Source organism: Stenotrophomonas sp. PI_27, from assembly GCF_027854495.1.
Lineage (GTDB): Bacteria > Pseudomonadota > Gammaproteobacteria > Xanthomonadales > Xanthomonadaceae > Stenotrophomonas > Stenotrophomonas pavanii.
Map to the genome: position 1 here is coordinate 114491 of NZ_JAJNOF010000008.1, position 57671 is coordinate 172161.

The 57671-nt window shown below is 68.3% G+C and carries 47 protein-coding genes (2 of these 47 running past the window's edge); 27 read left to right on the forward strand and 20 right to left on the reverse strand.

The genetic code is table 11. The features are described 5' to 3' along the window. The 5 genes in view from LRM18_RS12325 to leuB are tightly spaced (at most 60 nt apart) and all read left to right on the forward strand, a layout consistent with a single transcriptional unit that may run on beyond the window. Positions 1-40: the 3' portion of a 2-isopropylmalate synthase gene (locus LRM18_RS12325; protein ID WP_053461333.1), read on the forward strand. It extends 1547 nt beyond the left edge of the window; the window shows 40 of its 1587 coding nt (coding positions 1548-1587); its start codon lies off the left edge, out of view; its stop codon occupies positions 38-40. A gap of 10 nt (positions 41-50) precedes the next feature. Continuing rightward, entirely contained in the window at positions 51-830 is a 780-nt protein-coding gene (locus LRM18_RS12330) for a class I SAM-dependent methyltransferase (protein WP_064239146.1), read from the forward strand. A 60-nt stretch (positions 831-890) separates the two neighbouring features. Further along, the gene (gene leuC / locus LRM18_RS12335) at positions 891-2309 is read left to right on the forward strand and encodes a 3-isopropylmalate dehydratase large subunit (RefSeq protein WP_049469937.1); all 1419 of its coding nucleotides are present in this window, start codon (positions 891-893) and stop codon (positions 2307-2309) included. Next, the gene (leuD, locus tag LRM18_RS12340) at positions 2309-2887 is read left to right on the forward strand and encodes a 3-isopropylmalate dehydratase small subunit (RefSeq protein ID WP_005410953.1); all 579 of its coding nucleotides are present in this window, start codon (positions 2309-2311) and stop codon (positions 2885-2887) included. Before leuC ends, leuD begins: the two co-directional genes overlap by 1 nt. Next, positions 2877-3938: a 3-isopropylmalate dehydrogenase gene (leuB, locus tag LRM18_RS12345; RefSeq protein ID WP_270954726.1), complete on the forward strand. Its 1062-nt coding sequence runs from the start codon at positions 2877-2879 to the stop codon at positions 3936-3938. Before leuD ends, leuB begins: the two co-directional genes overlap by 11 nt. A 107-nt stretch (positions 3939-4045) precedes the next feature. Here the strand turns inward: leuB and LRM18_RS12350 are convergent, their stop codons facing one another. Further along, positions 4046-4819, reverse strand: coding sequence for an SDR family oxidoreductase (locus tag LRM18_RS12350; RefSeq protein WP_270954727.1), 774 nt, complete (start codon positions 4817-4819; stop codon positions 4046-4048). Positions 4820-4937: 118 nt separating this feature from the next. On the opposite strand from LRM18_RS12350, the gene LRM18_RS12355 reads away from it, so the two are divergent. Further along, entirely contained in the window at positions 4938-5843 is a 906-nt protein-coding gene (locus LRM18_RS12355; RefSeq protein ID WP_270954728.1) for a LysR family transcriptional regulator, read from the forward strand. Between the two features lie 200 nt (positions 5844-6043). On the opposite strand, the gene LRM18_RS12360 is transcribed toward LRM18_RS12355, so the two are convergent. Together LRM18_RS12360 and LRM18_RS12365 are read right to left on the reverse strand one after the other, a co-directional pair. Next, on the reverse strand, positions 6044-9205 hold the full coding sequence (locus LRM18_RS12360) for an efflux RND transporter permease subunit (RefSeq protein ID WP_057494580.1): 3162 nt from the start codon (positions 9203-9205) through the stop codon (positions 6044-6046). Between the two features lie 4 nt (positions 9206-9209). Next, positions 9210-10337 carry an efflux RND transporter periplasmic adaptor subunit gene (locus LRM18_RS12365; protein ID WP_057494582.1) on the reverse strand — a complete coding sequence of 376 codons (1128 nt, stop codon included), beginning with the start codon at positions 10335-10337 and terminating at the stop codon, positions 9210-9212. Positions 10338-10455: 118 nt separating this feature from the next. Between LRM18_RS12365 and LRM18_RS12370 the strand changes: the two genes are divergently transcribed. From LRM18_RS12370 to LRM18_RS12380, 3 genes are all read left to right on the forward strand, one after another. Continuing rightward, entirely contained in the window at positions 10456-11133 is a 678-nt protein-coding gene (locus LRM18_RS12370) for a TetR/AcrR family transcriptional regulator (RefSeq protein ID WP_049469953.1), read from the forward strand. 140 nt (positions 11134-11273) lie between these two features. Further along, the gene (locus LRM18_RS12375) at positions 11274-11921 is read left to right on the forward strand and encodes a protein-L-isoaspartate O-methyltransferase (protein ID WP_049469955.1); all 648 of its coding nucleotides are present in this window, start codon (positions 11274-11276) and stop codon (positions 11919-11921) included. 16 nt (positions 11922-11937) lie between these two features. Then, positions 11938-13296 carry a TolC family outer membrane protein gene (locus tag LRM18_RS12380; protein ID WP_049469956.1) on the forward strand — a complete coding sequence of 453 codons (1359 nt, stop codon included), beginning with the start codon at positions 11938-11940 and terminating at the stop codon, positions 13294-13296. Between the two features lie 99 nt (positions 13297-13395). On the opposite strand, the gene LRM18_RS12385 is transcribed toward LRM18_RS12380, so the two are convergent. Then, positions 13396-14640 carry an amino acid transporter gene (locus tag LRM18_RS12385; RefSeq protein ID WP_270954729.1) on the reverse strand — a complete coding sequence of 415 codons (1245 nt, stop codon included), beginning with the start codon at positions 14638-14640 and terminating at the stop codon, positions 13396-13398. A 223-nt stretch (positions 14641-14863) separates the two neighbouring features. After that, on the reverse strand, positions 14864-16162 hold the full coding sequence (gene waaA / locus LRM18_RS12390; protein WP_049469960.1) for a lipid IV(A) 3-deoxy-D-manno-octulosonic acid transferase: 1299 nt from the start codon (positions 16160-16162) through the stop codon (positions 14864-14866). 60 nt (positions 16163-16222) lie between these two features. Here waaA and LRM18_RS12395 point away from each other — a divergent pair, with 60 nt between their 5' ends. Then, positions 16223-17140, forward strand: a complete 918-nt coding sequence (locus LRM18_RS12395; protein ID WP_049469961.1) for an LpxL/LpxP family Kdo(2)-lipid IV(A) lauroyl/palmitoleoyl acyltransferase — start codon at positions 16223-16225, stop codon at positions 17138-17140. Between the two features lie 74 nt (positions 17141-17214). Here the strand turns inward: LRM18_RS12395 and LRM18_RS12400 are convergent, their stop codons facing one another. The 4 genes from LRM18_RS12400 to LRM18_RS12415 all read right to left on the reverse strand — a co-directional run bounded on the left by LRM18_RS12400 (position 17215) and on the right by LRM18_RS12415 (position 20455). Then, entirely contained in the window at positions 17215-17664 is a 450-nt protein-coding gene (locus tag LRM18_RS12400) for a transposase (protein WP_270954730.1), read from the reverse strand. 150 nt (positions 17665-17814) lie between these two features. Then, positions 17815-19146, reverse strand: a complete 1332-nt coding sequence (locus tag LRM18_RS12405) for an O-antigen ligase family protein (RefSeq protein WP_057494586.1) — start codon at positions 19144-19146, stop codon at positions 17815-17817. Next, positions 19127-20242: a glycosyltransferase gene (locus tag LRM18_RS12410; RefSeq protein ID WP_270954731.1), complete on the reverse strand. Its 1116-nt coding sequence runs from the start codon at positions 20240-20242 to the stop codon at positions 19127-19129. The genes LRM18_RS12405 and LRM18_RS12410 overlap by 20 nt, the downstream gene beginning before the upstream one ends. 15 nt (positions 20243-20257) lie before the next feature. Next, entirely contained in the window at positions 20258-20455 is a 198-nt protein-coding gene (locus LRM18_RS12415; RefSeq protein WP_005410967.1) for a zinc-finger domain-containing protein, read from the reverse strand. 418 nt (positions 20456-20873) lie between these two features. Between LRM18_RS12415 and LRM18_RS12420 the strand changes: the two genes are divergently transcribed. Both LRM18_RS12420 and LRM18_RS12425 read left to right on the forward strand, forming a co-directional pair. Then, complete coding sequence (locus LRM18_RS12420) at positions 20874-24218, forward strand: GH92 family glycosyl hydrolase (protein WP_270954732.1); 3345 nt, start codon at positions 20874-20876, stop codon at positions 24216-24218. Continuing rightward, a complete protein-coding gene (locus LRM18_RS12425) occupies positions 24215-24958 on the forward strand; it encodes a basic secretory protein-like protein (RefSeq protein ID WP_150827019.1) in 744 nt (247 codons plus the stop codon). Before LRM18_RS12420 ends, LRM18_RS12425 begins: the two co-directional genes overlap by 4 nt. 421 nt (positions 24959-25379) lie before the next feature. On the opposite strand, the gene LRM18_RS12430 is transcribed toward LRM18_RS12425, so the two are convergent. After that, entirely contained in the window at positions 25380-27671 is a 2292-nt protein-coding gene (locus LRM18_RS12430) for an NADP-dependent malic enzyme (RefSeq protein WP_053461346.1), read from the reverse strand. Between the two features lie 229 nt (positions 27672-27900). Then, positions 27901-29244 carry a dicarboxylate/amino acid:cation symporter gene (locus LRM18_RS12435; RefSeq protein WP_006468434.1) on the reverse strand — a complete coding sequence of 448 codons (1344 nt, stop codon included), beginning with the start codon at positions 29242-29244 and terminating at the stop codon, positions 27901-27903. 331 nt (positions 29245-29575) lie between these two features. Here LRM18_RS12435 and LRM18_RS12440 point away from each other — a divergent pair, with 331 nt between their 5' ends. The 3 genes from LRM18_RS12440 to LRM18_RS12450 all read left to right on the forward strand — a co-directional run bounded on the left by LRM18_RS12440 (position 29576) and on the right by LRM18_RS12450 (position 34152). After that, a complete protein-coding gene (locus LRM18_RS12440) occupies positions 29576-30745 on the forward strand; it encodes a porin (RefSeq protein ID WP_049469977.1) in 1170 nt (389 codons plus the stop codon). Positions 30746-30811: 66 nt separating this feature from the next. Continuing rightward, positions 30812-33460 (forward strand): PAS-domain containing protein, encoded by a 2649-nt coding sequence (locus LRM18_RS12445; RefSeq protein WP_270954733.1) that lies wholly within the window; start codon positions 30812-30814, stop codon positions 33458-33460. A gap of 263 nt (positions 33461-33723) precedes the next feature. Then, positions 33724-34152, forward strand: coding sequence for a hypothetical protein (locus LRM18_RS12450; RefSeq protein WP_270954734.1), 429 nt, complete (start codon positions 33724-33726; stop codon positions 34150-34152). A 90-nt stretch (positions 34153-34242) separates the two neighbouring features. Here the strand turns inward: LRM18_RS12450 and LRM18_RS12455 are convergent, their stop codons facing one another. The 4 genes from LRM18_RS12455 to LRM18_RS12470 are packed head-to-tail and all read right to left on the reverse strand — an operon-like array spanning position 34243 to position 38053. Continuing rightward, the gene (locus LRM18_RS12455) at positions 34243-34899 is read right to left on the reverse strand and encodes a response regulator transcription factor (RefSeq protein ID WP_049469997.1); all 657 of its coding nucleotides are present in this window, start codon (positions 34897-34899) and stop codon (positions 34243-34245) included. 28 nt (positions 34900-34927) lie between these two features. Further along, on the reverse strand, positions 34928-35983 hold the full coding sequence (locus LRM18_RS12460) for an ABC transporter substrate-binding protein (RefSeq protein WP_270954735.1): 1056 nt from the start codon (positions 35981-35983) through the stop codon (positions 34928-34930). Further along, positions 35980-37389 carry a sensor histidine kinase gene (locus tag LRM18_RS12465; RefSeq protein ID WP_049469987.1) on the reverse strand — a complete coding sequence of 470 codons (1410 nt, stop codon included), beginning with the start codon at positions 37387-37389 and terminating at the stop codon, positions 35980-35982. The genes LRM18_RS12460 and LRM18_RS12465 overlap by 4 nt, the downstream gene beginning before the upstream one ends. Beyond that, on the reverse strand, positions 37364-38053 hold the full coding sequence (locus LRM18_RS12470) for a response regulator transcription factor (RefSeq protein WP_053461353.1): 690 nt from the start codon (positions 38051-38053) through the stop codon (positions 37364-37366). Before LRM18_RS12470 ends, LRM18_RS12465 begins: the two co-directional genes overlap by 26 nt. A 242-nt stretch (positions 38054-38295) precedes the next feature. On the opposite strand from LRM18_RS12470, the gene LRM18_RS12475 reads away from it, so the two are divergent. The 4 genes from LRM18_RS12475 to LRM18_RS12490 all read left to right on the forward strand — a co-directional run bounded on the left by LRM18_RS12475 (position 38296) and on the right by LRM18_RS12490 (position 44129). Continuing rightward, positions 38296-39435 carry a porin gene (locus LRM18_RS12475; RefSeq protein ID WP_270954736.1) on the forward strand — a complete coding sequence of 380 codons (1140 nt, stop codon included), beginning with the start codon at positions 38296-38298 and terminating at the stop codon, positions 39433-39435. Positions 39436-39510: 75 nt separating this feature from the next. Further along, positions 39511-40839: a CitMHS family transporter gene (locus LRM18_RS12480; protein WP_270954758.1), complete on the forward strand. Its 1329-nt coding sequence runs from the start codon at positions 39511-39513 to the stop codon at positions 40837-40839. Positions 40840-40863: 24 nt separating this feature from the next. Continuing rightward, positions 40864-41604 (forward strand): acetoacetyl-CoA reductase, encoded by a 741-nt coding sequence (gene phbB, locus LRM18_RS12485; RefSeq protein ID WP_005419193.1) that lies wholly within the window; start codon positions 40864-40866, stop codon positions 41602-41604. Between the two features lie 227 nt (positions 41605-41831). After that, the gene (locus LRM18_RS12490) at positions 41832-44129 is read left to right on the forward strand and encodes a TonB-dependent receptor (protein ID WP_270954737.1); all 2298 of its coding nucleotides are present in this window, start codon (positions 41832-41834) and stop codon (positions 44127-44129) included. Positions 44130-44567: 438 nt separating this feature from the next. On the opposite strand, the gene LRM18_RS12495 is transcribed toward LRM18_RS12490, so the two are convergent. Together LRM18_RS12495 and rsgA are read right to left on the reverse strand one after the other, a co-directional pair. Continuing rightward, the gene (locus LRM18_RS12495) at positions 44568-45821 is read right to left on the reverse strand and encodes a flavohemoglobin expression-modulating QEGLA motif protein (RefSeq protein WP_049469072.1); all 1254 of its coding nucleotides are present in this window, start codon (positions 45819-45821) and stop codon (positions 44568-44570) included. A gap of 137 nt (positions 45822-45958) precedes the next feature. Continuing rightward, positions 45959-47068: a ribosome small subunit-dependent GTPase A gene (gene rsgA, locus LRM18_RS12500; RefSeq protein WP_049469074.1), complete on the reverse strand. Its 1110-nt coding sequence runs from the start codon at positions 47066-47068 to the stop codon at positions 45959-45961. Positions 47069-47180: 112 nt separating this feature from the next. On the opposite strand from rsgA, the gene LRM18_RS12505 reads away from it, so the two are divergent. Genes LRM18_RS12505 through LRM18_RS12515 form a run of 3 tightly spaced genes read left to right on the forward strand, consistent with a single transcriptional unit; the run spans position 47181 to position 49800 of the window. Then, on the forward strand, positions 47181-48455 hold the full coding sequence (locus LRM18_RS12505) for a pyridoxal phosphate-dependent aminotransferase (RefSeq protein ID WP_049469076.1): 1275 nt from the start codon (positions 47181-47183) through the stop codon (positions 48453-48455). A 3-nt stretch (positions 48456-48458) separates the two neighbouring features. Next, the gene (locus tag LRM18_RS12510) at positions 48459-49076 is read left to right on the forward strand and encodes an SGNH/GDSL hydrolase family protein (protein WP_057494595.1); all 618 of its coding nucleotides are present in this window, start codon (positions 48459-48461) and stop codon (positions 49074-49076) included. A gap of 4 nt (positions 49077-49080) precedes the next feature. Beyond that, positions 49081-49800 (forward strand): class I SAM-dependent methyltransferase, encoded by a 720-nt coding sequence (locus LRM18_RS12515; RefSeq protein WP_270954738.1) that lies wholly within the window; start codon positions 49081-49083, stop codon positions 49798-49800. A gap of 97 nt (positions 49801-49897) precedes the next feature. Here the strand turns inward: LRM18_RS12515 and LRM18_RS12520 are convergent, their stop codons facing one another. Beyond that, complete coding sequence (locus tag LRM18_RS12520; RefSeq protein WP_270954739.1) at positions 49898-50677, reverse strand: polysaccharide deacetylase family protein; 780 nt, start codon at positions 50675-50677, stop codon at positions 49898-49900. 59 nt (positions 50678-50736) lie between these two features. On the opposite strand from LRM18_RS12520, the gene grxD reads away from it, so the two are divergent. Beyond that, the gene (grxD, locus tag LRM18_RS12525) at positions 50737-51663 is read left to right on the forward strand and encodes a Grx4 family monothiol glutaredoxin (RefSeq protein ID WP_049469085.1); all 927 of its coding nucleotides are present in this window, start codon (positions 50737-50739) and stop codon (positions 51661-51663) included. Between the two features lie 118 nt (positions 51664-51781). Here grxD and LRM18_RS12530 read toward each other — a convergent pair whose 3' ends face one another. Beyond that, the gene (locus tag LRM18_RS12530; RefSeq protein ID WP_049469087.1) at positions 51782-52321 is read right to left on the reverse strand and encodes a DUF924 family protein; all 540 of its coding nucleotides are present in this window, start codon (positions 52319-52321) and stop codon (positions 51782-51784) included. A 43-nt stretch (positions 52322-52364) separates the two neighbouring features. Next, positions 52365-53141: an AMP nucleosidase gene (locus tag LRM18_RS12535; RefSeq protein WP_005419211.1), complete on the reverse strand. Its 777-nt coding sequence runs from the start codon at positions 53139-53141 to the stop codon at positions 52365-52367. Between the two features lie 152 nt (positions 53142-53293). Here LRM18_RS12535 and LRM18_RS12540 point away from each other — a divergent pair, with 152 nt between their 5' ends. From LRM18_RS12540 to LRM18_RS12555, 4 genes are all read left to right on the forward strand, one after another. Next, the gene (locus LRM18_RS12540) at positions 53294-54703 is read left to right on the forward strand and encodes an amidohydrolase (RefSeq protein WP_270954740.1); all 1410 of its coding nucleotides are present in this window, start codon (positions 53294-53296) and stop codon (positions 54701-54703) included. Beyond that, positions 54703-55986 carry an amidohydrolase family protein gene (locus LRM18_RS12545; protein WP_270954741.1) on the forward strand — a complete coding sequence of 428 codons (1284 nt, stop codon included), beginning with the start codon at positions 54703-54705 and terminating at the stop codon, positions 55984-55986. The genes LRM18_RS12540 and LRM18_RS12545 overlap by 1 nt, the downstream gene beginning before the upstream one ends. Before the next feature lie 20 nt (positions 55987-56006). Beyond that, positions 56007-56639, forward strand: coding sequence for a 2-hydroxychromene-2-carboxylate isomerase (locus LRM18_RS12550; RefSeq protein WP_270954742.1), 633 nt, complete (start codon positions 56007-56009; stop codon positions 56637-56639). A gap of 95 nt (positions 56640-56734) precedes the next feature. After that, positions 56735-57671, forward strand: the 5' portion of a protein-coding gene (locus LRM18_RS12555; RefSeq protein WP_049469102.1) for a DegV family protein. The gene runs 5 nt beyond the window's last position; only the first 937 of its 942 coding nucleotides appear in the window; the start codon lies at positions 56735-56737; the stop codon falls past the right edge of the window.

Genomic DNA, 57671 nt, shown 5'->3' on the forward strand with positions numbered 1-57671 from the left:
CCACAGCGGCACCGACGTTCCCGCTTCCGCCACCGCCTGAGGAACCCACCATGAGCGCCTTCGACACCCCCACCCCGGCCAGCGCCGCTGGCCAGCAGTGGAACGCCCAGGACTATGCGATCGATGCCGGCTTCGTGCCGCTGCTGGGTGGCGCGGTATCGCGCCTGCTCGACCCGCGCGCCGGTGAACGCATCCTCGACCTGGGCTGTGGCGATGGCGTGCTCAGCACCGAGCTGGCCCTCAGCGGCGCCCGCATCCACGGCGTGGATGCCTCGCCGGAACTGGTCATCGCCGCCCGTGCCCGCGGTGTCGACGCCCAGGTGATGGATGGGCACGCGCTGTCCTTCGACGGCGAATTCGATGCCGTGTTCAGCAATGCCGCACTGCATTGGATGACCACGCCGGACCGCGTGCTGGAAGGCGTGCGCCGCGCGCTGCGCCCCGGCGGGCGCTTCGTCGCCGAGTTCGGCGGCCATGGCAACGTGGCCACGATCATCGCCGCAGTGCAGGCCGCGCGTGCAGCGCATGGCCATGGTGCCAGCACGTTCCAGTGGTACTTCCCCACGGCCGACGCCTACGCCGACCGCCTGCGCCAGCATGGCTTCCACGTGCAGCTGATCGAATGCACGCCGCGCCCGACCGCGCTGCCGACCGGCGTGGCCGGCTGGCTGCGGGTTTTCGCTGCGCCGCTGCTCGACGATCTGCCGGCCGAGGCCCGTGCGACCGTGCGCGAAGCCGCCAGCGCGCTGCTGGCCGACCTGCCGCGCAATGCCGCCGGCCAGCCGCTGGCCGACTACGTCCGGCTGCGCGTGCTCGCACGCCGCCGCTGACCGGCCTCTTTCATCTACATTCCCGATGTCCGCTCCTTCGTACTTCTGCCAGGCATACGCATGACCTCCGCACCCCGCACCCTGTACGACAAACTGTGGGACGCCCACGTGGTCGTCCCCGAATCCGACAGCGCGCCCGCCGTGCTGTACATCGACCTGCACCTGATCCACGAGGTGACCTCACCGCAGGCGTTCACCGAGCTGCGCGCGCGTGGCCTGTCGCCGCGCCGCCCGGATCGCACCAAGGCCACGATGGACCATTCCACGCCGACGTTGCCTGCCGCCGCCGACGGCTCGCTGCCCTACGCCAGCGCCGCCGCCGAAGCACAGGTCGCCACTCTGGCGCGCAACTGTGCCGAGTACGGCATCGAACTGTTCGACATGGCTTCTGACAACCGCGGCATCGTCCACGTGATCGCGCCGGAACAGGGTTTCACCCAGCCCGGCATGACCATCGTCTGCGGCGACAGCCACACCTCCACCCACGGCGCGTTCGGTTCGCTGGCGTTCGGCATCGGCACCAGCGAAGTCGGCCACGTGCTGGCCACCCAGTGCCTGCTACAGCGCAAGGCCAAGACCCTGGCAATCACCGTTGACGGTGCGCTGGCGCCGGGGGTCGGCGCCAAGGACGTGGTGCTGCACATCATCGGCGTGATCGGCGTCAACGGCGGCACCGGCCATGTGATCGAGTTCCGTGGCAGCACCATCGAAGCGATGGACATGGAACAGCGCATGACCCTGTGCAACATGTCGATCGAGGCCGGTGCACGCGCCGGCATGGTGGCGCCGGACCAGGTCACCTTCGACTTCGTCGCCAACACGCCGCGCGGTCCCAAGGGTGCCGACTTCGAGGCCGCGGTGTCGCGCTGGCAGCAGCTGCGCAGTGATGAGGGTGCACGCTTCGACAGCGAAGTGCACATCGACGCGGCCGACATCCGTCCGACCCTGACCTGGGGCACTCATCCAGGTACCGCCATCGCGGTCGATGCGCCGATCCCGGCAGCCAACGATGCCGCCGCACAGAAGGGCCTGGACTACATGCACTTCCAGCCCGGCAGGGCACTGGCCGGTACGCCGGTGGACGTGGTGTTCGTCGGTTCCTGCACCAACGGTCGCCTGAGCGACATGCGCGAAGTCGCGCAGGTGCTGCGCGGCCGTCGTGTCGCCGAGCGGGTACGCATGCTGGTGGTGCCGGGCTCGGAGATCGTCAAGCGCGAAGCTGAAGCCGAAGGCATCGACGAGATCGTGCGCGCCGCCGGTGCCGAGTGGCGCGAGCCGGGCTGCTCGATGTGCATCGCCATGAACGGCGACCTGGTGGCGCCCGGCCAGCTGGCCGTGAGCACCAGCAACCGCAATTTCGAAGGCCGCCAGGGCCCCGGTTCGCGCACGCTGCTGGCCTCGCCGATGAGCGCGGCATGGGCCGCGGTGAACGGGCATGTTGCCGATACCCGCGAACTGTTCGCACAGGAGGTGGCGTAATGGCCGGTTTCCGTACCCTGACCTCGGCCAGCGTGGTGCTGCGCCAGACCAACATCGACACCGACCAGATCATCCCGGCGCGGTTCCTGTCCACCACCGAACGCGCCGGCCTGGGCCGCAACGCGTTCAATGACTGGCGCTGGCAGGCCGACGGTTCGCCGGTGGCCGACTTCGCCTTCAACCAGCCGCACAACGCCGGCCGCAGCATCCTGCTGGCGGGGCGCAACTTCGGCTGCGGCTCGTCGCGTGAGCATGCCCCCTGGGCGCTGACCGACCTGGGCCTGCGCGCCATTGTCAGCAGCGAGATCGCCGATATCTTCCGCGGCAATTCACTGAAGAACGGCCTGCTGCCGATCGTGCTGGACGAAGCCGACGTGCAGGCGCTGATGCAGCGCCCCGACGACGAACTGACCATCGACGTGGCCGCGCGCGAGCTGCGCACGCCTGACGGCCGCGTCTATTCCTTCCCGCTGGATGGCTTCTCGCAGACCTGCCTGCTGGAAGGCGTCGACCAGTTGGGGTATCTGTTGGGCCGTGTCCCTGAAATCGAACGCTACGAGAGTGAGCATGCACGCTGAAATTGTTGTCCTGCCCGGTGATGGCATCGGTCCGGAAGTGGCCGCCGCGGCAGTCGCCGTCCTGAAGTCCGTCGCCGACCGCTTCAACCACACCTTCACCTTCAGCGAACACGACATTGGTGGCATCGCCATCGACCGCCACGGCGAACCGCTGCCGGCGTCGACCCTGGCCGCCTGCCAGGCCGCCAACGCGGTACTGCTGGGCGCCGTCGGCGGTCCGAAGTGGTCCGACCCCAATGCCAAGGTGCGCCCGGAACAGGGCCTGCTGGCGATCCGCAAGGCGCTGGGCCTGTACGCCAACCTGCGCCCGGTGCGTACCCACGACGCCGCGCTGCACGCCTCGCCGATCAAGGCCGAGCTGCTGCAGGGCGTTGACTTCGTGGTGGTGCGCGAACTGACCGGCGGCATCTACTTCGGCGACAAGACCCGCGACGCCGACAGCGCCAGCGACCTGTGCCGCTACACCGTGGCCGAGATCGAGCGCGTGCTGCGCAGCGCCTTCCGCCTGGCCCAGCAGCGCCGCGGCAAGGTCACCTCGGTGGACAAGGCCAACGTGCTGGAAACCTCGCGCCTGTGGCGTGACGTGGCCGCGCGCATCGGCCGCGAGGAGTTCCCGGACGTGGCGCTGGAGCACCAGCTGGTCGATTCGATGGCCATGCACCTGCTGGCCAAGCCGCGCGAGTACGACGTGATCGTCACCGAGAACATGTTCGGCGACATCCTCACCGACGAAGCTTCGATGCTGGCAGGTTCGCTGGGCCTGCTGCCGTCGGCCTCGCTGGGCGAGCCGGGTGCGGTCGGCATCTACGAACCGATCCATGGTTCGGCGCCGGATATCGCCGGCAAGGGCATCGCCAATCCTTACGCGACGATCTTCAGCGCCGCGATGCTGCTGCGCCATTCGCTGGGGCTGGAAGACGAAGCCGCAGCGGTGGAAGCGGCGGTGCACGCGGTGCTGGACGACGGCGTGTTCACCGCTGATCTGGCGGCCAAGGGCCAGGCGGTGAGCACCGCCGCCGCGACCGATGCGGTGCTGGCGAAGCTGGGCTGACCCATCCGGTAATACCTGTAGCGTCAAACCGTGCTCGACTCATGCAACAGCAGTCGGGCATGTCTCGACGCTACAGATATGCCGCGGCCACGCCCTGCGTGGCTGTGTTATTTGGTGGTGTAACCGCCATTGACCAGGATGGTCTGACCGGTCATCCACCAGCCATCGGTGACCAGGAAGCGGATCCACGGCACGATGTCGGCGATGTCGGTCAGCCCGGTACGGGTGAACGCCGACAGCGCCGCTGCGGTCTTGTGATACGCCTGCGCGTCGGCACTCTCGGCCGGATAGAAGAACGGCGTGTCCATCGGACCGGGGCCGATCGCGGTCACCGAGATGCCGCGCTCACCGAACTCCTTCGACGCCGCGCGAGTGAAATGCTCGACCGGCGCCTTGGTGCCGGCATAGCTGGAATAGAACGGCGTGAACGCACCCAGCAGCGAGGTGACCAGGGTGCAGATGCGGCCGCCGTCGTTGACATGACGACCGGCCTCCTTCAGGAAGAAGAATGCGGCCTTGGCGTTGACCGCGCTCATCTCGTCATACTCCGCTTCGCTGATGTCCAGCAGCGGCTTCTTCAGCACCTTGCCGACCGTATTGATGGCGATGTCGGGACGTCCGGCCGCTGCCACGGCCTCGGCGAACAGGCGCTCCATCGCTGCCGCCGTGGTCAGGTCGCCCTGCAGCGCCACCGCTTTGCTGCCAGCAGCCTGCACGGCGGCAACGGTCGCTTCGGCATCGGCCTGGCTGGCGGAGCTGTTGTAGTGGATGACGATGGCTTTGGCGCCCTGGCGGGCGAAGTCGCGGGCGATCAGTCCGCCCAGGTTCTTGGCGCCACCGGCGATCAGCACGGTCTTGCCCTTCAGGGAATGGTCGGTCATGGCGTGAGTCTCGGGAGGAGGGTGGCCCGGGGTGGCAACCCTGCCCTGACGACGATATCGTGCAGAAAAAGCGGATAAAGCCCGCCACATTGACTTAACTTTCCAGAGCCCGCGAACAATGGACCGGATCGACCGCTTCCGCATCTTCACCCGGGTTGTGGAGTGCGCCAGCTTCACCCGCGCGGCCGACCAGCTCGGCCTCCCCCGCTCCACCGTTTCGGCAGCGATTGCGGAGCTGGAGCAGCGGCTCGGCACCCGCTTGCTGCAGCGCTCGACCCGCCGGGTGTCCACCACCCACGACGGCGACGTGTTCCATGCGCGCTGCCTGCGCCTGATCGCCGAGGTTGAGGACGCCGAATCGCTGTTCCGGCAGGATGACGCACAACCGATCGGTTTGCTGAAGATCGACGTGCCCAGCCGCATCGGCCGCCGCATCATCGCCCCGGCACTGCCCGACTTTTTCGCGCGCCATCCACAGGTGGAGGTGGACCTGGGCATGACCGATCGCGCGGTGAACCTGATCGAAGACGGCTGCGATGCCGTGCTGCGAGTCGGCCAGCTGGGCGATTCCAGCCTGGTGGCGCGCACGCTGGGCCAGCTCGACTTCGTCAACGTGGCCGCGCCCGCCTACCTGCGCCAGCACGGTGTTCCGCAGCATCCTGCCGAGCTGCAGCAGCACCGCGCGGTGAACTATGCGTCGCCGACCACGGCACGGGTGGAACCGTGGGAATGGCAGGATGGCGTCCAGCTGCGCACGCTGCCGATGCCCGGCTGGGTGCGGGTGAACAGCGCCGAGGCATCGATTGCATGTTGCGTGGCCGGGTTGGGGCTGCTGCAGATTCCGCGCTACGACGTGCAGGCCGAGCTGCAATCCGGCGCCCTGGTGGAGGTGATGCCGCAGTACGTGGCGCAACCGCTGCCGGTGACCCTGCTGCAACCGCACCGGCAACACCGCGCACTACGCGTGCAGGTGTTCGTCGAGTGGCTGCTGCCGGTGCTACGGACCGGCCTGCAGCTGCAGTAGATCCACGCCATGCGTGGATGCCTGCTTCAGTGCCGACCAAGGTTGGCACCCACCAGGGCAAAGACCCGCTGCAGTAGATCCACGCCATGCGTGGATGACGGAGCCTGGAAATCCGCAGCCACCCATGGGGTGGCTCTACTGGGAGATGTGCCAACCAGGGTTGGCACCTACCCGGGGCGGCGGCCGCAGAACCCGGGGCATTACGCCCCGGATTCGTCCGGCTTCACCCGGAACCATGCCGCATACAGCGCCGGCAGGAACACCAGCGTCAGCACCGTGCCGACGATCAGGCCGCCCATGATCGAGATCGCCATCGAGCCGTAGAACGCACTACGCGACAGCGGAATCATCGCCAGCACCGCCGCCAACGCGGTCAGCACGATCGGGCGGAAGCGGCGCACCGTGGCATCGATGATCGAATGCCAGCGGTCGTGCCCGGCATCGATGTCCTGCTGGATCTGGTCGATCAGGATCACCGAGTTGCGCATGATCATGCCGGCCAGGGCGATCGTGCCCAGCAGCGCCACGAAGCCGAAGGGCGCGCGGAACAGCAGCAGGAACAGGGTCGCGCCGATGATGCCCAGCGGTGCGGTCACCAGCACCATCGCTGCTCGCGAGAAGCTGCGCAGCTGCAGCATCAGCAGCGTGGCCACCACCACCAGGAACAGCGGCATGCCGGCCTTGATCGAGTTCTGGCCACGCGCCGAATCCTCCACGGTACCGCCGGTTTCCAGCAGGTAGCCGCTGGGCAGCTCGGCGCGGATGCCGTCCAGCGTGGGCACGATCTGGTGCACCACGTCCAACGCCTGCATGCCATCGCTGATGTCGGCGCGCACGGTCACGGTCGGCAACCGGTTGCGGTGCCAGATGATCCCGTCCTCGAAACCGTATTCCATCGTCGCCACCTGCGAGAGCGTGATGCTGCCGCCATTGGCGGTCGGCATCGACAGGCTGGACAGCAGTTCCAGCTGGTTGCGCTCATCGGCCGGCCCGCGCAGCAGCATCTCGATCTGGCGGTTGCCTTCGCGATACACGCTCACCGACTGGCCGGCCAGCGAACTGGCCAGGAACTGGCTGACCTGGGCACTGCTCACGCCCAGCGCGCGGGCCCGCTCCTGGTCGATCACCAGCCGCACCACCTTGCTCGGCTCGCTCCAGTCCAGGTTCACGTTCATCACGTGCGGGTTCTCACGCACCTTGGCCTCGACCTGGCGCGCGATCGCCTGCACCTTCTCGATGTGCTCGCCGGAGATGCGCATCTGCACCGGGTAGCCGACCGGCGGGCCGTTCTCCAGCCGGGTCACGCGCATCTGCACATCCGGGAACTTCGGGATCACTTCGTGCAGCAGCCAGTCACGGGTGCTTTCGCGCGATTTGATGTCCTTGGCCAGCACCACGAACTGGGCGAAGTTGGTCGCCGGCAGCTGCTGGTCCAGCGGCAGGTAGAAGCGCGGCGAACCGGTGCCCACGTAGGACACGTAGTTGGCGATGCCCTCGCGGCCGGACAGCAGCTTCTCCAGCTTCTCGGCCTGGGCCTGGGTCGAACGCAGCGATGCGCCCTCGGCCAGCTCGATGTCCACCATCAGCTCCGGCCGGGTCGAATCCGGGAAGAACTGCTGCGGCACGAAGCGGAACATCATCAGCGAGAACACGAACAGGGCGATGGTTGCGGCGATCACCCACCAGCGGCGGCGCAGGCAGGCGTCGAGGAAGCGACGGAAGCTGCGGTAGAACGGGCGCTGGTAGGGATCGTGGTCATGCCCGTGCTGCGGCGGTGCGATCAGGTTGGCCAGCGCCGGATAGCGATCGGCCCACTGCTGGCGCCTGGCCCGCCAGCGCGCGGACAGGCTGCCGGGCTTCGGCGGCTGCGGGTTGAACAGGTCCGGCAGCATCTTGTCGCCCAGGTACGGGATGAACAGCACCGCAGCGATCCACGACACCACCAGCGCGATGGTCACCACCTGGAACAGCGAACGAGTGTATTCACCGGTACTCGATGCCGCCGTGGCGATCGGCAGGAAGCCGGCCGCGGTGATCAGGGTGCCGGTCAACATCGGGAACGCCGTGGATTCCCAGGCGAAACTGGCCGCACGCAGGCGATCGAAGCCCTGCTCCATCTTGGTGGCCATCATCTCCACCGCGATGATCGCATCGTCCACCAGCAGGCCCAGCGCCAGCACCAGCGCGCCCAGCGAGATCTTGTGCAGGCCGATGTCGAAGTAGTGCATGACGAAGAAGGTCATCGCCAGCACCAGCGGAATGGTGACGCCCACCACCAGGCCGGTACGCAGGCCCAGCGAGAAGAAGCTGACCAGCAGCACGATCACCACCGCCTCGGTCAGCACCTGCACGAACTCGCCGACCGACTCTTCCACCGATTGCGGCTGGTCGGAGACCTTGCGCAGCTGCATGCCGGCCGGCAGGGTCTTCTGCAGCCGTTGGAACTCGGCATCAAGGTTGGCACCGAGCTTGAGGATGTCACCGCCATCCTTCATCGCCACCGCAAGGCCGATCGCCTCTTCGCCCATGAAGCGCATCTTCGGCGACGCCGGATCGGCGAAGCCGCGCTTGACCTCGGCGATGTCACCCAGGTGCACGGTGCGGTCGCCAGCACGGATCGGGAACTGCCGGATCGCGTCGATGTCGTTGAACTGGCCGGTCACGCGCAGCTGCACGCGGTCGGTGGCGGTCTCGAAGAAGCTGGTGCCGGTGACCGCGTTCTGGTCGGCCAGTGCCTGCTGCACCTGCTGCATCGACACGCCCAGTGTCGCCAGTCGGGTGTTGGACAGCTCGATCCAGACCTTCTCGTCCTGCAGGCCGACCAGGTCGATCTTGCCGACGTCGGGCACGCGCTGCAGTTCCAGCTGGATGCGGTCGGCGTAGTCGCGCATCACCGCATAGTCGAAGCCCTTGCCGGTCAAGGCGTAGATGTTGCCGTAGGTGTCGCCGAACTCATCGTTGAAGAACGGGCCGACGATCTCGCGCGGCAGCGTCGGGCGGATGTCACCCACGCGCTTGCGCACCTGGTACCACAGGTCCGGGATCTGCCTGGAACGCAGGCTGTCGCGCGCCATGAAGATGACCTGCGATTCGCCCGGGCGCGAATACGAGCGGATGAACTCGTACTCGCCGGTGTTCATCAGCGCCTTCTCGATCGGCTCGGTCACCTGGCGCGAGACCTGTTCGGCGGTGGCGCCCGGCCAAAGCGTGCGCACCACCATCGCCTTGAACGTGAATGGCGGGTCCTCGGACTGGCCCAGATGCTTGTACGACCACGCGCCGATCAGCGCGAAGGCCAGCATCGCGAACAGCACCAGCGGGCGATTGGACAACGCCCACTCGGAAAGATTGAAGCGGCGCACCGGCTTACTCCCTGGCCTTGGCGGCGGCCGGCGTGGCCGGCTTCAGCACCGGCCGGTTCTGCCGGTCCACGGCGATCACCGGCTGGCCGGCACGCAGCAGGTGGCCGCCTGCGGCGACCACCCAGTCACCGGCCCCCACGCCGGACAGCACCGGCACCGTCTCGCTGCCGTAGGCACCGGTGGTGACCGCGGCGGCCTTCAACGTGCTGTTGGCCGGATCGACCACCCACACGCTGGCAGCACCATTGGCACCGCGCTGCAGCGCGCCCAGCGGCAGCTGCAGGGTGCCGTGGCGGCCGGCACTGCTGTAGACGCGCGCGCTCTGGCCCAGTTCGACATCGGCCAGCGCATCGGCCGCCAGGCTGACCCGGGTCGCATAGGTGCGGGCCTGCGGGTCGGCGGCGGCCGCGATCTCGCGGATCGTGCCCGGCAGGCGCTGGCCCGGGCGGTTCCACAATTCCACCTCGACCGGCTGGCCGACCGCGTAGTCACGGAGGGTGGCCTCGGGCAGGTCGATCAGCACTTCGCGTGCACCATCGGCGGCCAGGTTGAAGATGGTCTGGCCCGCCGACACCACTTGCCCGGCTTCGGCCTCGCGGCTGGCGATCACGCCGTCGGCCGGGGCGCGCAGCTGCGCGTAGCCGGCCTGGTTGCGCAGCACATCGAGGTTGGCGCGGGCGGCGTTGGCCTGGCCCTGCGCGGCCTTGAACGCAGCCGACTGCTGGTCCAGCTGCGAGCGGCTGACCAGTTGCTGGTCGGCCAGCACCTGGTAGCGCTTGAGGTCATCACGGGCACGCACCAGATCGGCTTCTGCCGCAGCCAGCTGTGCCTGCGAGGCACGGGCCTGCAGCGCGAAGTCGGCCACGTCCAGCTCGGCCAGCACATCGCCCTTCTTCACCCGTTGCCCGGCATCGACGTGGCGCTTGACCAGGTTGCCGCCGACGCGGAACGACAAGGGGCTCTCCTGCCGCGCACGTACCGTTCCAGGGAACGCCGCCGGCGCCTGCCCGGCCTGCTCCCCGGGATGGACCACCAGCACCGGCACGGCCGCCTGGGGCGCCTGTTCCTGCCCAGAACAGGCTGCCAGCGCAGCCACCCACACCATACCGCCCATCCAGCGCACGATCTTCATCGGTCAACGTCCTGAAAACGCAGGGTTGCAACTAAGGGGGAGCCGCGACTGCCGGCCCAATTTAATAAACCGGCCGGTATAGTATAAATATCGAACCGCTTGGTCTAGTATTAGCGCGATGAGTTCTCCCACTTCCCGAAAGCCGTCGGCCAAGCCTGCTGCCAAGGCCGCCGGACCCGGGCGTCCCAAGGACCTCGGCAAGCGCGCAGCGATCCTGGATGCCGCCAAGGCCCTGTTCATCGAACAGGGCTATACCGGCGTGAGCATGGACACCATCGCCGCCCAGGCCGGTGTCTCGAAGCTGACCGTGTACAGCCATTTCGGCGACAAGGAGACCCTGTTCTCCGAGGCCGTGCAGTCCAAGTGCATTGAAATGCTGCCCGACGCGCTGTTCGTGGCCGATGCGGATGGCCCGCTGCGCGACCAGCTGATCGGCATCGGCCTGGCGTTCTTCCAGCTGATCACCTCCGACGCGGCGATCTCGATCCAGCGCATGATGATGTCGCCGGAGACCGACGAGCGCCTGCGCGAGCTGTTCTGGAAAGCCGGCCCGGAGCGTACCTGCGAGGCCCTGGCGGACTTCCTTCGCGCGCGCGCCGAGCGTGGCGAACTGGAGATCGCCGACTATGCACTGGCGGGCGAACAGTTCCTGACCCTGGTCAAGGGCGAAGTGCACATGCATATGATGTGCGGCATGCCACTGTCACCGGTGGAGTGCGACCCTCTGGTCCACGTCACCGCCAGCGTCGACTTCTTCCTGCGCGCGTATGCGCCGCGAGGGGCCGGAACCGGCTGAAACGGCAAACCTGAATGAACCGGAGGTCGCGATGACTTCCGGCACTGCGACCCCGGCCCCCCGGCAGCTGATGCTCTGGGCGCGCCGCCGGCCTCCGGCACCGGTAAAATGGCCGGCCCACTGCGCTGGATTTGAACCTCATGACGATTGATTACGCCCACGCCCGCGAACTGATGGTGGAACAGCAGATCCGTCCCTGGGACGTGCTGGACATCAAGGTGCTCGACGTCCTGGCCCGCCTGCCGCGCGAGGCCTTCGTCGCCGACGCGCACCGGGCACTGGCCTATGCCGATGTCGAACTGCCGATCGGCAACGGCCAGAAGATGATGAAGCCGGTCATCGAGGGCCGTACCCTGCAGGCGCTGGACCTGCAGCCGGGTGATGAAGTGCTGGAAATCGGCACCGGCAGCGGCTTCCTGTCGGCCTGCATCGGCGCGCTGGCGCGCGACGTGCTGAGCCTGGAAATCGACCCGGAGCTGGCCGCCGCCGCGCGCGCGCGCCTGGACGCCTCCGGCCTGGGCACCAATGTCCGTGTGGAAGTGGCCGACGCCCTGTCCTGGCAGACCGAACGCCGCTTTGACGTGATCTGTGTCACTGGTGCGGTCGACGTGGTGCCGTCACAGTTCGCTTCGTGGCTGCGTCCGGGCGGTCGGCTGTTCGTGATCCACGGCCGTTCGCCGGCGATGGAGGCCCTGCTGGTCAAGGCCGACGGCAGCAGCGAGTCCCTGTTCGAGACCGATATCGATTACCTGCGTGGTGCCGCCCCGGCCCCCCAGTTCCACCTCTGAGTCCAAGGAAGCCGCAATGATCCGCCGATCCCTCGCTGTTGCGCTGGCCACTGCCCTGCTGCCGTTGTCCGCCCATGCCGCCGACCTGCTGCAGGTCTACGAAATGGCCCGCAATGGCGATCCGCAGCTGTCGGCCGCCGAATCGACCCGGCTATACGACAAGGAAGGCGCCGTGCAGGCGCGTGCCGCCCTGCTGCCGCAGATCAACGGCCAGGCCACGCTGAACCGCACGCGCAGCGAGCCGAACGCGGACGCCAATTCCGGCTCGTTCACCAACAAGCGCCGCACCTACACGATCGACGGCAGCCAGACGCTGTTCAACTGGACCCAGATCAACAACCTGCGCTCGCAGCGTGAGCTGAGCAAGGCGGCGGATTTCACCCTCGATTCGGCCAACGACAGCCTGATCGTGCGCACCTCGGCGGCCTACTTCAACGTGCTGGTGGCGATCGAATCGCTGAACGCCGCACAGACCAACGAAGCGGCCGCGAAGAAGCAGTTCGACTTCGCCGACAAGCGCCTGGAAGTGGGCCTGGCGCCGATCACCGACGTGCACGAAGCACGCGCCCAGTACGACCAGGCGCGTGCCAACACCATCGTTGCGCAGAACACCCTCGCCGATAACTACCAGGCCCTGACCGAACTGACCGGCCAGCCGGTGACCAACCTGCGTGGGCTGCCGGCCGACTTCCGCCCGGAAGTGCCGGCCAACCGCGGCAACATCGATGAGCTGGTGCAGCAGGCCACCACCCAGAATCCGGCGCTGAAGGCGCAGGAACTGAAGGTCAGTGCCGCCGAAGCCGGCGTGCAGGCCGCCCGCGGCGGCCACTACCCGACCCTGTCGCTGGGCGGCAGCTGGGGCAAGAGTGCAACGTGGGGTGACAGCACCGGCGCCGGCTCGCTGTCGCCGGATGCCCGCACCAACAGCATCGGCCTGACCCTGAGCGTGCCGATCTTCGCCGGTGGCGCCACCCAGTCCGGCGTGCGCCAGGCACTGGCCCAGCGTGACATCGCCCAGGACGGCTACGAGCAGCAGAAGCGCGCCCTGGACCGCAACACCCGCAATGCGTACCAGACCCTGGTGCAGGGCATCAGCGAAGTGGAAGCCCGCCGCCTGGCGGTGGTTTCGGCACAGAGCGCCTATGACGCCTCGCAGGTTGGCCTGGAAGTCGGTACCCGTACCGTGCTGGACGTGATCCAGAACCAGCGCATCCTGTTCTCGGCGCAGCTGGACTATGCGCAGGCCCGCTACACCTTCCTGCAGAACCGCCTGCTGCTGAGCCAGTCGCTGGGTGCGCTGGACGTGGCCGAACTGCAGGACGTCAACCGGCTGCTGACCCAGGACGCAGGCAACCCGGCCACGACCACGCACTGAGGTTTCGCCTGGCCGGCAACGAAGAAGCCACCCGCGAGGGTGGCTTTTTTGTGGGCATGCTTCCATGCGCGCCCAGCCGCGGCAGGGTCCCGGCGGCGGTCAGAGCGGCCACGCCCGCAGGCGTTCCAGCGCTGCAAGCAGGCACAGCGCGACCGCCAGCGGCGCCAGCAACGGCATCAGCAGCCCGCGCGCGGCTGCATCCTGCCGCGCTCCGGTCCGTGGCCGCAGTACCGCCAGGCACAGGGCCGCCATCACCAGCAGGGTTGCGCTGCCCGGCAGCGCCGGCAGGCTGCCCGGGGGCAGCCACAGCGCCAGCATCACCACCAGCAACCCGATCGCCACCGTGACCGGGCCCGCGCCCGGACGTCCTGCCGCGGCCTGCAGGCGTGGCCACAACGACGTCGCCAGCCGCACGGCCAGCATCAGCAGCACCAGCAGCAGCGCCGCCAGTCCCGCCGCACCGCCCAAGGGCAGCAACGGCTGCATCCATTGCAGCTGCGGATGCACCTGCAACGCCACCGACAGTGGCCGGGAGCTGGCCAATGCGGAAAATTCGACCAGCCCGGCCTGCAGTGCCGCGAGCACGATCAACAGCAGCATCGCCAGCAACGAGACCAGCGCCAGCAACGCCGGCTGCCAGGCCGCACCCTGCCGGCGCAGCGCAGGAAAGCCCAGGGCCAGGCCGACGCTGGCAAATATCCCCAGCAGCGGCACCGCAGCCGCCAGCACCCCGCCCAGCCCGAACCGATACGGGGCGGTTGCCGGTGGCAGCCAGGGAATCCAGTGCGCGTAGTGCACGTGGCGTGCCGCCAGGGCCAGCAGCAGCAACCCCACGCCGATCTTCACCGTCAGCAGGGCGCACACCACCAGGGCCACGCGCCGGGGCGGCAGCAGCGCCAGTACAGCCAGCAGCAGGCCCACGCCTGCCGCCACCAGCGTCGGCAGCGGGTCGCTGGCCTGCAGGCCCGCCGCAGCCAGCGCCGCATGCGCATGGTGGACCATCGATTGGGTCACCCCCGCCGTGGTCGCCACCAGTTCCAGCAGCAAGGCCAGGCCGAGCACGCCCGCCACGCGGGAGCCCCAGCTGGCGGCCAGCAAGCCGTGCAGGCCCTCGGCCGCCGGCCACCGCACTACCAGCTCCTGCAGGCAGCACAGCACCAGGCCGGCCCCCAATGCAGCCAGCACCAGGCTCAGCACGATGGCCGGGCCCGCCTGTGCGGCCGTGTGCTGGCCCACCAGGGCGATCACGCTGCCCCCCACCAGCAGCGTCAGCGCCACCACCGCCAGATGGTCCATTCCCAGCCGGGCCCCGCCGGTGCCATCCCTGCCGCTGTCGCCGTCCATCGCAAGTTCCCTTGATATCCGCCCAAGCGCGGTCGACAGCAGGCTGGCAGCCTGCATCGCCCTGCGGAATCGGAATCGGTGCCGTGCGCGCTGCGTTGTGATCGCAGGCACGCTGTCATCAGCGGGGTCGGTCCGGCAGCGACAGAAAAATCGTCGCTAAGCAGAATTGATGAAGTTGATCACGACAATGGCTTGCAGCGGCGCCGACGCCGCTGCGCCGAGATCACCCGCGCGGCGGCGGCAGGTGCGGCGCGACCAGGGCCAGCGTGCGCTGCAGCGCGCCCCGGCCATTGCTGACCAGCGTGCAGCCCGCGCGGGCCATGTCTTCGCGCGCCTGCGCATCGTCGAGCAGGTGCTGCAGCAGATCGCCCACCGCCTGCGCGTCCTCGCCGATCAGCAGCGCGCCGGCCTCGCGCATGCGCCGGGAGATTTCCGCGAAGTTGTGCAGGTGTGGGCCCGTCACCGCCGCCGTTCCCATCGCCGCGGGCTCCAGCAGGTTGTGGCCACCGATGGCCTGCAGGCTGCCGCCGACGAAGGCGACCTGCGCGCAGGCATAGAACGGCATCAGCTCGCCGAGCGTATCGATGACGAACACGTCGGTGGCCGCGTGCGGCCACTGGTCCACGCGGCGGGTCGCCACGCGCCAGCCCTGTTCGCGTGCCAGCGCTTCCACCTTGGGGAACCGCTCGGGATGGCGCGGCGCCCACAGCAGCAGCAGGTCCGGATGCTGCGCGCGCAGGCGGCGGTGCAGGTCGATCACCGCCTGCTCCTCGCCATCGTGGGTACTGGCGGCGATCCACACCGGGCGTGCGGCCGGTACCCGCGCATGGAACTGTTCGACGAAGCCCTGCACGTCCGGCGTGGCGATGTCGAACTTCAGGTTGCCCAGGGCCTGCACCTGGCGGGGCTCGGCCCCCAGCTGCACGAAGCGCTCGGCATCGTCCTGCGACTGCGCGGCCACGCAGGTGACGGTGCGCAGCGCACGGCGGATCAGTGCCGCCAGCAGCCGGTAGCCACGCAGCGAGCGGGCGGACAGGCGGGCATTGAGGATGTAGACCGGAATGCCGCGGTCGCGGCAGCCGAACAGCATGTTCGGCCACAGTTCGGTTTCCAGGATCAGCGCCAGGCTGGGCTGGAAATGGCCGAGGAAGCGGTTGACGCTGCCCGGCACGTCGTATGGCAGGTAGACGTGGTCCAGCGCGTCGCCCCACAGCGCGCGCACGCGCTCGGAGCCGGTCGGGGTGATGGTGGTGATGACCCAGCGGATGTCCGGGCGCTGCTGGCGCAGTGCGTTGACCAGCGGCGCGGCGGCATTGACCTCGCCCACCGAGACCGCGTGCAGCCACACCCGCGGCTGGCCGGTCGGCTGCGGATAGGAGGCATAGCGTTCGTCCCAGCGCCGGAAGTACTCACGGACCCGGAAGCCGCGCCAGACCAGGTGGTACACGGTGATCGGCAGCAGGATGTAGAGCACGACCGAGTACAGGCCGCGCAGGATCCACTCGACAGGGTCTTTGCGCATGCGGCAAGGATACGGGAGCCCCCCGGGAAAGACACGCGGCGGCCTTGGTAGAATGCCGCAATGTCCGATGCCACCACCGCCGTCCGCCCGTCGCTGCGCGATCCGCGCAACTGGCCGATGTTCGCCGCCATGTTCGGCGCCTTCGCCATCGCCCGCCTGCCGTGGCTGCTGCAGCGCGCGCTGGGCCGGGGCGTCGGCTGGATCACCTGGCGCCTGCTCGGCAGCCGCCGCCGCGCCGCCGAGGTCAACCTGCAGCTGTGCTTCCCCGAGAAGGACGAAGCGTGGCGCCAGCGCCTGGTGCGCGACAGTTTCGACGCGCTGGGCGTGGGCGTGTTCGAGTGCATCCGTGCCTGGTGGGGCAGCATCGACCGCATCCGCCCGCAGGTGCGGATCGAAGGCCTGGAACACCTGCGGCAGATGCAGGCCGAGGGCCGCGGCGTGCTGCTGGTGTCCGGCCACTTCATGACCCTGGAGATGTGCGGACGCCTGCTGTGCGACTACGTCGATCTTTCCGGCATGTACCGCAAGCACAAGAACCCGGTGTACGAGTGGGCGGTGAAGTTCGGCCGCCTGCGCTATGCCAAGGCGATGTTCGCCAACGAGGACATCCGCGCGACCGTGCGCCACCTGAAGAAAGGCGGCTTCCTGTGGTACGCGCCAGACCAGGACATGCGGGGCAAGGACACCGTGTTCGTGCCGTTCTTCGGCCACACCGCTTCAACCATCACCGCCACCCATCAGCTGGCACGCATGACCGGCTGTGCGGTGATTCCGTACTTCCACCGCCGCGAAGGCGGAAAGTACTTCCTGAAGATCGGCGCACCGCTGGAGAACTTCCCCAGCGAGGATGTGGAGGCCGATACCACCCGGGTCAACCAGGCCATCGAAGCGATGGTGCGCGAGGCTCCCGACCAGTACCTGTGGATCCACCGCCGCTTCAAGCGCCAGCCCGGCGGCCGGAGTGATTTCTACAAATAACGGTGGGGCCGGATGGTTTCATGTGCAGCTTGATCCACGCCATGCGTGGATGCTCTGCATCCGGGTGCCGGCACCTACAACGGCCAACGGCACCATGCGTGTGGGTACTCACCCAACGTGCTGGCCAGGCCCGCACGGACCGGATTGGCCAGGATGTACATCGCCTTCTCATGAAGGGATTCATCGCTGCGTACGGCGTGATCCTGGTAACCGTGCTGCCACAGCGGCCCTTGTCGCTCCAATCGCCGGTTCAACAGACGGCTGCTGCGTGATTTGAGCAGGGCCATGCATTCGGCCAGAGTTCCTCCGCGTAGCTCCATCAGCCAGTGCAGATGGTCGGGCATGACCACCCAGGCCAGGCTGTGGCTGAAGCCCTTGCGCTCTACGAAGCGCAGTGTGTCGATCAGGATCGCCACGTTTGCCGCATCGGCGAACAACGGTTCGCGGCCTAGGGTTGCTGTGGTCAATGAGTACACGTTGCCGGATCGGGAATACCGACCGTAGCGAAGTCTGGGGCTGGCCATGCCTCCAGCGTGCGATACGCAGGGAAACGCCGGTAGTGGTGGTTGACCGGCAGTTGCGTCGGGAAAGCGCCATCCACGCAGGGCGCGGATCTACCAAAGCGCGCTCCGTTCGGTACGGGCAGTAGCGCCACGCCATGCGTGGATAGACGATCACACCACCGTCGGCGTGTCGTCCGCGTCGCGCGCCAGCAGGCTGCCGGCAAACAACGCAGCCAGCAGCACGGTCAGCCCCCCCCAGAACGCGGAGTAGAACGCCAGGTGCGTGTTGAGCGGGAACACCGTCACCGCCAGCGCCAGCATCGCCGGCCGGGCGCGGTCGCGCGCGGCTGCCGGAGCGTACCGCCAGGCCCGCCAGGCCTGCGCCACCGCCGCCAACCACAGCAGCAGGCCCAGCACGCCGGTCTCGGCAAGGATTTCCAGCACGATCTGGTGGGCGTGCAATGCCGGTTGATGGCCCCACACTGCCGGGCCATCCTCGGCGACGCACGCCGGATATGCATCGCGGAAGCCACGCGCACCGACGCCGTTGACCGGATGTTCCTCGATCATGCACACGGCCGCCTTCCAGATGCGGGCACGCCCCGAGAGTGCCTGGTCGACCCCCTGCCCATCTTCGTTCCAGGCCTGCGCCGTACGCGCAACCCGTTCGCGCAGCTGCGGCGCGCCCGCGGTCAGCGCCGCAGCGCCCAGCGCCGCCAGCAGGGCCAGCAGCAGCAGCCGCTTCCCGCCGAACTGGCGCACGCCGCTGTAGGCCAGCACCAGCACAAAGGTGATCCACGAGGCACGCGAACCGGCCAGCAGCAGCACGCACCCCAGTGCGGCGGCAGCCAGCAGCCAACCCGCATTGCCAAACCGCCGTGCCATCGGCAGCAGCAGGAACGGTGACAGGCTGGCCAGCACCTGGCCGAACTTCAGGTTGCACGGCCCGAGCGCGCCACTGAGGCGGTCGGCCAGCGCGGCTTCGTCAGCCGGGCACAGCGCGTGGCCACTCACGGCCAGCTTCAGGTGTTCCAGCGACCAGAACCAGGGGCTGGTGCCGGCCAGCGCCTGCACCAGCGCGTCCAGCGTCCACGCGCCGGTGATCAGCGCCAGCCCGCCAAAGGTCAGCCGCCGCCGCTCCGGTGTGGCCACTGCGATCGCCACCAGCCACATGAAGGGCAGGTAGCGCAGGCCAGCGGCGGCCTTGGTCCACGAAGCGGAAGGATCGATGGCGTCGAAGGCCGAGAACGCCTGCGGCAGCCAGTAGCCGAGGAACAGGATCGAGGTCAGCGCCCAGGCTGCCGTGCTCAACAGGTGCGGGCGGCGCTGCAGCCGGCGCATGACCATGCGCGCGGCAGCGTACAGCGCGCCCAGTCCGAGCACGGTTTCGGCGATGCCCGGCAACGGCCACATCGCCACGTACGCGAGCACCCACCAGGGTGCCCAGCGCCCGGCGCGGTCGTCGCGCACCAGGACGGAAGGGTCAGCCGGCGAGGTCGGCATAGAGGCGGAGCGTATCGCGCTGCATGGCCTGCAGGGTAAACGGGATACGGGTCGGCAAGGACGGCGGCTGCGCCAGCAGGGCCAGCGCACGTTCACGCAGTGCGCGCGCGTCGCCGAGCGGTACCGCACCGCTGGGCTGCAGCTGCTGCAGCAGTTCGCCGACGCCGCCGTGGTTCCAGCCCAGCACCGGGCGGCCGACCGACAGCGCCTCGACCACGGTGCGGCCAAACGCTTCCGGTTTGTCCGACAGCTGCAGCACCAGATCGCTGGCGGCGTAGGCCTGGGCGATACGTGCGGTTGGCGTGCTGATGTGCAGCGCCTCGGTTACGCCCAGGGCCGCAGCCTGGCGGCGCAGGTCGGCCACGTAGGCCTCGCGCCCGGGTTCGTCGGTGCCCAGCATCCACAGCTGGGCAGGCACGCCGGCGGCACGCACATCGGCCAGCAGCTGCAACGCGTGGGCGTGGCCCTTCAGCCGGGTGCCGCGCCCCGGCAGCAGCAGCAGCGGGCCGTGCACCTGCGCCAGCCAGGGGTAATCGGCCGCCAGGGCCAGCCGCGGGCGGCGGTCGGCGCGCGCCACGCGTGGGAACTGGCCGACATCCACACCCCGCGGTATGACCTGCAGGTTGTCTTCCGGCACCGTCGGGTAGTGGCGCTGCACGTAGGCGCGCACGGTATTGGACACGCAGATCACGCGTTCGCCGCTGGTCATCACCGCGCTGTAGCGGCTGGGCGAATTCAACCCGTGCACGGTGGTCACCCAATGCGGGCGCTGCGCGGCAGGCAGGGCACGGATCGCATAAAGGCCCAGCCACGCCGGCAGCCGCGATCGGGCATGCACGATATCCGCGCCCACCTCGGCAAACAGCCGACGCAGGGTCGGCAGATGGCGCAGGGTCAGGAGCGACTTGCGGCCAATGTCCAGGGTGAGGTGCTCGGCACCGCTGTCCAGCAGCGGCTGCACCAGGCGGCCGCCGGCAGACACCACCAGCGCGCGATGGCCTGCGGCGACCAGGGCCGCAGCGATTTCCAGGGTCGAGCGCTCGACACCGCCGGAGTGCAGCGCCGGCAGCAACTGCACCACGGTCAATCGGCGCATCGAAAGGGCCGCCGTTTAGTCGGCCAGCACGAACACGGAACCGCAGTAGGGGCACTGCGCTTCGCCGTTGGGTTCGTCTTCGATCGGCAGGTACACCCGCGGATGCGAGTTCCACAGCGCCATTTCCGGGGTCGGGCAGCTCAGCGGCAGATCGCTGCGGTGCACGGTGTAGCGCTTCTCGGCGTTGGCGGGCGCGGTGGCGGTATGGCTCATGGCGGATGTCGATGAACGGGTTGCGAGGCCTGTGATTCTAGCATCTGGGCCGCGCCGACATTGCGCCGCAACGGGCCATTGCGCGCGGCGGGCGGTCCTTCGCAGCGCCCCCTGCGCGCCGGGCCGCTGTACCCGCTCGATTCACGCGGGGGTTGCGGCAGGTTCGCCGGCCAGAATCGGTCCCGACGATATTTCCCGCATTTGGATCGAACTAAATGGCACTTGTCAGCGCGCGGCGGCTGTTGCAGGATCGGCCCAGGTCACCACCGACCTGCTCACTCCGACCCGATCGCATGGCCCGCCCCCACCGGACCGGCATCGCCTCTTCCACTGCCATCCTGGCGGGCGGAGCGATGCTGCCCGTGGTGTCCGCCGATGCGGGTGCTACCCGCCGCCAGCCCTTCCGGGAGACTCTTGCATGACCCTGTCCGATCCACGCCGCGCCCTGCTTCCGCTCGCCCTGGCCCTGGCCTGTGCGACCACTGCGATGCCGGTGCTGGCACAGGGGCTGCAGACCTCGTTCGAACCGGGCGAACCGGCCCCGACACAGGCCGCCGGCGCACTGCAGGTCACGATCGGCAATGGCCCGGCCGCGCCCTACACCGCCAAGCGCAACGCCGGCTACAGCGGCCTGCATGCGCTGCACTACAGCAGCGAGGGCGGCAGCGCGCGGCGCGAACTGTTCAGGACCGACCTGCCGATCGAGGCCGATACCACGCTGTCGTGGCTGGTGCTGCCGGAAATCGTCGGCGGCGACAGCGTGGCCTCGACGTATGTCTCGCTGGACCTGCTGCTGGACGACGGCAGCCGCGTATCGGCCGGTGCAGCGCGCGACCAGCATGGCGTGGCGATCGGCGCGCGTGCGCAGGGCGAGTCGAAGACGCTGTACCCGCAGCAGTGGGCACGCAAGGCGGTGCGGCTGGGCGAGGTGCCCGCACTGAAAGGCCGCCGCGTGGTGGCGATCGAGCTGGAGGTGGCCAGTGCCGAAGGTGCACCGGTCTCCGGCTGGATCGACGACGTACGCCTGGACGCAGTGCCGAGGCAGCAGCCACAGCGCGTCTCCGACTGGGTGCTGACCACCCGCGGCACCCAGGCCAATGGCACGTTCTCGCGCGGCAACAATTTCCCGGCCACGGCGGTGCCGCACGGGTTCAACTTCTGGACCCCGGTGACCGACGCCGGCGCGCTGAACTGGCTGTACCGCTGGAACGAGCAGAACGATGCACAGAACCGCCCGCAGCTGCAGGCCCTTGCACTGAGCCACCAGCCCAGCCCGTGGATGGGTGACCGCCAGACCTTCCAGGTGATGCCTTCGGCCAGCCGTGGCGTGCCGGACGCCGACCGCCGCAAACGTGCGCTGTCGTTCGACCGCCGCCATGAAAGCGCGCGCCCGTATCGCTATGACGTGCGCTTCGACAATGGCATCGCTGCTGCCATCGCGCCGACCGATCATGCCGCGCTGTTCCGTTTCGAGTTTCCCGAGGATGGCGATGCCAACCTGCTGTTCGACAATGTCGATGCGCGCGGTGGCCTGAGCCTGGACCCGGCGACGCAGACCCTCAGCGGCTACACCGATACGCGCAGCGGCCTGTCCAACGGCGCCAGCCGCATGTACGTGGTGGCCAGCTTCGACAGGCCCTGGCGCAGCAGCGGTCGCATCGACACCGGGCGCCCGACCGGCTACATCAAGTTCGATGCCGGCAGCGACCGGCGGGTGACGATGCGCATCGCCACCTCGCTGATCTCGGTGGAGCAGGCGCGGCACAACCTGGCGCTGGAAATCGCTTCAACCGACACGTTGGAGAGCGTGGCCGGACGCGCGCAGGATGCGTGGGACGCACGCCTGGCCCGCTTCGACATCGGCGATGCCAGCGACGACCAGAAGACCACGCTGTACTCCAGCCTGTACCGGCTGTACCTGTATCCCAATTCCGGGCATGAGAACGCCGGCAGCGCGGCCGCGCCGGACTGGCGTTACGCCAACCAGGCCAGCGCCAGCGACGACAACACCGAGGGCAGCGCGAACCGCAGCTTCACCGGCGTGCGCGATGGCAAGGTGTTCGTCAACAACGGCTTCTGGGACACCTTCCGCACCACCTGGCCGGCGTATGCCCTGTTCACGCCCGACGATGCCGGGCAGATGGTGCAGGGCTTCATCGAGCAGTACCGCGCCGGCGGCTGGATCGCGCGCTGGTCGTCGCCGGGCTACGCCGACCTGATGGTCGGCACCAGCTCGGACGTGGCCTTCGCCGATGCCTGGCTGAAGGGCATCGGTGGCTTCGATCCGGCCGAGGCCTACGCCGCCGCGCTGAAGAACGCGACCGTGGTCCCGCCCGATCGCCATGTCGGCCGCAAGGGCATGGACCGTTCGACCTTCCGTGGCTACGCCAGCGCGGACGTGCACGAAGGCATGTCGTGGACGATGGAAGGCGCGCTCAATGACTTCGGTATCGCCAACATGGCCGATGCGCTGGCCAGGCGCGTGGCCACGCCGGCCGCACGCGAGCGCTACCGCACCGAGGCTGAGTACTTCCGCTATCGCGCCGCCAGCTACGCGACGATGTTCGATCCGGCCGCCGGCTTCTTCCAGGGCCGCAACGCCGATGGCCAGTGGCGCGTGGACGCCAAGGACTACGACCCGCGCGTGTGGGGCCATGACTACACCGAATCCAACGGCTGGACCTTCGCCTTCACCGCCGCCCACGATGGCGAAGGCCTGGCCGCGCTGTACGGTGGCCGCGACAAGCTGGCGGCGAAGCTGGATACCTTCTTTGCCACGCCGGAAACCGCCGCCCCCGCGTTCGCCGGGTCCTACGGCGGCACCATCCACGAAATGACCGAAGCGCGCGATGTGCGCATGGGCATGTACGCGCACAGCAACCAGCCGGCGCACCACATCCCGTGGATGTACCTGTACGCCGGGCAGCCATGGAAGACCCAGCAGCACGTGCGCGAGATCCTGTCGCGGCTGTACGTCGGCAGCGAGATCGGCCAAGGCTACCCGGGCGACGAGGACAACGGCGAGACCTCGGCGTGGTACGTGCTGGCGTCGCTGGGCCTGTACCCGCTGCGCATGGGCGCCCCGGAGTACGTGATCGGATCGCCGGCCTTCCGCCACGCGCGGGTGGAGCTGCAGGGCGGCGCGGTGCTGACCGTGAACGCGGCCAACAACTCGCGCGAGAACGTCTACGTGCAGTCACTGAAGATCAACGGCACGCCGTGGACGAAGACCTGGGTGCCGCACGAGCTGATCGCCAAGGGCGCGACGCTGGACTTCGAGATGGGCCCGCAACCGTCGCGCTGGGGCAGCGGCGCCGATGACGTGCCGCGCTCGTTGACCGCGCGCGGCCAGCGCCCGCAACTGCTGCACGACCTGCTCGGCAGCGGCGCGGAGGCGGCGTTGGCCGATGGCCGCGCGCTGCCGGCGCTGGTCGATGACGATGCGGCCACCAGCGTGGGCCTGGGTGGCGGCGCAACGATCACGCTGACCGGCCTGGGCGACGGCACGCCGACGATGTACACCCTCACCAGCGGTGACGGCCGCATCCAGGGCGGTGAATGGACGCTGGAAGCGCGCAACGGCAACGGCCGCTGGACCGTGCTCGACCAGCGCAGCGGCGAAGCCTTCGAGTCTGCCCGCCAGACCCGTCCGTTCCGCATCGCCCGGCCAGGCCGCTACGATGCGTACCGGCTGCGCCTGGCCGCCCCCGGCCGGCTGCCGCTGGCGGAGATCGAACTGTTGGCGCCCAGCGCCGTACAATGAACCCCATGCGCTACCGTCTGTTGCCCCTGGCCCTTGTTGCCCTTTCCTTCCCCAGCTTCGGCCAGACCCAGGCCTTCGACGCGCAGCTGACCCGCGACGGCGTCACGCTGAACTACCAGGACGCCCGGGGTGCCCTGGCCGCGCCGCAGCGCAAGCGGATCATCGATACGTTCTACTTCGCCTACCTGCGCGAACGTGCGGACTTCCACCCGGCCGCGCCGGCGATGGTGCGCATCGTGATCGATCCGGGCTACACCGGCATCGCTTTCGTCGGTGACAAGGACCAGGCGGCGACGATCACCATCAACCCCGGCTGGTTGGCGCAGCATCCCAACGACATCGACCTGGTCACCCATGAAGCCATGCACATCGTGCAGGGCTACCCGGGCTATGGCGATGCGCGGGTGCCGGGCTGGCTGGTGGAAGGCATCGCCGACTACGCGCGCGACCGCTACGGCATGGATAACGCCGCTGCCGGATGGGCACTGCCGGGCAAGGTCGAGAAAGGGCAGAACTTCGACAGCGGCTACCGGGTCACCGGCGCGTTCCTGAAGTGGGCCGACGCCGAACACCCGGGCCTGGTGCTGGCACTGGACACGGCCCTGCGCGACGGTCGCTATGCACCGGCACTGTGGCAGAAGCACACCGGCAAGGCGCTGCCGGCGCTGTGGGCGCAGTACGCCAAGCCGCGTTCGGATGCACCGCCGCCGGCGCCTGCACGCCGCGGCAAGCGGCGCTGACGCCCAGGTACCACCGGTTCGCCGGGCATTGCCCGGCGCCGTCGTCTACGCCTCAGCGCGACTGCACGAAACCGGCGTACAGCGCGAACAGCTGCTGGAAGTACCGCCGCGTCAGTCGATTGCGCATGACACCCTCGCCCATGAGAAGTTGGTCGGGCCCAGGGTGGGAAGGCCGGTCCGGTCCCTTCCCACGGCCGGGCCGCGTGGGCGTATTGGGCCGCAACGGCGTTGCAGGGAAATGACCGGGCGGCGTAGCGCGTGTGGCACAGACCGGGGTAGAGCCGGCCGCTGGCCGGCTGCCGTCGCGTGCCTGGACATCATTGCGGTTGCCGGCCAGCGGCCGGCACTACCCGTGTCCGCCGCGCGGAAACAGAAACGCGCCCCGTAGGGCGCGTTCTGCAGATCGAACCGGAAAGAAGGCTTATGCCTTCTTTTCCGCTTCCAGCTGCTTCCTGATCTGCGCATCGACTGCGGCAATCGCAGTCATGTTCAGGATCCGGCGCGAGGTCGCGCTGGTGGTCAGGATGTGCACCGGCTTGTTCACGCCCATCAGGATCGGGCCGATCGCCACGCCATCGGTGAACACGCGCACCAGGTTGTAGGCGATATTGGCCGCTTCCAGGTTCGGCAGCACGAACAGGTTGGCGCGGCCCTGCAGGGTCGAGCCCGGCAGCAGCTTCTGGCGCAGCGCTTCGTCCCACGCGGTGTCACCCTGCATTTCGCCATCCACGTTCAGACGCGGGTTGCGCTTGAGCAGCAGCTCACGCACCTGGCGCATCTTCAGCGCATCCTTCGAATCATGGCTGCCGAAGTTGGAGTGCGACAGCAGCGCCACCTTCGGCTCGATGCCGAACAGCTTCATGCGGTAGGCCGCCTGCAGGGTCGCTTCGCACAGCTGCTCGGCGGTGGGGTCTTCCTGCACGTGGGTATCGACGAAGAAGAACACGCCCTGCTGGTTGATCACGCCGGTCATCGCCGAGGTCGAGGTGACCTTCGGCTCCAGCGGCAACACGCTGCGCACGTAGCCCAGCTTCTTGTGGAAGCGGCCGACGATGCCGGTCAGCATCGCATCGGCTTCGCCACGGGCGACCATCACTGCGGCGATCAGGGTCGGGCGCGAACGCATCAGGTTCTTCGCCGCGGCCACGGTCACGCCGCGGCGGCCGGTCAGGCCGTGGTAGTACTGCCAGTATTCGTTGAAACGCGGGTCATCGTTGATGTTGGTGACTTCAACGTTCTCGCCGATCTTCAAGCGCAGGCCGAGGCGCTCGATGCGCGACTCGATCACTTCCGGGCGGCCGATCAGGATCGGGTGCGCCAGGCCGTCATCGACCACGTTCTGCACCGCCTGCAGCACCACTTCCTCTTCGCCTTCGGCGTACACCACGCGCTGCTTGTCGCTGCGCGCGCGGTCGTAGACCGGCTTCATCATCAGGCTGGTGCGGTAGACGAACTGGGCCAGCTTGTCGCGGTAGGCGCCCATGTCGTCGATCGGGCGCGAGGCCACGCCCGAGTCCATCGCGGCCTGGGCCACGGCGGCCGACAGTTCCACCAGCAGGCGGCGGTCGAACGGACGCGGGATCAGGTATTCACGGCCGAAGCTCGGCGTCTCGCCACCGTAGGCCGAGCCCATGTCGGTGGCGGCACGGCGGGCCAGCGCGGCGATCGCACGCACGCACGCGATCTTCATTTCCTCGTTGATCGCAGTGGCGCCCACGTCCAGCGCGCCACGGAACAGGTACGGGAAGCACAGCACGTTGTTGACCTGGTTCGGGTAATCCGAACGGCCAGTGCCGATGATCGCGTCCGGACGCGCGGCGCGCGCCACCTCAGGCATGATTTCCGGGGTCGGGTTGGCCAGGGCGAAGATCACCGGGTCCGGCGCCATGGTCTTGACCATGTCGGCGGTCAGGATGCCCGGCGCCGACAGGCCCAGGAAGATGTCCGCGCCGTCGACGATCTCGGCCAGGGTGCGCTTGTCGGTGTCGCGCGCATAGCGCTGCTTTTCCGGGTCCAGGTCGGTGCGGCCGGTGTGGATCACGCCCTCGCGGTCGAAGGCCAGGATGTTCTCCGGCTTCAGGCCCAGCTGCACCAGCATGTTCACGCAGGAAATGCCGGCCGCGCCCATGCCCGTGGTCGCCAGCTTCACTTCCTCGATCTTCTTGCCGGTGATCGCCATCGCGTTGAGCACCGCCGCGCCGACGATGATCGCCGTGCCGTGCTGGTCGTCATGGAACACCGGGATCTTCATGCGCTCGCGCAGCTTGCGCTCGACCACGAAGCACTCCGGCGCCTTGATGTCTTCCAGGTTGATGCCGCCGAAGGTCGGCTCCAGCGAGGCGATGATGTCGACCAGCTTGTCCGGGTCGGTTTCATCCACTTCGATGTCGAACACATCGATACCGGCGAACTTCTGGAACAGCACGCCCTTGCCTTCCATCACCGGCTTGCCGGCCAGCGCGCCGATGTTGCCCAGGCCCAGCACCGCGGTGCCGTTGGAGATCACCGCCACCAGGTTGCCGCGGGCGGTCAGCTCGCTGGCCTGCTGCGGATCGGCCTTGATCGCTTCACAGGCATACGCCACGCCCGGCGAATACGCCAGCGACAGGTCGCGCTGGGTCAGCATGGGCTTGGTAGCGGAAACCTTGATCTTTCCCGGCGGGGACATCCGGTGGTAATCGAGGGCGGCCTGTTTGAAATCTTCGTTGGACATCGATGTGGGTTACATGAATGGGCAGAAGGGACAGGGGATCATACCCCCGTTGGAGCGTCTGGACCTGTCGCTATCCTGTCGCAACCATGCTGCGACCGCACAATTCCGTGCCGTATGCGACCGGAGCCCAGACCAGCATCGGCGCTGCCCATGACAGCCATGGGACGCCCTGAAACGCCGCGGGGCCGCCCCACTGTCGTGGCCGGCCCCGCGGTACCACACACCTGAATCAGCCCTTGGCCGGCAGCGCCTCGGGCAGTGCATCGACCGGCGGCGGCAGCTCGCTTTCGCGGCCATCCAGCGCCAGCTGCAGGCGGTTGCGGTCCAGCGCGCCTTCCCAGCGCGAGACCACCACGGTGGCCACGGCATTGCCGATGAAGTTGGTGAGCGAGCGGCATTCGCTCATGAAGCGGTCCACGCCCAGGATCAGCGCCATGCCGGCCACCGGCACTTCCGGCACCACCGCCAGGGTGGCGGCCAGGGTGATGAAGCCGGCACCGGTGACGCCGGCCGCGCCCTTGGAGCTGAGCATGGCGACCAGCAGCAGGGCGATCTGGTGGCCCAGGGTCAGTTCGGTGTTGGTGGCCTGGGCGATGAACAGCGCCGCCAGGGTCATGTAGATGTTGGTACCGTCCAGGTTGAACGAGTAACCGGTCGGCACCACCAGGCCCACCACCGACTTGCTGCAGCCGGCGCGTTCCATCTTCTCCATCAGCGACGGCAGCGCCGACTCCGAGGAGGAGGTGCCCAGCACCAGCAGCAGTTCGGCCTTCAGGTAACGGGCCAGCTTGAACACCGAGAATCCGCACAGGCGGCAGACCAGGCCCAGGATCACCGCCACGAACAGGAACGCGGTGAGGTAGAACGAGCCCACCAGCCAGGCCAGGTTGATCAGCGAACCGACGCCGTACTTGCCGATGGTGAAGGCGATCGCACCAAAGGCGCCGATCGGGGCCGCCTTCATCAGGATGTGCACCAGCTTGAACACCGGGGCGACCAGCGCCTCCAGGAAGTTCAGCACCGGCTTGCCCTTCTCGCCCACCATCGCCAGCGCGATGCCGAACAGCACGGCCACGAACAGCACCTGCAGGATGTTGCCGTCGACGAAGGCGCTGAGCAGCGTCTTCGGGATGATGTCCATCAGGAACCCGACCAGGGTCAGGTCGTGCGACTTCTCGACGTAGCTGTGCACCGCGGTCTGGTCCAGCTCGGCCGGGTTGATGTTCATGCCGGCGCCGGGCTGCACCACGTGCGCCACGATCATGCCGACGATCAGCGCCAGCGTGGAGAAGAACAGGAAGTACGCCATCGCCTTGGCGAACACCCGGCCCACGGTGCGCAGGTGGGTCATGCTGGCGATGCCGGTGACGATGGTGAGGAAGATCACCGGCGCGATGATCATCTTCACCAGGTTGATGAAGGCATCGCCCAGCGGCTTCATCTTTTCGCCGATCAGCGGTTCGTAATGGCCGAGGATGGCGCCCAGGACGATCGCCACGATCACCTGGAAGTACAGCTGGCGATAGATCGGCAACGGCTTTGCAGGCGCCGGGGCTGCGGTCGGGATGTGCATGGCGGACTCCGGAAGGGGCGTTTTCAGGCACGTACGGCCCCGGGACTGCACGGGAACCGTTACCGTGGAAACTGATCGCAGCGCCTGCACGGCACGCGCAACGCTGAGACCAATGGACGCCTTTGTACGCGCCGGGCACGCCAGCGCAGATAACCTATTGGTACTAGCCCCCCGGTTCAGGTGGCACGGGTGCCTACACTGGCGCCGCACCGCCCGATCCCGGGGAACCTGGTGGCCCGGGCTGAACCGCTGGGCATGTCTTTGCGAAAGTTCCGGCCCTCGCGGCCGTTGATGTCCTGTCCACCTGCAATCCGAGAGAGCCGCACCCAACATGCGCCCGAATCCCACCCTGCTGGCCCTGTCGCTGGCCGCCCTTCCCGCCTTCGCCTCCGCTGCCGACTTCGACAACTGGCCGACCAAGTACACCTTCGGCGATGGCACCGAGCTGGCGGCCACCGCCAACATCGCCTACGACTACAACGACTTCTCCTCGGCCAGTGGCCTGGAAGACGACGATGCCGTGCGCCGCAAGGAATTCGGCGCGACGCTGAAAAAGAAGGGCGTCTACGACGCGATGGTGTACTACGACTTCCAGGCCGACACCTGGCTGGACGTGTTCGTGCGCTTCGAAAGCAAGGCCTTGTTCGGCCGTGACGTCGGCCGCTTCCGCTTCGGCTACATGAAGACCCCGGTCGGCCTGGATGCGAACACGTCCTCGCGTGCCGGCAGCTTCCTGGAGACCTCGCTGCCGGTGCAGGCCTTCTACGAAGGCCGCCGTACCGGTGTGGAGTGGGTGCTGGAACGGCCGCAGTACCTGCTGCAGGCCGGCGCCTATGGTGGCAAGGACCTGCAGGGCGACAATCCCGGCACGACCCAGGCCGTGCGTGCGGTGTGGACGCCGGTCAAGGCACCGGGTGATGTGATCCACCTGGGCCTGGCCTACTCGCAGGAAAACCCGCGTGGCTACAGCGATGGCCGCGACGTGCACCATGAGGCCAGCGCGCGCCTGCGTGCGCGCCCGGAAGCCGGCCTGACCGACATCCGCTACGTCGACTCCGGCGCGCTGGTCACCGCCGACCAGATCCGCCGCACCGGCCTGGAAGGCATCTGGATCCGTGGCCCGTTCTCGCTGCAGGCCGAGGCGCTGCGCGCCACGGTCACCCGCCATGACGGCAAGCCGGACTACACCGGCAGCGGCCAGTACGCGATGGCCAGCTGGGTGCTGACCGGCGAGTCGCGCCCATACAACGCTGGCGCGGTGGCCAACATCAAGCCGGCGCACAACTACGGCGCGGTCGAACTGCTGGCCCGATACAGCCGTCTCGACCTGGACGATGGCAGCATCCTCGGCGGCCGCCAGCACGACCTGACGCTGGGCGCGAACTGGTACCTGACCAGCCACTTCAAGTTCCAGGCCAACTACGTGAAGGTCGACGCCAGCCGTCGTGGCGTGCACAGCACGCCGGAGATCTTCGAACTGCGCGCGCAGATGCACTTCTGACCCCTTCCACGTCAGACCCCGGCGGGCGTGCACGCCACGCCCGCCGGCCCTGCGTAGACTGCCGCCATGTACTGGCTCAGACGCCACCGGATGCTGCTGCTGACCCTGCTGGTGATGGTCGGTGGCACCCTGCTGTGCGCGATTGCAGCCGGCCACTATGCGTGGCGCCAGGCGCTGGCCAGTGAAAGCGCCCAGGTGCAGCGCCAGCTGCAGCTGTATGGCCAGGGCCTGCAACAGCGCATCGACCGTTTCGGCACCCTGCCGCAGGTGCTCGCGCTGGATCCGGACCTGCTGCAGGCGCTGCGCGTGCCCCCTTCCCCCGCCGAACGGCAGCGGCTGAACCTCAAGCTGCAGCGCGCCAACGAAGTCACCCGCACGTCCACACTGACCCTGGTCGGCCACGATGGCGTGGCGGTGGCCGCCAGCAACTGGGACCAGCCGACCAGCAACGTTGGCGAGAACTACAGCTACCGGCCCTATTACCGCCAGGCCCTGGCCCAGGGCCGTGGACGCTTCTACGGCATCGGCATGACCACCGGCGTGCCCGGCTACTACCTGTCCCAGGCGATCGAGGAAGGCGGCAAGCGGCTCGGGGTGGTGGTGATCAAGGTCGAACTGTCCGCACTGGAGCAGGAATGGTTGAGCAGTCCGGACGTGGTGCTGGCCAGCGACGACCACGACGTGGTCTTCCTCGCCAACCGTGACAGCTGGCGCTACCGGCTGCTGCGCCCGCTCGGGGACATCGAGCGCCGTGAAATGCTCGACAGCCGCCAGTACGCCGATCGATCACTGCAACCGCTGCGCGCGCGCACCGAAGACCTGCTGGCCGACGGCGGGCGCATGGTGCGGCTGCTGGACCCGGCGCTGGCGCAGCCCATGCTGTGGCAGACCCTGCCGCTGCCCGTCGAAGGCTGGAACCTGCACCTGCTGCACGATGCAGGGGCGGCCAGCGGTGCAGGACGCGATGCCGCGCTGGCCGGCGGCGCAGCCTGGCTTGCGCTGGGCTTCCTGACGCTGTTCGTGCAGCAGCGGCGGCGCCTGGCCAAGCATCGCCTGCGCAGCCGCCGCGAGCTGGAAACCCTGCTCAAGCAACATGCACAGGAACTGCGCACCGCGCAGGACGGCCTGCTGCAGGCGGCCACCGAGGCCGACAGCGGCCTCAGCCGCAGCCTCGAACACCTGCCGCAGGGCGTGGTGGTGATCGACCGGGAACTGCGCCTGGTCGCGTGGAACTCGCGCTATCTGGAACTGTTCCGGTTCCCGCCGGAGCTGGTGCGGGTCGGCCGCCCGATCGAGGAACTGTTCCGCTTCAACGCCCGTCGCGGCCTGCTCGGCCCCGGCCCGGTGGACGAAGCCATCGAGCGCCGCCTGAATCACCTGCGCAGCGGCCGCCCACACATGCGCGAGAGCGAAAAAGACGACGGCACGGTGCTCGAAATCCGCGGCAACCCGCTGCCCGACGGCGGCTTCGTCACCAGCTATGCCGACATCACCAGCTACAAGAACGCCGCGCGTGAACTGCGCTCGCTGGCCGATGCGCTGGAACACCGCATCGCCGAGCGCACCCGCGACCTGGACGAAGCTCGCCGCGAGGCCGAGCAGGCGAACCGCTACAAGACGCGATTCGTCGCCTCGGCCGTGCACGACCTGCTGCAGCCGCTCAATGCAGCGCGCATGTTCGTCTCGGTACTGCGCGGCAAGCTGGGCGACCCGGCGCAGCAGCAGACCGCCGACCATATCGACGCTGCATTGGCCGCGCAGGATGCGATCCTCAACAGCCTGCTGGATATCTCGCGGCTGGAATCAGGATCGCTGCAGGTCCGCGTGCGCGCGTTCGCGATTTCACCGCTGCTGGAAACCCTGGCACGCGAGTTCGGTATCGCTGCTCAGAGCCGCGGCCTGCAACTGGACTGGGTGGACACCCGCGCGGTGGTGGTCAGCGATGAAGCGCTGCTGCGCCGTATCCTGCAGAACTTCCTCTCCAACGCGCTGCGCTACACGCCACGTGGGCGTGTGCTGATCGGCTGCCGTCGCGCAGGCGACCAGCTGCGCATCGAAGTGCACGACCAAGGGCCCGGCATTCCGGAAAGCCTGCAGGGCGAGATCTTCGAAGAGTTCCGTCGCCTGAACGATGGCGTGGAACAGGAACGTGGCGCCGGCCTGGGCCTGGCCATCGTCGAACGCATCGGCCGCCTGCTCGGCCACCGCATCAGTCTGCGCTCGACCCTGGGCAGGGGCAGCGTGTTCGCCGTGAGCGTGGCACTCGGGCGCGCCGACGATGTGGTGGCAACCACCGCAGCGCCGGTCGTGGCGAGCGAACCCGCCGACGACAGCCCGCTGCGCCAATGCCGGGTGTGGAGCATCGACGACGATCCCCACGTCTGTGCAGCGACCCGCGCGTTGCTGGAACGCTGGAGTTGCCAGGTGGAGCTCGCCGACGGCCCGCAGGGCGCCCTGGAAATCGCCAGCGCCTTGAACGTGCCGCAGTTGCTGCTGCTGGACGTGCGCATGGGGCAATGGCACGGGCCGGACCTGTATGAAGCGCTGTGCACGCTGTGGAAGGCACGGCCGCCGGTGATCCTGGTGACCGCCGAGCGTGATGAGGCCCTGAAGGCGCATGCCGCCGAACACGGCTGGGGCTTCCTGCACAAGCCCGTGCGACCGCCTGCGTTGCGGGCCCTGATGACGCAGTTGCTGTTGCGGCATCGGGGATAGGACGACTCCGCGGCGCGCGCCGCCGTGCCACGGCGCGAGAGGCGGTGCCCTTCGCAGATTCCCTACCGAACCCCAGACGTCTTCGCACACCATCTCTGGGTGGGAAGGAATGCCCCGCGTCGATAGGCAGGCAAGGGGAGATTCCGAGCAGAGAAAGGGCAGTCTCCTGACTGACCAGCGCCACCGAGGAACGGAAGATTCCCGCATTCGATGATCGACAGACCGTACTGGCGAGAGCCACAGCCTACGGCCGAGGATTCCGCATGCCCTGCCCTTACCCATCCATCGCCCTCCTCCGAGGCCGCCATCACATCACAGCGCTGCTCTTCTGCCTGTGCTGCGCGGGGTGCATCGCTGACAGAGCTTCAGCGCCCGACATCAAACACCTGTCAGAGGAGGCGGCATCCAGCCCCGAGGTGCAGGACCTGACCCGCCACTATCGGTCAGCACTTGAACGTGCGATGGCTCAGGAAGGTGTACTTGAAGGTTTTTCATGCGGCCTGAGCATCTGCATCGGTCTCGTCCGGAGCGGAAGCCTCGCCGGTCATGAAACTTGGAGCCGCAGGTTTGCGTTGGATGCGGCCGCCCCCACCTACAGCTACGCTGACGCGTCTGAGGATTCCAGGATGGGATACGAGAACAGATTCATCTTTTCGACCGATCCGGCACTGCGCGCGATCAGCGGCAACTGACACGCCGCATTCCGTTTTCGCCCCGGCGCCGTTCATTCAACCACTCCGAAGGTTCCGGACACCACTGGGGGGGCGTGCGGCCCACCCGGGTCAGCCGTCCATCCCTGCCCGCGCGTCGCCTTCCGGTTCCAGCGCCTTCACCAGCACCGCCGCCTGCGTGCGGCTATGGCATTCGAGTTTCTTCAGGATGGCAGTGACGTGCACCTTCACCGTGTTCTCGGCCAGGCCCAGCTCGTAGGCGATCTGCTTGTTGAGCAGGCCATCGGCCAGGCACAGCAGCACGCGGAACTGCTGCGGGGTCAGCTGGGCCAGGCGGCTGGCCAGCAACGCGTCGGCCTCCGAGCGCTCGGCGGCCATCGCCGGGAACCACAGGCCGCCGTCGAGCACTGCCTGCACGGCCTCGCCGATGGTTTCGGCCGGGGCCGACTTCGGGATGAAACCGGCCGCGCCGAACTGCTGGGCGCGGCGGATTACCCGCGGGTGGTCGTTGGACGAGAGGATCACCACCGGGATGTCAGGATGCGAGCCACGCACGTGCAGCAGCGCGGAAAAGCCATGGGCGCCAGGCATGGTCAGGTCGAGCAGCACCAGGTCCACGTCCGGCTGTGCGTCGAGCGCCTCGGCCAACGCATCGGCACTGGCCACCTCGCGCACCTGCGCCAGCGGCAGGCTCTGCCGCAGTGACTGCACCACCGCCGAACGCAGCAGCGGGTGGTCATCGGCGATCAGGATGGTGTATTCGCTCATGCCGCCATTGTACGGGCAGGTCGCCGCGTCAGCGCCCGGCCGGCTCGACGCTGCTGTGCCAGGCATCGAGGAACTGGCGGCGCTTGAGCGCATCCAGGTACACCAGCAGGCCTGGGCCCAGCTGGATCGGGCGGCGGCTGCGCCCAGGCGCATGGTCGCCACGCGCATTACCGGTCACGATCGGCATCAGGCGCGCTTCCCGCGACAGCACCTGCTGGCCACGCGGCGACAGCAGGTAGTCGAGGAAACGCCGCGCCTCCTCCGGATGCGGGCCGGTACGCGGAATTACCGCGGTGCGCAGCACCACCAGCGTGTAGTCCTCGGGTTCGATGATGCCCAGGGGCGCGCCTGCGTCGATGCGGGCCTGCGCGTAGGAGCCAAGCACGTTGTAGGCCAGCGACAGCTGGCCGCTGGCCACCCTGTCCAGCAGCACGCCGGTGCGCTCCTCGCGCACCACATCGTTGTCGCCGAGTGCGCCCAGCAGCGCACCGGCAATGCTGCCGCGCTGCGCATCCTGTGTCGCCAGCAGGTAGCCGACACTGCTGCGCTCGATGTCATAGGTGCCGACCTTGCCGCGCAGCGGTGCGCCCTCGGCGCGCAGCCGGTCGAGCAGCTGGCGGCGCGTGTGTGGTACCTGCGCCGCCGGCAGCGCGCGGGTGTTGTACACCATCACCACCGGCTCATAGCTGATCCCGAACGCCTCGCTGCGCCACTGCGCCCAGGCCGGCAACGCGGCGGTCTGCGCCGAGCGGTGCGGCAGCGCGTGGCCATCGTTGACCAGCTTGGTCTGCAGGTCCATGCCGCTGGAGATCAGCAGGTCCGGCGAGGCCGGTCCCGTACGGTCGTGCAGGTACCGCGCGTACAGGTCCTGGGTGATGATGTCCTCGTACACCACCTCGGTCCCGGGGTGCAGGCGCTGGTAGTCGGCGATGACCACTGCGAACACTTCAATATCGGTCGTACCGTGGATGCGCAGCTGCGCGGTGGTTCTTGCCTGTGCCGGGAAGCGGCGCACCTCACCCGGCGCGGCCAGCACCGGCAGGGCCAGCAGCAGGGCAACGGCGATGGCGAACAGGCGGATCATGCGCGGCTCCGGGGCAGGCGGATGGTGGCGATCAGTCCACCCTGCGGGCGGTTGCTGAGGTCGATGCGGCCGCCATGGCTGTCGACCACGCGCTTGACGATGGCCAGGCCAAGCCCGGCACCGCCGGACGGCGCGCCCTCGCCGCGCGCGAAGCGCTCGAACACGCGCTCGGCATCGGCCGCAGCGATGCCAGCGCCATGGTCGGCGATGGTCAGCACGGCCTGCCCGCCCTCCACGGTCAACGCGATCTGCAACGGGCCGTCGCCGCCATACTTCAGTGCGTTGTCCACCAGGTTCTTGATCGCCTCGCGCAGCAGCAGCGCATCACCGTGCACCTGCACCGGCTCGGCGGTCATCGCCAACTGCACGCGCGGTGCCGGGCCGGCCTGCGGCAGTGCTTCATGCAACGCCTGGTGCACTGTCTCGGCCAGGTCCACCGCCGCAAAGCGCTGCAGGTGCGAACGATGGATCACGCTGGCATCGCTGAGCAGCTGGTTGAGCAGGCGGCTCATGTGCGTGGCGTTGCGCTCGATCGCCTGCAGGCTGCGCCGCATGTCCTCTGGATCATCGTCATCCAGCGCCAGCTGGGCCTGCGCGCGCAGCGCGGCCAGCGGCGTGCGCATCTGGTGTGCGGCCTCGGCCATGAAGGCGCGCAGTGTCTCGTTGCTGCTGGACAGGCGTTCCATGAAGCGGTTCAACGCGGCCACCATCTGGTCCATCTCGCGCGGCACGCGGGCGTCCAGCGGCTTCAGGTCGGAGGGCTCGCGGCGCGACAGCTCGCGCTCCACCCGCACCAGCGGCCGGAATGCGCGATGCACGCCGAACGCCACCAGTGCCAGCAGCAGCCCGGACAGCACGCCGATCGCCAGCAACGCGCGGTTGACCATGTCCTGCGCGACGGCTTCACGCGCGCGCCGGGTCTGGCCGACCTGCACCTGTACCTCGCCCTGCGCCGAGGCCGCGGCGAAGCTGCGGCCGACCACCACGAAGCGCACGGTTTCACCGCTGTAAGCTGCATCGAACAGCTGCGGCTGCGTACCGGGCCGGCGCGGCGGCGCCGGCAGGTCGCCGTAGCCGGTGATCAGCGTGCCGCGGCTGTCGGCGACCCGATAGAACACGCGGTCTTCCGGGGCCATTGCCAGCAGGTCCAACGCTGCGTACGGCAGGTCGACCTGCCAGTGGCCATCGACCAGGGCCACCGAATCGGCGATGGACAGTGCCGAGGACACCAGCAGGTGATCATAGGATCGGTTGGCGGCACGCTGGCCATAATCGCGTGCGGCAAACAGCAGCGCCACCGCGAACACGGCCAGCAGCGCGCCGAGGTAGAGCAGCAGGGTACGCCGCAACGACCCCGGCGCCACGTTGGCGGCGCGCGTGTCAGCCGTCTGCATCGGCAGCGCCATCACTGGCTTCCAGCAGATACCCCACGCCGCGCACGGTGGTAATGCGCAGCGGCGCGCCTGCCAGCTTCCTGCGCAGCCGCCCCACATACAGCTCGATCGCATTCGGTCCGGCCTCGTCGTCGAAGCCGAACAGGCCGTTGCCGATCTCGTCCTTGCCCACCACCTGGCCAAGGCGACCCACCAGGATCTCCAGCAGGCGGTACTCGCGGTTGGGCAGTTCGATCGGCTCACCGTCGAGGCTGACCCGGTGCGCCGCATTGTCGAACTGGAAGCCGCCGATCTGCACCACTTCGCTGGCCTGGCCACGCGCGCGCCGCAGCAGCACGCGGCAGCGCGCTTCGAACTCGCGGAAATCGAAGGGCTTGCCCAGGTAGTCGTCGGCGCCGACATCCAGCGCCTGCACGCGATCCTCGATGCCGTCACGCGCGGTCAGCATCAGCACCGGCGTGCTGTCGCCACGCTCGCGCATGCCGGCCAGCACGCGCAGGCCGTCGAGCTTGGGCAGGCCGATATCCAGCACCACCAGGTCGAAGTTCTGGTAGCGCAGCACGCTGGCCGCGGCCAGTCCGTCGGCCTGCCAGTCCACCGCGTGCCCACTGCGGCGCATCCGGCGGATGATCGCATCGGCCAGGTCCGGATTGTCTTCGACCAGCAGCAGGCGCATGGGCACAGGTGTGGGAGGGGAAACGAATGCTACCGCATGCCGCCACCGCGCTTGCCGGGCGTGGCCCAGTGAGCGCAGCGGCCGGTTTTACGCTGCACCGCACAAACCGTTGACAGGACGATGACAGCTTGCCCGACCCAGACTGCGGCCGCGCACCGTCCGGTGCCCACGATTGCCGCGCGCCTGGCGCGCACCTGGGAGGGTTTGTGGAATTCACGTTTGCCTGGCGGCGTCCTGTCGCCATGATGGCGCTGGCTGCCCTGTCGGCGCCGGCCTTCGCTGCCGAAGACGACCGTCCGGTCACCGCCACCCTCGGTGGCCGCCTGCACCTGGACTTTGCCAGTTTCGACAACGACAACCGCGGTACCCCGAACAAGGACGACACCGAGATCCGCCGTGCCTGGGTCGATGTATCGGGCAAGTTCTTCGTGGTCGACTACAAGCTGGAAGCCGACTTCTCCGGCGACCGCGTCGAGGCGAAGGACGTGTACCTGGCCCGCAGCTTCGGCAAGGTAGGCAAGCTGACCGTGGGCCAGTTCAAGCAGTACTTCTCGCTGGATGACCGTACCAGTTCCAACTACGGCACCTTCCTGGAGCGCGGCAACGCCGGCACCACGCTGGCCCCGCTGTACCGCCTGGGTGCCTCGTGGCAGTCCAACCCCGGCGACTTCACCTGGGCAGCCAGCGTCTACAGCCTGGAGAGCATCGACGCCTGGCAGGTGAAGGGCCGTGCGGCCGGTGGCCGCGTCACCTGGTCGCCCTCGCCCAGCGACGGGGACGTACTGCACCTGGGCCTGTCGCTGGCCCGCGAGGCGTATGACAACCCCGGCGCCAATGGCGTGCCCGGCCTGCGCATCCGCCCGCGCCCGGCCGGGCACCTGTCCGACGAGAGCCGCCTGACCCTGGTCGACTTCTCCGCCGGCCGCGATACCGACGTCAACAAGTGGTCGCTGGAATACGCGCAGGTGCGCGGCCCGCTGTCGTGGCAGGGCGAGTTCAGCGGCGCCACCTTCGATGACGGCGCCCAGCGCGGCGACGTGATGGCCGCCTACGGCATGCTCAGCTGGTTCGTCACCGGCGAAAGCCGCGCCTATGACCGCAAGACCGGCCGCTTCGCGCGGGTGAAGGACATCCGCCACAAGGCCGGGGCCTTCGAAGTGGCGCTGCGCTACGACCAGATGTGGGGCGCACAGCACCTCGACGGCGCGCCGGACCTGCGCCGTGGCAGCACTGAGGCGTGGACGCTGGGTGGCAACTGGTACCTGCGCGACAACCTGCGCTTCATGCTCAATGTGATCGAAAGCCGCAACCGCGACCGCCTGGCCGGAGTCACGGTGGACCGCACGCGCGCGGTCACCGGCCGCCTGCAGTACGACTTCTAGGCCTGACATTCCGGGCGCGCGGCGCCCGGCCCCTTCCACTCCCCACGTCCTGTTTTCGCAAGGAGTCCGCAGATGATGCTGAGCATCCTCGGCTTTGGCATGGTCATTACGTTCATGTACTTGATCATGAGCAAGCGCCTGTCGCCGCTCGTCGCCCTGATCACCATTCCCATCCTGTTCGCGCTGATCGGTGGCTTCGGTGCCGGCATCGACGAGATGATGCTGGAGGGCATCAAGAAGATCGCGCCGACCGGCGTGATGCTGATGTTCGCCATCCTCTACTTCGGGGTGATGATCGACGCTGGCCTGTTCGATCCCCTGGTGCGGGTGATCCTGCGCTTCGTCAAGGGCGACCCGATGAAGATCGTGCTTGGCACCGCGGTGCTGGCGATGCTGATCTCGCTCGATGGCGACGGTTCGACCACCTACATGATCACCGTCTCGGCGATGCTGCCGCTGTACCAGCGGCTGGGCATGAACGCACTGAACATGACCTGCGTGACCATCCTCGCCGGCGGCGTGATGAACCTGACCCCGTGGGGCGGCCCGACCGCACGCGCGGCCACCGCGCTGCACGTGGACCCGGCCGATGTGTTCGTGCCGCTGATCCCGTCGATGGTGATCGCCTGTGCCGGCGTACTGCTGCTGGCCTGGTACCTGGGCCTGAAGGAACGTCGTCGCCTCGGCGTGGTGACCCTGCCCAAGGGCGGCAGCTGGATGGACAACAGCGTGTCCGATGACAGCAATCCGCTGCCGACCGTGGAAGACGCCGAAGACATCAAGCGCCCGAAGCTGCTGTGGGTCAACCTGGCGCTGACCGTGGCGCTGATGACCGCGCTGATCATCGGCGTGCTGCCGATGCCGGTGCTGTTCATGGTCGGCTTTGCCATCGCCCTGGTGATCAACTACCCGAACCTGGCCGAGCAGCGTCGCCGCGTGGTCAACCATGCCGGCAACGTGCTGTCGGTGGTGTCGCTGATCTTCGCCGCAGGCATCTTCACCGGCATCCTCAACAACACCGGCATGGTCGAAGCGATGTCGCACAGCTTCCTGGCGGTGATTCCGGAATCGTGGGGCCCGTACCTGGCGGTGATCACCGCGGTGGCGTCGATGCCGTTCACCTTCTTCATGTCCAACGACGCGTTCTACTTCGGCGTGCTGCCGATCCTGTCCGAGGCCGCCGGCAACTACGGCATCACCCCGATGGAAATGGCGCGCGCCTCGCTGGCCGGCCAGCCGGTGCACCTGCTCAGCCCGCTGGTGCCGTCCACCTACCTGCTGGTGGGCCTGGCCAAGGTCGAATTCGCCGACCACCAGAAGTTCACCCTGAAGTGGGCCATCGCCATCTCGATGCTGCTGATGATCGGCAGCCTGCTGTTCGGCCTGTATCCCCTCGCCGCCTGACCCTTTGCCAAGGAGCCTTCTGCAATGACGCTTCGAATCGCTTACGTCACCAGTGGAATGGGCAGTGTCGGCACTGCCATCTGCCAGAGCCTGGCCCGCAGCGGCCACACCGTGGTTGCCGGCTGCGCGCCGAACTCGCCGCGCAAGGCCAACTGGCTGCGCGAGCAGCGCGAACAGGGCTTCGACTTCATCGCCTCCGAAGGCAACGCGACCGACTGGGCCTCGACCAGCGCGGCGTTCGCCAAGGTCCGCGCCGAAGTCGGTGAGGTCGATGTACTGGTCAACAACTCCGGCGGCAGCCGCGACCTGCTGTTCCGGCAGATGACGGTGGAGGACTGGAACGCGGTGATCGCCTCCAACCTCAATGCGCTGTTCAACCTGACCAAGCAGGTAGTCGACGGCATGGCCACGCGCGGCTGGGGCCGCATCATCAACATCGGCTCGGTCAGCGCCCACAAGGGCCAGATCGGCCAGGTGAACTACGCCACCGCCAAGGCCGCGATGCATGGCTTCAGCCGTGCACTGGCCGCCGAAGTGGCTTCGCGCGGCGTCACCGTCAACACGCTGTCGCCGGGCTACATCGCCAGCCAGGCGATCAGCAGCTTCCCGCCGGATGTACTGGACCGGCTGGCGGCCTCGGTGCCGGTGCGCCGCCTGGGTCGCCCCGAAGAAGTGGCCGGCCTGTGCGCGTGGCTGGCCTCGGATGAAGCCTCGTACGTGACCGGCGCCGACTATCCGGTCAACGGTGGCCTGTACATGGGGTGAGCCCTCCTCCAGGCAGCGCGTGGACCGCCTCCCCCACGGAGTGCGCGGGGCCGGTGAACCTTCGCTTGCGAAGGGAATCCGGCCCCTTTTTCATCCGGCTGCCGGACCTGCGCGGGGGCCCTGCACCGTTCGTTGGTTTTCCGTAAAGAAGGTTTCATGTTCCGTTCGCATAGTGGCCCTGCACCGCGCACGCGTGCCGGTGATCACTCCCCATGCAACGGACCACCATGCAGACCCGACACCTGACGATCGCCGTAGCGATCGCGCTCTCCGCCGCTGCCAGCGCCCATGCCGCCACCACCGCCGATACCGGCGCCAGCACCGATGCCGCGCTGAGCGCGCAGACGCTGGATACCGTCTCTGTGATCGGCCAGGGCGAGACCCGCCAGGTGCAGCGCATCACTGCCGTGGACAAGCAGGTGCTGCCGCCGGGCACCAGTGGCCAGAAGATCCTCGACCGCCTGCCGGGCGTGTCGGTGCAGTCCAACGATGCCTTCGGTGCCAACGAGGAATCGCAGACCATCAGCCTGCGCGGCTTCGACAAGAGCCGCCTGGGCTACACGCTGGACGGCATCCCGCTGGGCGACAACAGCTACGGCAACTACAACGGGCTGAGCATTGCCCGCGCGATCATCGCCGAGAACCTGGCCGGCGCCGAACTGTCGCAGGGCATCGGTTCGCTGGGCGTGGCCTCGACCAGCAACCTCGGCGGCACCATCCAGTATTTCTCGATGGACCCGTCCACCGAGTTCGGTGGCCGCGCCAGCGTCACCGTCGGCGACAACAACCAGCGCCGTGGCTACCTGCGCGTGGACACCGGCGACCTCAACGGCTTCTCGGCCTACGTGTCCGGCGTGCACCAGGACCAGGACATGTGGGCCGCGCCGTACCAGAACCAGACCACCCGCCAGTTCAATGCCAAGGCAGTGTGGAATGTCGGCGACCACCGTTTCGGTGCGTTCGTGGCGACCTCGCGCGCCAGCCAGGCCAACTACGCCTACCTGTCCAAGGACATGCTGGCACGCGGACTGGGCTATGACTGGAACATCTACGCGCCGGACTGGGATCGCGCCGTCGCCGCCGCGTACTGCGCGCCGGGCACCTACAACAAGGCGCGCTGCAAGTTCAGCGGCGGCGTCAACAGCATCGACGATGCGTACTACCAGAGCCGTGCGCTGCGTGACGACAACCTGTACTCGATCGATGCCGACCTGCGCCTGGGCGAGCAGGGTCGCCTGAAGGTGCTGGCCTACCACCACGACAACCGTGGCCAGGGCCACTGGTGGGCGCCGGGCCAGCCGTCCTACCCGGGTACCGACAGGATGCTGCCGATCTCGATCCGCAGCACCAACTACACGATCAACCGCGATGGCCTGACGGCCGCGCTGTCGTGGACGGTGGGCATCCACGAGCTGGAAGCCGGCCTGTGGTACGAGCAGAACGACCATAACGTGTCGCGCAACTTCTACTACATCAGCGGCCCGTTCCTGGACGACCTGTACCTGAAGAACCCCGACCGCCTGCTGTTCAACCAGGACTTCGACATCCGCACGCGCCAGTTCTACGTGCAGGACCGCATGCGCTTTCTGGACCAGCGCCTGACCGTGGACGTGGGCATCAAGAGCCCCAACACCCGCATGCGCGCCACCGCGCAGCCCGGTGTCGAGACCCGCATCGCCTCGGGCACGCTGACCGCCAAGGAATCGGTGCTGCCGCAGGTGGGCGTGGGTTTCAAGCTCAACGCCAACAATGAGCTGTTCGCCTCCTACGCCGAGAACATCGCCGCCTTCGTTGGCGGTGGCAGCGGCGGCCCGCTGCAGGTGTCGCCGGAATCGTTCGCGGCCAGCGCCGGGCTGGAGCCGGAGAAGTCCAAGAGCCTGGAAGCCGGCTTCCGTACCTTCGGCGAGAAGTACCAGGCGTCGATCGCCGCATACAACGTCACGTTCGACAACCGCCTGCTGTCGCTGAACCCGTGCTCGAGCATCGAGGTCGGCACGCGCCCGGAGTGCGTGACGCGCTTCATCAACGTCGGTTCGGTGAAGAGCCATGGCGCGGAACTGACCTTCATCCTCAAGCCGATCGATGGCCTGCAGTGGTACAACGCGCTGTCCTGGAACAAGACCACCTACGAGGACGACTATCTGTCCGGCGGTGCGGTGGTGCCGGTGGCCGGCAAGATCACGGTGGACACGCCGCAGCGCATGGCCTCCAGCGAGATCAGCTGGAACCGTGATGGCTTCTTCGCCAGCCTGCGTGCCAAGTACACCGGCAAGCGCTACTACACCTACACCAACGACCAGTCGGTGCCGGGCGTGACCACCTTCGACGCCGGTGCCGGCTACGACTTCGGCCCGGGGCTGGGCCTGCGCAACGTGCGGGTGTCGTTGAACGCGACCAACCTGACCAACAAGCGCTACGCGGGCCAGCTGAGCTCGTTCGCACCGACCGACCCGAACGGCACGCGCTATGCGATCCACGCGAGCGCACCGCGGCAACTGTTCATGACGGTGGCGGCGGAGTTCTAAGTCGAAAGCGTTGCTCCGCGGCGTCTTGATTATCATCGCGGGGCAGAGCCGGATGGGCCGGCGCAGGACACGCCGTAAACCCATCCATGGGGGCTCGATGGCGCCATCCATGGCGCCAACGGTCCTGCGCCGGCCCATCCGACCCTGCTCGACGGCTTCCCGCGCCACGGTGCGGAAGGCAAAGAAGAGCAAAAGCAAAGAGCCGGGCATTGCCCGGCTCTTTGCTTTTCAAGCGCAATCCCTTCGGCACGGTGATGTGCTGCCGCCCGCGCGGGAAACTGTCTGGCGGCGGTGGGGCACCCTGGCCAGGACCGTGAGGCGCATGGATGCGCCGATCGAGCCCCCATGGATGGGTTTACGGCGTGTCCTGGCCAGGGTGCCCCACCGCCGCCCAGCGATATCCATCGAGGCGCCAGCGCATCATCCCGCCAACGCATTTCATTCCGGCGCCAGCTGGTCCATCCGTATGCGGTTGGCAAACAGCGAGAACGCCAGCATCCCGGCCAGGCCGTTCGCCCGGCTCACCCAGTGCGGCAGCCAGCGCGGCGGCTTCAACACCCCCGCCTCGAACAACGGCGCGAACGCGATCGCATCGGCCAGGCTCATCTTGCCGGCGAACAACCAGCGGCAGACCTGCAGGCGATCCTCGGCCAGCATGTGGCGGAAGAAGGTATGCACCGACACCAGCCCGCGCAGGTACACCGTATCCTTGGTGAACGCCAGGCCGCCGCTGGGCGGCACCCCGCGGAACACGCGCTGTGCCGAGGCGAAACTCTCCTCCGGGTTCTGCCCGGCATCGCAGAAGTAGCGGAACACTTCGATGAAGTCGGCGCCTTCGCGTGCCATCGCGATCGCTTCGGTGCGCAGGCTGATCCGCTTCAGGCGCTCGATGTCGATGCTGCCGGTGATCTGCTCGGCGAACGTGGCCAGCCCTTCCTGGGTCGCCGTCACCCGTGGCGAGGACAACGCCAGGCTCGGCAGTACCGGCTGGCCGCGGCCATTCAATGCGGTCAGCGAGTGCACCAGCGCTTCATGGTGGAACAGCTGCGCGCGGTCGTAGGCGCTGAAGCGCGCACTGGTGCGCAGGCGGATGCGGGTCGGGCCGGCGGCGGCCTTGGAAACGAGTTCAGGATCCAGCTGCACCTGGATGATGCGCGATTCGAAGAACGCATCCAGATCGTTCTGCAGCTGCAGTTGCAGGGCAATGGCCGAGACCGGCACCTGCTCTTCGGGCGCCAGCAGCTCGTGGTCCAGTTCGGCGGCGATCTGGATGAAGTGGCGCGCCGCGTCGCGCGTACTCGGGCCATTGCCCGGCAGCGGCTGCTCGGGGGCACCGAACAGCTGCACCGAGCAGGTATCGACAGCGGCAGTGCCCAGCCCTTCCAGCAGCTGCGCGGCCAGGTCCCAGCTCTGCGCCGACTGCTGCACATAGTGGCCCAGCGGGTGGCTGTCATCGCAGTCGGCGGCGATCGCGGCCAGCGCACGGCGCTCTTCGCTGAAGTCGAGCCGGGGGTAATCCACTTTCGGCAGCACCGGCTGGCCGCGCGCCACGCTGTCCAGGAACGGTGCCTGCACCGTGGCCGGCCAGCTGGTCAGCCCCAGCAGGCGGATGCCGCCCACGGCCTCGACCAGGCGCGCATCGAGCGCTGCATGGTGGGCCACCTCACGGTCCAGCGTCGCGGTCGGTTCCATGCGCGGACTATAACGCCCTGCCCGCGCGTTGGTAGGTGCCAACCGTGGTTGGCACCCAGCCGAAGCAGGCAGACGCAGATTCATTGCAGGGGTCAGAACCCATTACGGTGCAATGGGATCCGACCCCGCGATACCGATCAACGCCGGCGCGGTTTGCCTGCCGGGCGGAACTGCTGGCCCTTGCCCTTCCTGCCGCCGCGCTCCTGCGCGGTTTCGGCCTGGCGTACCGCCAGCTTGGCGGCAGCGGCCGCCACTTCTTCCTTCAGCTTGAAGTAGTTCAGCAGCCGGCTCTCTTCGATCTCGCCGGCCTCGATCGCCGCCCGTACCGCACAGCCCGGTTCCTGGTGATGCGAGCAGTCGCGGAACCGGCACTGTTCGGCCAGCGCTTCAATATCGGCGAAGCCCCCTTCGGACAGCGTCTCTTCGCCGGTCGGCTTCAGCTCGCGCATGCCCGGCGTATCGATCAGGCAGGCGCCGGTCGGCAGCGGCATCAGCGCACGGTGCGTGGTGGTGTGGCGACCGCGCGAATCATTGGCACGCACCGCATTGGTCTTCATGCGCTGCTCGCCAAGCAGGGTGTTGGTCAACGTGGATTTGCCGGCTCCGGAGGAACCGACCAGCACCACGGTGCGGCCCGGGCCCAGCCATGGCTGCAGCACCGCCACGCTGTCGGCATCCAGGCCGTTGATCGCATGCAGCGCGATACCCTGCATTTCCAGCTCTTCCAGCACCGCCAGCGCATCCTCGCTGTACTCGGTCTGGTCAGCCTTGGTCAGCACCACCACCGGTTCGGCACCGCCACCGCCGACCAGCAGCAGGTAGCGCTCGATGCGGCGCGGATTGAAGTCGGCATCCAGGCCGCAGACGATGAACACCGTATCGATGTTGGCCGCGATCACCTGCTGGTGGTAGTGCTCGCCGGCGGCGCCACGCTTGATCGCGGTACGGCGCGGCAGCAGCGCAACGATGCGGATGCCGTCGAGCAGCACCCAGTCGCCCACTGCAGGCCGCTCGTGGCTGGGGAAGCGTGGGCGCTGCCATTCCGGCAGCGATTCGGCCTTGATCGACGCATCCGGGCCATCGGCCACCACGTAGTGGGTGCGGTGTTGTTCGATCACCCGGGCCGGGCGGGCCTGCGGGTGCGTGGCCATCACGGCCTGCCAGTCGGCCTGCTGCGCCGGGCCCGGCCAGGGCCAACCGATGGTCTGCAGGGCGATGAAATCGGGGGTCTGGGTCATCGCCGCCATTCTACCTGTGCCAGCCCCCTGCCAGCCCAGCAATGACAAGCCCGGAGCCCTTGCCATGCGCTGCAGCAATTCCGGTAGGATGGAAACCCCACGCCACTGACGGCCCAGCCCCATGTCCACCCCCTCGCCCAAGCCCCTGGCCATCCGCGAGCGCCTTTCCGAAGTGCGCTACGAAATCCGCGGAGAACTGGCGCGGCGAGCCCGGGAGCTGGAGGCGCAGGGCCGCAAGTTGATCAAGCTCAACATCGGCAACCCGGGCAACTTCGGTTTCCGTGCACCCGAACACCTGCAGCGCGCGATCGCCGATGACATGGGCCGCACCGACCCGTACACCCACCAGCAGGGCCTGCCGGTGGCACGCGAAGCCATCGCCGCGTACTACGCCCGCCGTGGCGCGCCGGATGCGCATCCTGACCGTGTGTTCGTCGGCAACGGCGTCAGTGAACTGATCGACCTGTCGCTGCGCGCCCTGCTCAACCCGGGCGACGAAGTGCTGGTGCCTTCACCCGACTACCCGCTGTGGTCGGCCTCGACCATCCTCAACGATGGCCGCCCGGTCTACTACCGCTGCGCCGCCGAGAACGGCTTCCAGCCGGACCCGAGCGAGATCGAGACGCTGGTGTCCTCGCGCACCCGCGCCATCGTGCTGATCAACCCGAACAACCCCAGCGGCGCCAGCTACCCGCGCGAACTGCTGGAGCGCGTGGTCGAGATCGCGCGCCGCCACAACCTGCTGCTGCTGGTCGATGAGATCTACGACCAGATCCTGTACGACGATGCGGTGTTCCAGCCGGTCGCGCCGCTGGCCGGCGACCATCCGTGCCTGACCTTCAGTGGCCTGAGCAAAGTGCACCGCGCCTGTGGCTGGCGCGTGGGCTGGGCCCACCTCAGTGGCGATGACGCACGCCTGGGCGATTTCCGCGCTGCACTGGACCTGCTGGGCGCACTGCGCCTGTGCGCCAACGTGCCGGGCCAGTACGCCATCGAGGCCGCAGTGAACGGCCCGGACACCATCTCCGAACTGTGCACCCCGGGCGGGCGGCTGTATGAAACCCGCCGCGCCGTGATCGAGGCCTGCGCAGCCAGCGAGCACCTGTCGCTGGTCGCGCCGGCCGGTGCGCTGTACGCATTCCCAGCCGTGGTCGGTGCCGCCGCCAAGGGCTTCGACGACCACAATTTCGCACTGGACCTGATGAACAACGAAGGCGTGCTGGTGGTGCCGGGTTCCAGCTTCAATGTGCCGTACCGCCATCATTTCCGCGTGACCCTGCTGCCGGAAGCGTCGGTGATGCGCGATGTGTTTGCCCGCATCGACCGCGTGCTGGCCCGCCGTGCCGAGGACGCGACCAAGGTCGTGCCGTTGAAGCCGCGCCGCTCGGTGGCCTGAGCCGTGGCGCTGTCCTACCTGGCGCTGGGCGACTCGTACACCATCGGTGAAGCGGTTGCGGTCGAAGGCCGCTGGCCGCACCAGCTGGCCGCCGCCCTGCGTGCGCAGGATGTGGCGCTGGCCGACCCGCAGACCATCGCCACCACCGGCTGGACCACCGACGAGCTGGACGCCGGCATCGATGCGGCCGCGCCGCAGGGCCCGTTCGATTTCGTCAGCCTGCTGATCGGCGTCAACAACCAGTACCGCGGCCGACCGCTGGACGAGTACCGCGTGCAGTTCCAGGCCCTGCTGCAGCGGGCGATCGGCTTGGCCGGTGGCCGTCCCGGGCGCGTGCTGGTGCTGTCCTTCCCCGATTGGGGCGCAACCCCGTTCGGTATCGGCAGCGGCCGTGACCTGGCCGCGATCGAGATCGAGACCGACGAATTCAACGCGGCCGCCGAAGTGATCTGCACCCAGCAGGGCGTGGCCTTCGTCGACATCACCGACATCAGCCGTGACCAGGGAGGCAATCCGGCGATGATCGCCGACGATGGCCTGCACCCGTCGGCCCGGATGTACGCACTGTGGAGCGCTCGCGCACTGCCGGTCGCCGCGCACCTGCTTGGCGGAACGGACTGAGGCGATGGACGGCACGCCACGGAACGGCTCGCCCCTGCCCTGCACTCCCCTGGCCGCACCGCAGGCCCGTGCGATCGCCGAGGCATTCCGCCCCGCGCACGCCTGGGCCAGCCGCCGCGACTACTACTACACCCGCAGCAAGCTGGGCAGCGACCCGCTGTATGACGGCGTGCTGCAGCACCTGCCTGGCGACGGGCAACCGGTGCTGGACCTGGGCTGCGGGCTGGGCCTGTTCGCCCACGTGCTGCGCCAGCGCGGCGGCTCCCAGCCCTACCTGGGCGTGGACGTGGACGCCGGCAAGATTGCCCGTGCGCAGCGTGCCGCCGCCGGCCTGCCCGCTGTGCGTTTCAACTGCCTGGACGTGCAGGCTCCGCTGCCTGCGCAGGCCGGGCACGTGCTGCTGCTGGATGTGCTGCAGTACCTGGATGCGGGCCCACAGCAGGCGCTGCTGCGCGCGGCCAGTGCCCGGGTCGCCCGCGGTGGTCGCCTGCTGCTGCGCACGCCGCTGGCCACCGGCGATGGCCGCGACCGCACCACGCGGGTGGCGGACCGGCTGGCTTGGCTGGTCGGCTGGATGGGCACGCGACCGCGCCATTACCCCGACCCGCAGGTGCTGCAGGCGACACTGGCCGAGGCCGGATTGACGGTGACGGCACCGCGCGCCCTGCACGGGCGCACGCCGTTCAACAGCTGGTTGCTGGTGGCCGAACGCCCCGCGTCGTAGCGCCGAGCGCAGCATGTGCGGCGCTGCGCTACAGGATGATCGCCAACCCTTGCAGCGCCGAGCCCATGCTCGGCTGCTCCATATCACCAGGCTGGCGTTACGGGACCGGCAGCCGCGCCTTCAGCCCACGCTCGTCCAGCACCTGCAGCACGCGCGCGATGATCGCCAGGTTGTGGCCGTGGGCGGCGCCCTCATGCAGCAGCACGATGGCGCCCGGCCGCAGGTCCGGCAGCAGGCGGTCGAGCACGCCCTCCGGCGTGCAGCCGACACCGTCGTAGCCACGGGCGCTCCAGCCCACGCGCACCAGTCCCAGCGTCTTCAGCACCGGCGCCACGAATGGATTGGTCATGCCGACCACCGAGCGGTACCAGCGCACCGGACGACCGCCCACCGCCTGCAGCGCATGCTGGCAGCCCTCGATCTCGGCACGCATCGCTGCCGGGCCCAGCCGCCAGAAGCGCGCCTGTGGATGACTGTGGCTGTGGTTGCCCAGGTCGTGGCCGCGGCGCAGGATCTCCTGCACCAGTTCCGGCTGTGCCAGCGCGCGCTCGCCCACCAGGAAGAAGGTGGCGCGGGCCTGGTGCTGGTCCAGCAGGTCGAGCACGGCGCGGGTTTCCGGGCCGGGACCGTCATCGATGGTCAACCAGACGCTGTTGCCGGCCTCCGGCAACCGGCTCAGCACCGGCGCGTAGAAGCGGCTGTTGGGCAGGAACACCGGCACCAGGAACAGTGCGTGGCTAGCCACCATCACGGGCAGCCCCCAGCGCCAGCCGGCCAGGGCCCAGACCAGGATCACCGCCAGCTGCGACGCCACCAGCCAGGGCAGCCAGCGCCAGGGCCGGGTCGGGATGCGATGCAATGTTCCTGCGTTGCTCATCCCCCATGATGCCATGAGGGGTAGAATTGATGATTCGAATTCCCGGAACCCCGACGTCCATGTCCCTCGATCCCGCCCTGCGTTCGCGCATCGAATCCATCCTCAACGCCAACCGCGTCGTGCTGTTCATGAAGGGCCAGCCGTCGATGCCGCAGTGTGGTTTCTCGGCCAAGGCCGTGGGCGCCCTGCAGGACCTCGGCGTCGAGTTCGCCCACGTCAACGTGCTGGCCGACCAGGAAATCCGTGAAGGCATCAAGGCCTATGGCGACTGGCCGACCATCCCGCAGCTGTACATCGACGGCGAACTGGTCGGTGGCAGCGACATCGTGCTGCAGATGGCCGCCAGCGGCGAGCTGAGCAGCGTGCTCGGCCTGGCCGCTCCGGATCGCACCCCGCCGAGCATCACCGTCACCCCGGCCGCCGTGGAAATGCTCAAGGGCGCGCTGGCCGATGCCCCGGGCGCTGCGCTGCAGCTGACCATCGACGCGCGCTTCCAGCCGAACTTCCAGCTGGCCCCGCACGACGAAGGCGCCATTGCCGCCGAGTCCAACGGCCTGCGCGTGCAGTTCGACCTGGCCAGCGCCCGTCGCGCCAACGGCATCACCATCGACTGGGTGGACGACATCCGCGGCAAGGGTCTGGCCATCGACAACCCGAATGCGCCCAAGCCGGTGCAGGAAATCAGCGTGCGCGATGCCGACGACCTGGTGCGCGCCGGCACCATCACCCTGGTGGACGTGCGCCCGGCCGATGAGCGCGAGATCGCTGCCGTGGGCGTGCCGTTCAAGACCTTCGACGGCAACGGCCGCGCCGCGCTGGAGGCCCTGCCCAAGGACACCGCGCTGGCCTTCCTGTGCCACCACGGTGGCCGTAGCGCGCAGGCCGCCGAGCAGTTCCGCGCCCTGGGCTTCACCAAGGTGTTCAACGTCACCGGCGGCATCGACGCCTGGTCGGAAGACGTCGACAACGGCGTGCCGAAGTACTGATTGAAGGCCCGGGGTCAGAGCCCTTTCCTGCGGAAAGGCGATCTGACCCCTAAAAAGGGGACGGAGGGGATTAAGTCGTTTGTGGCATAAACGACTTAATCCCCTCCGTCCCCTTTTTTCAGCCGGCGAATCCGCCCTCGGCCAGGTAGTCCAGTTCCTCCGGCGAGGGGATGCGCCCCAGCACGGCGTTGCGGTGCGGGAAGCGACCGAAGCGGCGGATGATGTCGCGGTGCAGTTCGGCGTACTGCAGGTATTCCTTGTCGCCCAGCACGTCGAACATCGCCACCGAGCGGTCCTGGTCCAGCGGGTCCTCGGAATGCTCGAACGGCAGGTAGATGAAGGCGCGCAGCTTCGGCACCAGCTGCAGGTCCAGGCCTTCCTCGATGGCGCGCATGGCGTAGTGCCGGGCCAGGCCATCGGTGGCATAGGAGTGGGCGGTACCGCGGAAGCAGTTGCGCGGGAACTGGTCCAGCAGCAGCATCAGCGCCAGCGCGCCCTCGGCACTGCCCAGCCAATGCTCGCGCGCGCGCGATGCCGCAGCGTAATGCTCATCCAGGAACAACTGGCGGAACTGCGCGTCGAACGCGTCGTCGCGGGCGAACCACTTCGCAGGGCCCGCCTCTTTCCAGAATTCCACCACGTGCGCGGCAACGTCCATTACCTACTCCCCAGGGCCGGCGCGCCGCGCCAGGCCATCATCATCATTCGTCGAAGCGCAGGTGGCGGACCGACTTGCCGTTGCGCCGGATAAGCTTAAGCGCCTCGATACCGATCTGGATATGGTTTTCCACGAACTGGGAGCTGACCTTGGCATCGGAGGCCTCGGTCTTGACCCCGTCGGGGATCATCGGCTGGTCCGACACCAGCAGCAGTGCGCCGCTGGGAATGTGGTTGGCGAAGCCAGCGGCGAACACGGTGGCGGTTTCCATGTCGATGGCCATGCAGCGCATCGCCCGCAGCCGCTCCTTGAAGGCCTCGTCGTGCTCCCAGACCCGGCGGTTGGTGGTGTAGACGGTACCGGTCCAGTAGTCGTGGCCAAGGTCGCGGATCATGGTCGAGACCGCACGCTGCAGCGCGAAGGCGGGCAGCGCCGGCACTTCCGGCGGCAGGTAGTCACCTGAAGTACCCTCGCCGCGGATCGCCGCGATCGGCAGCACCAGGTCACCCAGCTGGTTCTTGCGCTTCAGGCCACCGCACTTGCCCAGGAACAGCACCGCCTTGGGCATCACCGCCGACAGCAGGTCCATGATGATCGCGGCATTGGGGCTGCCCATGCCGAAGTTGATCATGGTGATGCCATCGATGGTGGCACTGGCCATCGGCCGGTCCAGGCCGATGACCGGGGCCCCGGTCAGCGCGGAGAAGGTGTGCAGGTAGCCGCCGAAATTGGTCAGCAGGATGTGCTGGCCGAACTGGTCCAGCGGCACGCCGGTGTAACGCGGCAGCCAGTTGTCGACGATTTCCTGCTTGCTCTTCATGGGCAGTCCGGTACGGCGGGGGACCGCATAGTTTCAGCCACCCGGCCGGTGCCGTCGAGCGACCGTCGGCAGGCCTGTGAAGAAGGTCACTTGGCAAGCCCGCCATCGCCCGGCTAGCGTCGGCGGCTGGATCACGCTGCGAGGGGAACTGCATGGCATCACCGTTGTTGCGCACCAGCCTGGGGCTGGCGCTGCTCTCACTGGCAACCGCACCCGCGACAGGCGCCTCGCGCTTCGTCGCCGATCCCTACCCCAGCACCTACCAGGCGCATCCCGATGCGCCGGTGCTGATCCAGAACGCCACCGTGCTGACCGGCACCGGCCAGCGCCTGGACAACGCCGACGTGCTGCTGCGCGAGGGCCGGATCGCCGCCGTGGGCCGCCAGCTGCAGGCCGACGTCGGTGTCACCCGCATCGATGCGCAGGGCAAGTGGGTCACCCCCGGCCTGATCGACGTGCACTCGCACCTGGGCGTGTACCCCAGCCCGGGCGTCGGCGCGCACAGCGACGGCAACGAGATGACCGCGCCGGTCACCGCCAACGTCTGGGCCGAGCACTCGGTCTGGCCGCAGGACCCGGGTTTTGCCACCGCGCTGGCCGGCGGCGTGACCAGCATGCAGGTGCTGCCGGGCTCGGCCAACCTGGTCGGTGGCCGCGGCGTGACCCTGAAGAACGTCCCCGCCATCACCTACCAGGCGATGAAGTTTCCCGGCGCACCCTGGGGACTGAAGATGGCCTGTGGCGAGAACCCCAAGCGGGTCTACGGCGAAGGCAAGGGCGTGACCCCGGCCACGCGGATGGGCAACGTCGCCGGCTATCGTGCCGCCTTCATCGATGCCGCCGACTACATCGCCAAGAACAAACCGAAGCCGGCCAAGCGCAAGGGCTGGTTTGGCAGCGACAAGGGCGACAGCGCCGGTGATGCCGGCGGCAAGCGCGATCTCAAGCTGGACACGCTGGCCGGCGCGATCGAAGGCGACATCCGCGTGCACATCCACTGCTACCGCGCCGACGAGATGGCCACCATGCTCGACCTGGCCAAGGAATTCGGCTTCAAGGTGGCAGCCTTCCACCACGGCGTGGAGGCCTACAAGCTGGCCGACCGGCTGGCCGCCGACGGCGTCTGCGGTGCGCTGTGGGCCGACTGGTGGGGCTTCAAGATGGAAGCCTTCGATGGCATCCCGGAGAACATCGCACTGGTCGACCGGCCGAAGAACAGCTGCGCCATCGTCCATTCCGATTCACCCGAAGGCATCCAGCGCCTGAACCAGGAAGCGGCCAAGGTGATCGCGGCCGCGCGCCGGGCGCACATGCCGGAGATCGCCCCCGAACACGCCATCACCTGGATGACCGCCAACGCCGCCAAGGCGCTGGGCATCGAAGGCCAGACCGGCACCCTGGAGGCCGGCAAGATGGCCGACGTGGTGGTGTGGAACGGCAACCCCTTCAGCTCCTACGCGCTGGCCGAGCAGGTCTTCATCGACGGCCGCCGGCTGTACGACCGCAGCGTACCTGCGGCCACGCCACGTTCCGATTTCCAGCTTGGCCAGGAGGTGCACTGATGGTGGCGCTCAAGCAGTTGGCGCGGTCTGCGGCGAAGGGCCGCCGGGCATGGCTCGGCGCGACGGTCATGGTGCTGGCCTGCCTTTCCGCATCCGCACAGGCGCAGGACCTGCTGGTGCGCAACGCGACCGTGCATACGGCCAGCGCGCGCGGCAGCCTGCAGGGCGCGGACGTACTGGTGCAGGGCGGCATCATCCGCGCGGTCGGCCGCGGCCTGTCCGCCCCGGCCGGCACAACCGTGGTCGACGCCGATGGGCGCCCGCTGACGCCGGCGCTGTTCGGGGGCATCACCGAGATCGGCATCGAAGAAGTCTCCGGTGAAGCGAGCACGGTCGACAGCACGCTGAAGATCGGCGAACAACCGTTGCGCCCCGAATTCGATGTCACCCTGGCCTACAACCCGGCCTCGGTGCTGATCCCGGTGGCGCGCCTGGATGGCATCGGCTTCACTGCGCTGGGGGCCGCCACCGGTGGCGGCTTCGTTGCTGGCCAGGGCGGTGTGATGCGGCTGGACGGCAGCGCCGACCCGCTCGGCCCGCGCGCGCTGTTCCTGCGCCTGGGGTCGGCTGCGGTGGAGTTGACCGGACACTCGCGCGCTGCGCAGTGGATGCTGCTGCAACAGATGGTGGACGAGGCGCGCGGCCAGGTTGCCGCCGACTCGCCGCACGCGCTGCTGACGCCGGCCGGGCGCCGCACCCTGGGCCGTTACCTGGCCGGCCAGGGCCGCATCGTGGTGGAGGTGGACCGCGCCGCGGACATCCGCCAGCTGCTGCGTTGGGCGTCCCGCGAAAGGGTGAAGATCGCCATTGCCGGTGGCAGCGAAGCCTGGCAGCTGGCACCGGAGCTGGCAGCCGCGCAGGTGCCGGTATTCGTCGACGTGCTGTCCAACCTGCCGGCCAGCTTCGACCAGATCGGCGCTACGCTGGAAAACGCGGCACGCCTGCAACGGGCCGGCGTGGCCGTGTCGTTCGTGCAGCGTGGTGATGCTTCGCACAACGCACGCAAGATGCGCCAGCTGGCCGGAAATGCCGTGGCCAACGGTTTGCCCTGGGCCGACGGCCTGGCCGGGCTGACCCGGGTGCCGGCGCAGGCGTTCGGCGTGGCCGACCAGATCGGCAGCATCGAGCCGGGCAAGCGTGCCGACCTGGTGCTGTGGGAGGGCGACCCGCTGGACGTGGCGCACTATGCCGAACAGGTCTGGCTGGGCGGCCGGGCGATGCCGATGCGCTCGCGCCAGACCGAACTGCGTGACCGCTACCTGCAGCGCAACGCGCAGCCCTGACCGCATTGAAGGACACCACCATGGCCACCCTGCGCTGGTATTTCGACTTCGTTTCGCCGTACTCCTACCTGCATTGGCAGAAGCTGAAGCAGCTGCCCCAGTTCCCGCGGATCCAGCCGGTGCCGATCGCCTTTGGCGCCGTGCTGCACCACCTGGGCAATCTCGGGCCGGCCGAGATTCCGGCCAAGCGCCGCTTCATGTACCGCCAGCTGCTGTGGACGGCGCAGGCCGAGGGCACGCCGCTGCACTTCCCGCCGGGCCATCCGTTCAACCCGCTGTCCGCCCTGCGGCTGTGCCTGGCTGCTGGCGCCGGCACGCAAGCGGTGGACGTACTGTTCGACTGGATCTGGCGCGAGGGGCACGCGGGCGATAGTGCCGAGGCCCTGCGCGAACCGGCTGCGCGGCTGGGGATCGAGGATGTCGCCAATGCCATCGCCGCGCCGGCGGTCAAGGAGCAGCTGCGCCGCAACACCGAGGCCGCCATTGCCGCCGGCGTGTTCGGCGTCCCCACCCTGGCCATCGATGGCGAGTTGTTCTGGGGCAACGATGCCCACCCGCTGATGGCGGCGGTGCTGGCCGACCCGGACCTGCTGCAGCAGCCCGAATGGCAGCGCCTGGCCGAGCTTCCGGTGGCGGTGCAGCGCAGTCGCTGAACAGGGCGTGGCGCATTTGCCGCGCGCGCCACGCCAGATTTTGAGATAGATTTCACGTTTCCGAACCTACAACCGCCCTGGAGGGGGAGCCGCGGATGCGCATCGGAATCGTCGTCGACTCGGCCTGCGACCTGCCGCAGGACTTCATTGCCGAGCACAACATCGTGCTGCTGCCGATCACCGTGCGGATCGGCGAAGCCGTGCTGGCCGATCATCGCGATGAGCAGGCCACCCTGAGCTTCCTGCACGCGCACGTGGCCGAGCACGGCGCCGAGGCGGAGACCATTCCCTTCAGCGTCAACCAGATCCGCGACCTGTTCCTGCAGCAACTGGTAATCGACTACGACCACGTGTTCTGCATGACCATCACCAAGACCCGCAGCCCGATCCACGACAACGCGCTGCAGGCCAGCTTCGCCATCCTCAACGACTACAAGCCGGTGCGGCAGGCGGCCGGCCACAACTCGCCGTTCGCGCTGCGCGTGCTCGACACCCAGAACCTGTTCGCCGCGCAGGCGGTGACTGCGGTGGAAGCGGTACGCCTGCGCGCCAGTGGCGCCAGCGTGCAGCAGATCCGCGAACGCCTGGAAGAACTGGCCGGCAACGTGCACGGCTACATGGTCACCCGCGACCTGTACTACATGCGCGCACGTGCGCGGCACAAGGGTGACCGCAGTGTCGGCCTGCTCAGCGCGGCGCTGGGCAGCGCGCTGGACATCAAGCCGGTGCTTCACGGTTACCGCGGCGAGACCGGGCCGGTGGCCAAGATCAAGGGTTTCGACAACGCCGTGCAGAAGCTGTTTGCGGTGGTCGGCCAGCGCGTGCGCGCCGGGCTGATGACGCCGACGGTGTGCATCAGCTACGGCGGTGAACTGGACGAACTGCGCGCCCTGCCCGGCTACGCCCAGATGAAGGACGTCTGCGCCGGCCACGGCGTAACCGTGTACGAAACGGTGATGAGCCTGACCGGCATGGTCAACGTCGGCAAGGGCGCGGTCACCGTGGGCTTTGCCGATGGACCGCATCGGTTTG

Bases quoted from the DNA above. Each gene is read 5' to 3' on its own strand.
- LRM18_RS12430 (WP_053461346.1), bottom strand. From the start codon at position 27,671: ATGTCCAACGAAGATTTCAAACAGGCCGCCCTCGATTACCACCGGATG.
- LRM18_RS12440 (WP_049469977.1), top strand. From the start codon at position 29,576: ATGCGCCCGAATCCCACCCTGCTGGCCCTGTCGCTGGCCGCCCTTCCC.
- waaA (WP_049469960.1), bottom strand. From the start codon at position 16,162: ATGCGCAAAGACCCTGTCGAGTGGATCCTGCGCGGCCTGTACTCGGTC.
- LRM18_RS12330 (WP_064239146.1), top strand. From the start codon at position 51: ATGAGCGCCTTCGACACCCCCACCCCGGCCAGCGCCGCTGGCCAGCAG.
- LRM18_RS12365 (WP_057494582.1), bottom strand. From the start codon at position 10,337: ATGAAGATCGTGCGCTGGATGGGCGGTATGGTGTGGGTGGCTGCGCTG.
- LRM18_RS12380 (WP_049469956.1), top strand. From the start codon at position 11,938: ATGATCCGCCGATCCCTCGCTGTTGCGCTGGCCACTGCCCTGCTGCCG.
- LRM18_RS12520 (WP_270954739.1), bottom strand. From the start codon at position 50,677: ATGAGCAACGCAGGAACATTGCATCGCATCCCGACCCGGCCCTGGCGC.
- LRM18_RS12530 (WP_049469087.1), bottom strand. From the start codon at position 52,321: ATGGACGTTGCCGCGCACGTGGTGGAATTCTGGAAAGAGGCGGGCCCT.
- LRM18_RS12515 (WP_270954738.1), top strand. From the start codon at position 49,081: ATGGACGGCACGCCACGGAACGGCTCGCCCCTGCCCTGCACTCCCCTG.
- LRM18_RS12445 (WP_270954733.1), top strand. From the start codon at position 30,812: ATGTACTGGCTCAGACGCCACCGGATGCTGCTGCTGACCCTGCTGGTG.
- LRM18_RS12400 (WP_270954730.1), bottom strand. From the start codon at position 17,664: ATGGCCAGCCCCAGACTTCGCTACGGTCGGTATTCCCGATCCGGCAAC.
- LRM18_RS12355 (WP_270954728.1), top strand. From the start codon at position 4,938: ATGGACCGGATCGACCGCTTCCGCATCTTCACCCGGGTTGTGGAGTGC.
- LRM18_RS12405 (WP_057494586.1), bottom strand. From the start codon at position 19,146: ATGCCGACCTCGCCGGCTGACCCTTCCGTCCTGGTGCGCGACGACCGC.
- LRM18_RS12370 (WP_049469953.1), top strand. From the start codon at position 10,456: ATGAGTTCTCCCACTTCCCGAAAGCCGTCGGCCAAGCCTGCTGCCAAG.
- LRM18_RS12455 (WP_049469997.1), bottom strand. From the start codon at position 34,899: ATGAGCGAATACACCATCCTGATCGCCGATGACCACCCGCTGCTGCGT.
- LRM18_RS12535 (WP_005419211.1), bottom strand. From the start codon at position 53,141: ATGAAGAGCAAGCAGGAAATCGTCGACAACTGGCTGCCGCGTTACACC.
- LRM18_RS12545 (WP_270954741.1), top strand. From the start codon at position 54,703: ATGGTGGCGCTCAAGCAGTTGGCGCGGTCTGCGGCGAAGGGCCGCCGG.
- LRM18_RS12475 (WP_270954736.1), top strand. From the start codon at position 38,296: ATGATGGCGCTGGCTGCCCTGTCGGCGCCGGCCTTCGCTGCCGAAGAC.
- LRM18_RS12385 (WP_270954729.1), bottom strand. From the start codon at position 14,640: ATGGACGGCGACAGCGGCAGGGATGGCACCGGCGGGGCCCGGCTGGGA.
- LRM18_RS12480 (WP_270954758.1), top strand. From the start codon at position 39,511: ATGCTGAGCATCCTCGGCTTTGGCATGGTCATTACGTTCATGTACTTG.
- phbB (WP_005419193.1), top strand. From the start codon at position 40,864: ATGACGCTTCGAATCGCTTACGTCACCAGTGGAATGGGCAGTGTCGGC.
- LRM18_RS12495 (WP_049469072.1), bottom strand. From the start codon at position 45,821: ATGGAACCGACCGCGACGCTGGACCGTGAGGTGGCCCACCATGCAGCG.
- LRM18_RS12350 (WP_270954727.1), bottom strand. From the start codon at position 4,819: ATGACCGACCATTCCCTGAAGGGCAAGACCGTGCTGATCGCCGGTGGC.
- LRM18_RS12375 (WP_049469955.1), top strand. From the start codon at position 11,274: ATGACGATTGATTACGCCCACGCCCGCGAACTGATGGTGGAACAGCAG.
- LRM18_RS12490 (WP_270954737.1), top strand. From the start codon at position 41,832: ATGCAGACCCGACACCTGACGATCGCCGTAGCGATCGCGCTCTCCGCC.
- LRM18_RS12435 (WP_006468434.1), bottom strand. From the start codon at position 29,244: ATGCACATCCCGACCGCAGCCCCGGCGCCTGCAAAGCCGTTGCCGATC.
- leuD (WP_005410953.1), top strand. From the start codon at position 2,309: ATGGCCGGTTTCCGTACCCTGACCTCGGCCAGCGTGGTGCTGCGCCAG.
- LRM18_RS12425 (WP_150827019.1), top strand. From the start codon at position 24,215: ATGAACCCCATGCGCTACCGTCTGTTGCCCCTGGCCCTTGTTGCCCTT.
- LRM18_RS12395 (WP_049469961.1), top strand. From the start codon at position 16,223: ATGTCCGATGCCACCACCGCCGTCCGCCCGTCGCTGCGCGATCCGCGC.
- leuB (WP_270954726.1), top strand. From the start codon at position 2,877: ATGCACGCTGAAATTGTTGTCCTGCCCGGTGATGGCATCGGTCCGGAA.
- LRM18_RS12415 (WP_005410967.1), bottom strand. From the start codon at position 20,455: ATGAGCCATACCGCCACCGCGCCCGCCAACGCCGAGAAGCGCTACACC.
- LRM18_RS12465 (WP_049469987.1), bottom strand. From the start codon at position 37,389: ATGGCGCTGCCGATGCAGACGGCTGACACGCGCGCCGCCAACGTGGCG.
- LRM18_RS12550 (WP_270954742.1), top strand. From the start codon at position 56,007: ATGGCCACCCTGCGCTGGTATTTCGACTTCGTTTCGCCGTACTCCTAC.
- LRM18_RS12460 (WP_270954735.1), bottom strand. From the start codon at position 35,983: ATGATCCGCCTGTTCGCCATCGCCGTTGCCCTGCTGCTGGCCCTGCCG.
- LRM18_RS12540 (WP_270954740.1), top strand. From the start codon at position 53,294: ATGGCATCACCGTTGTTGCGCACCAGCCTGGGGCTGGCGCTGCTCTCA.
- grxD (WP_049469085.1), top strand. From the start codon at position 50,737: ATGTCCCTCGATCCCGCCCTGCGTTCGCGCATCGAATCCATCCTCAAC.
- LRM18_RS12420 (WP_270954732.1), top strand. From the start codon at position 20,874: ATGACCCTGTCCGATCCACGCCGCGCCCTGCTTCCGCTCGCCCTGGCC.
- LRM18_RS12450 (WP_270954734.1), top strand. From the start codon at position 33,724: ATGCCCTGCCCTTACCCATCCATCGCCCTCCTCCGAGGCCGCCATCAC.
- leuC (WP_049469937.1), top strand. From the start codon at position 891: ATGACCTCCGCACCCCGCACCCTGTACGACAAACTGTGGGACGCCCAC.
- LRM18_RS12505 (WP_049469076.1), top strand. From the start codon at position 47,181: ATGTCCACCCCCTCGCCCAAGCCCCTGGCCATCCGCGAGCGCCTTTCC.
- LRM18_RS12470 (WP_053461353.1), bottom strand. From the start codon at position 38,053: ATGCGCCTGCTGCTGGTCGAAGACAATCCGGACCTGGCCGATGCGATC.
- LRM18_RS12410 (WP_270954731.1), bottom strand. From the start codon at position 20,242: ATGCGCCGATTGACCGTGGTGCAGTTGCTGCCGGCGCTGCACTCCGGC.
- rsgA (WP_049469074.1), bottom strand. From the start codon at position 47,068: ATGGCGGCGATGACCCAGACCCCCGATTTCATCGCCCTGCAGACCATC.